The following is a 56,539-nucleotide window of genomic DNA, read 5'->3' as shown; positions in this document are numbered from 1 at the left end:
ATTGCCTTTCGCATCATGGCACGTGGCATCATCGAATGTGCGATGCATATGGAGTCAGCGTGCACTACGGACGAATATTTGCCGCTCCTTTATGATGACGACAAAGCAAGCCGGATCTCGCGTGGTAAGCTCCTTCAGAAGACCACGGAACTCTCTGAAGAAGCCAATAGCGAGCTACAGAAATTCGTGATGGGCGATGGCAAGACCAAACCCAAGAGCCTGAACATTGGTGAGCTGAGCAAAGGGAGCAATTTCCCACGTTTCCAAGTGTTTTATCGGCAGATTTCCGCCGATGCGGAGCATGTGACATGGACCTCGCTGTGCCGGCATCCGCAGGAAACATTCGATAGGATACGCCTTGAGCTTGACCCCCAGCTCGAGGATGAAGAGATGTTCGAGACAATCAGCCTCATCGCGCTCGCTGCTATGACGGTCGTGCTGCATCTGCGTCATTCGCTTGGGATCACGCAGAACGAAGAAGAGTTCTCGGCCCTCGGCCGCCGCTATATGGAGCTGTATCGCGAAGGGGTCGGAGAGTTCGGCGAGCAGCCGGCGGAAGGAGAGGCGCTGCCCCAAGACAGCGCCGTTCCCCTCAAGCATTAATTCGCGTTAGTCTCGATGCCTCGCTCGCATACCCCGACAACCTCTTTCGGCGTGAACGCAGGGCGCGTTCGATAAGGCCGAACGGATCGGATAACTAGGACGCTAAGTCTTTAAGAGACCCCAACCTCGTTCAGATTATGCGGCTATAAGTGTTTCCTTCTATGACGCGTAGAACCTGGCCTTTATTTCGAGCGCCGATACGCTCGGCAATTGCTTCGGCTGAGTAGGTTCTTGCTAGTTCCCGAATGGCGCGGACTTGCTCAACCGACAGCCGGTCATCTCGGCCACAGATCTGTGCAATCGCCCATTCATTGTCTTTCCATTTTTCAGAAACCCAGGGTGCGGGCAGGCCCTTACGGGGGTGTTTTCGCAGCCAATCTTCCACCAAGAAGTCGCGTTCGTCTGGGCTTGGTGCCGTCCGTTCAGTCAACATGTTATTTTCGCGAAGATACCGCAGTCCAGACTTCCCGCCCGGGATCATATTGAGGCGCCGCTGATCATGCCAGTGTCCTTCGACCAGCCATTCTTCAGTGGCGTAGAGTTTTTCGATGTCCTCTGTAACAGCCATAACTTTATGGTGGATATAGGTGACGCGACCAGCACTCATCTCCTCTCGAAGTTTCCGGTGGAATCGCAGTGGGCTACCAGTTTCCATAGCCCGCCTATGTTCCGCCCACCGCTTTTGCCAACTTCGGGTCGTGACGCCCACATAGAAAAATCCATCATTGGGATAGGATGGGCCTGCGCCAAATATGTGCTGGTAGAGGACAAACGCTCTCTTCGGGAGCGCATCTGGTGCCAAGAGCAGGCGCGCTGGCACCGAAAACACTTGGCTGGGATTCTTCACGTCATCAATATGGGCAGACGTATCGCCGCGAGCGGCGGCCGCCAAGAGTGCCTTGTCCTCGACGACGTCAAGCCTAATTTCTGGGGTCAGCGCGAGTTCGTTTTCCTCTAGAATATGCCCCGATTGAAACTGATCGGTTCCCACCATCCTGTAACCGATTCTGATTTTCGACTGTGGTGCGATGAATACATCATTATCGCCGAGTGCGATAAAATGTACGACGGGAATGAGTTGGCCGGGCTTTACTCGGACAACTCCGTGCTCCCGCCTCGCCGTCTTAAGCCAATGCACCCCGTAGTCCGTGCGACACCATCTGCGCAGCAACTCCTGAACCTCATGGCGTCGTCGATGCATCGGCTTGGGTGCGAGGTGTTCCCACCACGTTCGGTTGATCGAGACCAAGGAACCTCCACAGATTAGATGCGTATGCTTTGCAGGTTTTGGATTTTCGCAAAGGTCGTGCAGACCCCGAACATGCAAAAGCCGTGAAAGGGGCTACTCGCGCGCCTTTTCGTCCGCATCCAGAAACATAGGGAAAAAGCTACGCTGCGGCTTAAGTCTCAAGACGTCGTTCGGCGTTATGGTATTTGTAGCCCGGCGGGCTCCACCGGCCTCAGTGATGACTTCGAGATCAGTGTTCATCATCACGCTGGCGTGTATGTCATCCGCATGCGCCGGCGTCATGTTGTAGACGCCGCGGTAAAAATCCCCAACCCTGATGGCATCCCCGTACTCGTTTACCAGTCTTGGAATATCATCATGAAGTTGATCCCTGGCCCGTCCACGATCGGCTTCCTCAAAGAGATAAAGGCCGGTCGAGGGGTCTGAAACATTGTAGGACAGCATACGAAGACCAGACCGTCCAAAATGTGCCTGCGTGGTGCTGTTGCGATGAAGGACGTTGTTATATTCCTGGCGCGCTCTGTAATTGTTTGCGAAATGTATGAGCCAGTACCGCCACCCTTCTGGATTGTTTATCGAAAAGGGACTGACAAACGCCGCACACCCACGGAATGCATCAAATACCACTCGTTCAGCGGACCCAAGCCATGCCTGGTTGCTCATCTGGTCCCCGAGAGAAGAAATAGCTTCAGGCGTTAGATCGAGGTGGGCCAACTGCGCTCTGTAGCGAGCGGGATTCCCTTTTTGGAGGAAAGCCAGGAGCGAAGTTATCATGAAGGTGTAGAAAATTTCCGCAGAACGAAACGAAGTCATGATATCTGCCAGTGTGGCGCGTTGGACTTGCGCGTGCCCACATTGATCGAGATTGAAAAGAACGTTTGGATAACGTCCGGTCTCGAGCAGCGTTTTAATTTCGGGATAAGCGGTCTCAAATTCTTGGTTGAGGTAGACCACTTTCAAATACAACTTTGGTACGGAATCTTTTAGTGCGGCTAGAAGCGGCGCCATTTGCGACTTAAGAAATTCGAGAGTTGGCGTGTCCTCGTCGTTGAGGACAAGCAGACACTCGATCGACAGCTCAGCCATTTTGTCTGCTGCGCGTCGAACATTGAAGCTCTTTGTAGCTTCAATGAGCGCTTCGGTAAAAATTATCGGAGAACCTGGGCTTCCGTCCTCATACCTTCCTCCACCGGCAAAGCCGTCGACAATCGCCAGACGGAACTTTGATTGCTGCGGCAACTGGCAGCGGACTGTAAGGTAACGCTCGAAATACTGGCGAAGGATCTTATGCTTCTGTTTAGTGTGATCGTCGAGTTTTGCGCCTTGAGAAAAGGTATAGCTTTTGACGACCATGTATAATCTCCGCCCCGTGAATTAGCCTCCAACCGAAGTTACAGGCATCTCGTCCCATACCTGGTCTCGATAAATTCGACCATTTGCCTTCTTTGAACGACGCTTGTTGTCTTTTCCCCAGGTGCCCCATTGTTTGAAGAAAAACGCCGTCTCGTAACTTTGGCACTGTTCGTAGATTTCGTCGATCCAATCTTCGCGGATTGGGCGTGCAGAGCGACCGCTTTCCCCACCAACTATGGCCCAGTGGATATCGCTGAGATCCACCGTCCCAACAGAACCGATGAGAGGCTCAAACGAGATGAATCGAATTGCCGCGGGAACGTTCCTCAGCGCAGCTATTCGATCCACAACATCGGCGTTTTCGACGCTGGTTCCGAGCCAAACGTTCGGGAGGACGTCATCGTTGAGCGAGAGCAGAAATGACGCCATCCGCTCAGGCCTTTTCGTCAATATCTGATAATGATGGTGGGGAGTACGGCGCATTACGTCCCATACTGACGAAACAAATGCGTCACTTACGCCCTCGTGAAAAAGATCGCTCATTGAGTTGACGAAAATCTTACGAGGTTTTTTCCATCGAAGCGGGATATCCAGAGATGCAGGATCTTCCCTCACCACACCTTGCCACACAACCCGTTTTCCGGATTGTCTGGTTAGGCCAGAGTATTTCTCTATTTTCATCGCTTCGAGACGACGAGCCATTTCCATGGCATAGCAATTGGTGCAACCAGCGCTAACGATTGAACACCCAGCAACTGGATTCCACGTGGCATCTGTCCATTCGATTTGGGTTTCAGCCATGACCGTCTCACTTCCTATCGAATTCGATGCTTTCGCCGCTTGCTCCGGAAAATAACGAACAAAACTTTAAGATTTGTGCATATCAGACTTCGAACGAAAAGAGAACGGTTTGGCGCGTAGACGGTTTGGAAGGGCATCAACGCGCACTGTTCGTTGAAAGCAACGGTCTCTCGCCGATGTTACGCGGCACCATTCTGCTGGATGGGGTCCGACGGGGCGCTTCAGCGTCGCAGCGAGCTTGGTCACAAGCTGGTCTCCTGACTCCTGCGTCGACGGCACGACATCGGCTGCGCAGCGTTCGACGGGAACAGCGGAATTTCAGAAATCGGACGGCGCGGCTGATGGCGATGCTCGAGGCGTTCACATCGGCGGCCGAGCTAGGGATGAACGAGCATGACCGTATTCTGCTCGCTCGACAGCAGCTGGTCGCGGCGCGGCCGGTCGTTTCGGCCAACCTGATCGCCAAGAAGCAATGTCACTCCGCAGGGCCCCGGCATCTGGCGGTGCCACCCCTGAGGTAGATTACGGGAAGGGGCAGTTTCGGGCTTGGGAAATACTGTAATGTGCCTGAAAATTTGCCTACCTATCTCTACGCGGACTATTCGTGAGGCAAGCCAGCAAGAAATTCCAGATAAGCGGCAGGCAGCCCGTGGTGAACGGCTCCCTCACGAATGTGAGCGAGGTAGCCAACGTTGGGTAGGTGCTCTCCTTCCTGATGCGATGCGACATAAGTTTCGGCTTCCATCGTCTCAACGCCAAGTCTCACTGAAACCGTGATCCGGTTATAAGCATTGACGCTCGGGTCCCTGTCCTGTCGGTAGCCTTCGTTTCGGTCAAGGGCGACAAGGTCTGCATCACTCAGCTTATAGATGACACCCCATGTTTCGCATCCGTCCTTCGCCAGGATCGAGGAAACGCCACAGCCACGTTTGTTCGATCTTCTTGGGAAACATAGGACATAGTCGTTCAGACATGCGAGGCCGACCACTCTGGCGTCTGGGCATCGCGCCTTCATTTGTGTCGGGTCCATGTTGGATCCGTAAGCGAAGTACAGCATAGAGAGACCTCGCGACGTAATGTTGAAGGATGGAAGGTTAGTTTAGGCCATTATATATTGGTTGTAAATCAGTTAGTTGGCGCAGATGTGGAAGAAATTTACCGATCATTATTGATTTTTCGTCCACCTTGGTAAAAGATCTAGATTGAAGATAAGGATTTCCAAAAATGACGACAGCGAAAGCGGATCTCGATTCCGATATCATCAGCCTCGCCCGCTTGGCACTGGCGGGCAGGGCTCAGGATATCCAGCTGCTTCTTCAGCGGATCGCGCGCAAGACACGCTTGGAAAAACCTGAGCTTTCAAATTCTCTTACTGCCCTGTTGCGTGAAGCTCCGACGAAGGAGACGCCGCTCCGGCGGATGGCCGAAGTTGCAATGCCGGTCGATAACGATTCCAGGCTTCACCTTCTTAAGATCGAAGACAATATTGAGTTTGACCATGCTCCGGTGCTTGCGGGTGACGTTGCGTCAATGCTGCATCAGTTGATAGCTGAGCGCGGTCAGTTAGCTGCGCTCGATGCGGCGGGGTTGGATCCAACGAAAACGGCATTGTTCGTAGGACCACCCGGGGTCGGCAAGACCCTTGCGGCGCGCTGGCTGGCAAAGCAGCTGAATAAGCCGCTCATGATCCTCGATCTCGCAGCAGTCATGAGCAGTTATCTTGGTCGCACGGGCGCGAACCTGCGCCAGGTGCTTGACTACGCAAAGCAGGCTGATTGCGTTCTCCTTCTGGATGAGTTGGACGCCATTGCAAAACGGCGTGATGATCGGGACGAAGTGGGTGAGTTGAAGAGGCTCGTAACGGTGCTTTTGCAACAAATCGACGACTGGCCGGCAAGAGGGCTGTTGCTTGCTGCCACCAATCATCCGGATCTACTTGATCCCGCAGTCTGGCGGCGCTTCGAAATGAAGCTCGAGTTTCCAATGCCCGACCGTGACGCCATCGAGGATCTCGTAGGACGCTTGCTTCGGCCCTATCATGAGAACGCGAGTCACTGGGCGAAGGTGCTGGCGATTGCCCTTCAAGGGAAGTCATTCAGTGACATTCAGCAGTCGATCGAACGGACACGGCGCGCCGCGGCAATATCAGGCGATGCACTGGAATTCTATCTGCAAGGGCTGATCCAGCTGGATGGCCTCGCGAAGGCGGACCGTATCAGCCTTGCCACCATGTTGGTCGGCAGTGGACTGTCGCAGCGAAATGTTCAGAAGTTGACTGGGATCGCGCGCGACACGGTGCGGAGCCATACGCAGTCGGAAGCGGTGCCCCGTAGAAGAAAAGGTGGATAATGGCCAGGCAAAATTTTCTTCTCGGCAAAGGGGAACGGCTAGTTTCCCCGGTGACAGGTGTAAGGGGCGGCGCCCCAAAGCAGCACCCCTACACATTTTCAGAATCGCGTACCCGATTGGCACCGATGCTGGCGCGAGCGGTTTCTTTAGTAGACGAGCTGCCAGCGATAGCTTGCCCGGACGATAAAGCTGTCCTTTCGGTCGTTCTCAATCCTGAGTACATCGCCAAGTCATTCTATCCCAAAGAGCTGTTCCAGCGGGTGGGTGTCGAGGCTATCGGAAGCAAGACGCGCGCGATAACGCCCCAAAAGCGTTCCTTGGGCCGGCCGCCGGAAGAGACATTGACGACAGAAATCTTCGTCATGGGCCCTCGGGCATCGCTTCGAAGCTGGAGCGCGGGCCTTCCACACTGGAATGATACGTCAGGTGCCACGCACGGGATCATCTCTATCGAGGAGATCGGTGCGCCCGACGCAGAGGACAAGTTAAAGGGCGACCTGCCGGAAACTGGATATGTAACCTTCGAAGTTGTGCTGCACACAGACGAGCTTCTTGGCGAGCAAAAAATTGTTCACGCGTTCAGGAGCTACCTCTCAGAGCTTGGGATTCAGGCTCCGATGGAGAAGCGTTTTTACGCTGGCGGATTGTGCTTCGTCGAGCTGACTGCGCCCGCAGACCAGGCGGAAGACATAGCGATTTTTACCGCAGTTCGTGCGCTTAGGCAAATGCCTACACTGCGCATCTTGCGCCCGACAGTGCGCGCCGCCGCTACTCCCTCCCCACAAATTCAGTATCCGTTGGAAGCAGCCATGGATACTACGATCAAGGTCGCGATTTTCGACGGTGGGCTCCCCGACAATCATCCTCTGACATCCTGGGCGACGCCGATAGATACAACTGGGATCGGCGGCGCACATGATGACCTCCGCCGTCACGGCGTGCACGTCACATCCGCATTCCTTTTTGGACATATCGATCCTACCAAGCCGCTTGCCCGGCCGTATGCACCGGTTGAACATTATCGCGTCCTTGATACTGATCCCAGCCAGGATCCAGAGGGGCTTTACGAAGTGCTGTATCGCATCGATCAGACGCTCCTGAGTCGTCAGTTCGATTTGGTGAACATCAGTCTCGGCCCCAGGCTTCCTATCGAGGATGACGATGTGCACGCCTGGACGGCAGTGCTCGACGATCGGCTTGCAAGGAATGACACGCTGGCAACAATTGCCGTCGGCAACGATGGAGAACGAGACGCGGCACTTGGCTTCAACCGGATTCAAGTTCCCTCCGACTGCGTGAACGCGATGGCGGTTGGTGCCGCGGACAGCCCTGACCAACCTTGGGCACGCGCCACCTACAGTTCCGTCGGTCCGGGGCGCAGCCCGGGCTTGATCAAGCCTGACCTGGTCGACTTCGGCGGTTCGTTACAGCGACCGTTCCTCGTCGCAAGTCTGGATGGGAGCCCTCAACTCGAAGTGACAGGCGGAACTTCCTTCGCTGCGCCGAGCCTGTTGCGGATGGCCGCCGGCGTAAAAGCTCATTTGGGTGCCAACGTCGACATGCTTGCGATCAGAGCGCTGCTCATTCACACCGCAGAGGAATCCGCGCTGTCTGCCGAGGAGGTTGGCAGAGGCCGTGTTGCGCGAAATATCGACGACATTTTGCTTTGCGACGACGATACCGTCAGGGTGATCTACCAGGGTACGATACCGGCCCGCAGCTATGTTCGGGCGCCGATCCCTGTTCCGCTAGAGGAGATGCCCGGTAAGGTCCAGATCACGGCAACCATCTGCTACAAAACCCTGACTGATCCGCACCATCCTGGAAACTACACCCGGGCGGGCCTGGAAATCGCATTCCGGCCGAAAGACGACAAGCGCAAGGACGATGAGAAGTTGCATGCCGACACCCAGAGCTTTTTTGGCAAGGCCCAGAAGGGATTGACGGAGGGAGATCTCCGTAGGGATGCCTGGAAATGGGAGAACACCCTGCACGCTTCCGTGGGGTTTCTCGGCAAAAGCCTGCGCAATCCGACGTTTGATATCCACTACAACGCGCGACTTGAGAGCCGGGATTTCGCGCCGGAGGACGAGCTTCGATACGCTCTCATCGTTAGCGTTAAAGCAAAGCGCGTTTCTGACCTCTACGATCAGATTGTCCGCAAGTACCAGACACAGCTTGAACCGCTGCGTCCGGTTGTCGATATCCCGATAAGGACTTAAGGCAGGTCATTCGCACCAGCGGATTTTTCCGTTGCGAATGAAAAAATGTGATCTGCATCCAACCTGGCGCCAAACTGAAGGGTGGAGTGTGCCCGTTCCATCGGGCTCGACTTTTGCGCGCCAGACGGCTTTTTCGTCTGGTACCAGATTCATCTCCAGGGCAGAGCCGCAGCCGCAAGGGCACCGCATTGTGGCCTGCCATGGGTCGCCGTCTTCTTTGAGAATATAAAGCGTCTTCGGGGCGATGAATCGTGGCATGTTCCCTTCTCGAACCACAGCTCGATAAGGTCGTCGGCACAGATGGCGAATTGTCCCGACCAGATACTGTCCGGCGTCAGCAAGCCATGTAAAATTCATGTGCGCGGCTCCGACAATTCAGGCAGACCAAGAAGTGGCGAGATCTTGCCGTGGCCAACCCAAGGATGAAGAAGCGCGCAATCCTCCTGCTCTTCGTCAGCGGTCAGGCGAAGCTGGCCCAGACTGAATTCGATTGAGCCGACTTCGGCGTTGGGCATATGCCGATAGAGGTGGATCCTGGCAAGGAAGTCGTTCACGGCAAGGGCTGCAGCAAACATATTGATGCTGATCACCGCGGGTCTGCTGACAGTTAGGCCTCGAAAATATTTATCGCGAACCTGCTGGGCCGCTGCTTCCGGATCCGAGTTCGCCAGCCCTTCTGCTGCCACCGTCTGAAGAGAGATGACGTCGCGAGAAATCAGGCTGGAGCGTCCGGGCACGATGTAGTGGACGGTTCCAAGAATATCGCTGACCCGACCTGTCCCGTCGGCTTCCTTGGTCGCATCCAGCATCACGCCGACGTCAAAGTACGGGATGATATGATAGGTCGACACCAGGTTCATCGCGAAACGACCGGTATGCGTATCGACACAGCCAAACACCACATCGCAGACGGACAGTGCATTGATCGCTGCCGGTGACATCAATGTCGATGCAACCTTGATAATCTTTGTTGGAAGGCCAGTCGCGATGGCTGCAGCCTCTGCAATATCCACTTTGAGCCGCCCCGCCCCGGCGTCAGCGACAGTGCTATTGAGGATGCGGTTGAGGTTGCGATCCTCGATAATGTCTGGATCGATAATGACGATCTCGCCAAATCCGAGGCGGATCAATTGCTCCAGCAGGGGACTGCCGGTTCCAGAAATGCCGACAATGCCGGCACGAAGTCTGCCAAGCGTAGCGGTTGTGCCTTCGCCGAAGGCCTGATCCTGAGACCGCCCGAACGACCGAATGTCGACATCGACTCTGGTGCTCGCCGGAAAGAGCCGGATATCGGGTCCAGCCACGCTGATCATATTGATCGGCTTCATTTCGTCTCCGTCTCGAAGATACCGTCCGAAAAGGCGCCCGCTTGGCAGCATTACGATGCTCCCATGTGGGATCGCCGCTCCGACCCACGACCGGATGATCGGAAGCAGTTCTTTATCGCCCTCATCGTCCACTTCTGAGAATTCGGCGAAGCCGCCGGGGTGGCAATGGACTTTTATCACACTGAGGCCAAGTTCCTCGGCATGGTCGAGATGAGGCACGATCAGATCGGTTGGCCATGAGACGCGGTCGCGCAGTCTCTTGCACTTGCCGTGTTCCAGCAGGATCACCTCGCGCACGGATAGCCGATAACGTTCCGAATGGTCGGCTCCCCCGCACAAGAGTAGCGCGGCGGCCTCAAGGCCGTCGCCGGGGAAAAGATGGTCAGCCAGGGCCGCGTGCTGGTCTGCCGAAATGCTGAGTGTGACGTTCATCGTGCGGCCTCCTGTTCGAAGATTTCTTCAATGAGGAAAACGTGGGTCTCGAGACAATCGACGCCGGGCACCCACTGGTTCGCGCCTGAGCGGTGGCGGGACCACCGCTGGAAGACCTTGCCTTCGATCGGCTGTTCCACTTGGGTCTGCGGAATTTCGCGACCGTCGATCCGAGCGAGCTTGGGAAAGACATAGAGCATATCAAGCTGGGTCATTGGATAGCCCTGTTCGATTCTGATCGCCAAGGACACGCGCTGGTGGTTGAAGCCGGCGGGGATCGGAAAGTCATGAAGAACGACCCAGGTCGACCCGTCCTTGACGATGTCGAATTTATGCCCGTAGGCTTCCAAGAAGGCCGTGTCGGCGTCCAGGAGCGGCGCATCGCGCCGCCCCTGAACTTCACCGTCAGTCTGTTCCTTGCGGATCGCGCGGAACTTTTCAGTACCCGGGTGGCGGAGGTCGATCCGCTCGTCGAGCCCTACCTTGTGAGGCTTGTGACCCACAAGCTTAACACGCAGGGTATAGTTCTCTGGCGGCGTAAGGCCGGCGAGCACTAGGACGTCGCGTCCAGTGATGTGCGGCTTGTTCCAGACATAGGCTTTGTCGTTGATCTTGAAGCGGTACGCCTTAGCAAGCGGCGGGCGCTTGCCTTCCTTGGCGTAGACTTCCAGTTCGACGATTTCATCAAGGATATCTTCGAGAAGCTCCTCGATGCGGGACACCGCTGCTTCATTTTCATTTCTAGTCATTTTCTTACCTCGTTGGTTAGCTGACCGATCCGCCGCGGCCGATCAGTGAGTGCATCATGAGGCAAGCATGCTAAGAACGTCAAGCAGAAAATGAGCGTGCTTGATAAAAATAGCAAAGCGCACGCATGCTTGACTTATCAAGCAGTAGCGTTAAAATGCCTTGCACCGCGAAAACCCCGGCAGCGCGGTGCATCAAGTGCCGTATGAAAAGAGGAGAGATGTGAAAGTTACCCTTGGAGAATATCTTGGGTCAATCCGCACAGATCGAAAGCTTACTCTTCGCGCAGTCGAAGAAGCTACGAACAAAGAAGTCTCAAATGCTTATCTGAGCCAAATTGAGAACGGAAAGATTCAGAGACCGTCCCCTAACATTCTATATGCCCTCGCAAACCTTTATGGCGTGGAATACGACAGACTAATGGAGCTGGCAGGTTACATTACTACGACGCGTACCGATGTTGAACGCCATGGGAGGGCGGCGACTTTCTCTGAATTGAATTTAACGCAGACTGAGGAATCGGAATTACTCAAATACCTCGGATATCTGCGGTCGAAGAAGGACTGACCCCTTGAAGCCTGACGACAGTTCCCTCTCGCCGAGCGAGTATGCAGCAATCCACCGCGCGGCGACGGATCTGTTGAACAAGGCCAACGCATGGGACCGGCTACCCACGCCGGTCCCAGATCTACTCGGTGCAGCGAAGCTTCGAGTAGCACCAATGAGCGCTTTTGATCCGCGCTCATTGCTCCGGCACGCGCTCCAGTTTGGAGAACGCGCTGCCAGCCTCGTCAAATCTGCGATCGAAAAGGTGAGGGGTATCTTCGATGTTCACGAAGATCTCATTCACATCGACACGACTGTCACCGAATCCAAGCAGAATTTTCTAAAGCTGCACGAAGCAGGCCATAAGAACATCCCGCATCAGTCGAAGCTTTTTCGATGGATCCAAGATTGCGACAAATCGCTCTCGCCTGATGTCTCCGATCAGTTTGAGCGTGAGGCAAACATATTCGCGACGGTTGTCCTGTTTCAGGATAGCCGGTTTGCCCAGATGGCAGCGGACAGCAATTTCAGCATCAAGGTGCCGCTTGCCTTAAGCAAAAAATTCGGTGCGTCGATCTACGCGTCCTTGCGAGAATATGTCAGGCGAAACGAACGAGCCTGCGCGGTGATCGTGCTTAACCCCGTCGAAGTCTGCCCCGTTTTAGGAATGCGGTCTGATCTCCGACGCCTCGAGCTGTCGCCACTTTTCCAGAAGCGCTTCGGGAATCTGCAGGTCCCGGAAAATATCGATCGGATGAGCCCCCTTGCGGAATTCATCCCGCTGGGTGGGCGAAAGATGTCCCGGCCTGGCACCTTGACCCTCGAGGACAGGAATGGGGATTTGGTGGAATTCGTTGCGGAAGGTTTTGCCACTCCTTACAACAGCTTCATCCTGATCCACGCAGCCTCGGATCTGAGAAAATCGATTGTCGTACCAGCGGGCTTCCACGCCGGTAAGATGACAAGTTCTAAGCCAATATTTTGATGTCCGAGATATCGTGAAATCAATCAGTGAAGCATTTGACAGTTTTGCGCATGCGCTCCGGCTCAACACTGAGCATCTCATTCATGCGCCCGCCCTAATGAAGGTTGACCCGCAGGAAGCGGCAGGTAACCTCGACACGGGCCTATCGGCCGTCCTGAACGGATTTCACAGTATTTACGATGCCGCGCAGGCTGCTAGTTCACAAATTAATTTCCCATGGAATAAAGCCGCTCCAACGGCGACCCTTTTGGCGATCCGCAACGCCCGCCACCACAATCACGCCCATCGAATTCGAAGCATGGAGACATATTTTACGAGGCCAAGGCTGGGGCCTCTCTCTGGGGAATTTGGTCTTGTTACCTACGGTGCGGCGTCGCCCTTGGAGCAACGACTATTCGTGCAAGCCCTCTCATGGCAGGACGTCAATGAGCTCCTGAACCTGCCACACAGCGTTACCCGATTGAATGCACAACGGGCGCAGACGATTAATGACTACCTCGGGGGAGATACTCTCACGAGCTTCGCAGCCAGTCGGACTCAGGAGGTCCCCGTATTTTTCGATATGTTGCCAATCATTACCAATGCAGCGAAAGCCGCTGTCCGGGTGCTCGAACCCGAGATCGAAGTGCTGTCGATGGAAGGCAGGGATTTCCTGGCTCATTTCAATGATGTTGGCGAGGTCGATATGGCTGTGCAGCAATTTCGGCGTGGCACATTCGAGATCTGATGAGGCGGCTTCCCCTGTCCTTTATTCCGATGATCGAAAAAGTGGCGAAAGGTAAGCCATGACTCTAGCTGAACATTTTCCGGCGTCCGCCAAGGCATTTCCAAACCTTCTACCGTGGCAATCGCCCTTCGACTGGATCAGGCAAGGGCACTTTTTCGCCGAAGCCGTCTTTAACCTGCAGATGAAACTTCAAGAAGCAGACGATCAGCTGAACGTATTCTGTGAGGCACTGCGCGCTGACGTCGAGGCTGAGACAATAGTCCAGACTGATCCATCTGCGGCAGCCATGATTGACGGATTTCGTTTTGTCACCTCCCAAGTGCAAATCTATCGGACGATGACCTCGGGCCGCTTAGGGACGTGTTATCACTGGTTACTCTGGTCTATCTCGCGCGAGCATGTTTTCGATCGGACGGAAAACCATGCGGAATACAGGCTGCCGCCCTACGCCGGCGCTACGAGAGCAATGAACGAGCTTGCGCTCGAAGTCGCCGTTGATTGGGTCTGGGCGGCGTATATCGTGGCACACAAGTTTGGTGGTCTGGACGGCCACTGCAATATGTTCCTCGAGGCTGCGGTGGCCATCGCCACGCAAGCCGGAAACGGCAAGGGAACGAAGGCACTCACCGCGATCGCCGTCTACTCAGCTGCGAAGAAGTTGAGAGGCACACAGTCGCAGGTCGATGCGCTTTTGCGGCGTCTGGAGGAGCCGGAGATACCCGTAACGGACAGGGCGCAGATCCAAATCTCGATGTCGACACATGTCGGTCACTACACCGACACCCATCCTGTCGAATGGGCGCGTCGCACCCTTCGAGATTTGCGAGCCGAGTTGAGAGAGCACGAACCGCTGCAGCTTCTTGCCGTGACACTGCAAGACCAAGAGGCGTGGCTTGCCGCACGTGTCGAAATCCTTTCGGAAATTCACGCGCTTTCCGAAATCTACCGCTCAGGCAATTCAAGGCATGCGGCACGGGTTGCGCTGGATTCGCGCATCTTGCTCCTCCATCCGATCATTTACGCGTTGTGCAAGTTTGGTTCGACCGACGACCTGATGGCGGTTCTGCATGCATGGTACGCGGAACCCGATTCTGTCTGTGCGGACGGAGATATCCTTTTCATTTGCCCCAACCACGGAGATGGGGTCGCTTATGTTTGGCCGGACGGTCGCTATCTTGCATCCAACAACGTTGCCGAATCTCTTGAAAACGCTCTGGTCGCCAACTCGAACGCGCTGAACGAATACTTTCGGGGACCGCAAGGAGATCGACAGGTCAGGGTCGACGACCGACTGAAGAGCACGCCAGCCTTCGAATTCGCCGTCCAGATCTGGGCGGCGATGGATGATCATTATAGGCTGTCGGAAGTTAGCAGCAGACTGCCGCAAGGCTGGGTCCCGCGATCGGTGGTCGTCATGCCTGCACACCGCGACCCACTTCAAGCCATGATCCTAGACCGGCTCGGCTGGGTTGCACCCTTGGAAACCTCTCTAAGCGTCGCCAACGCTCTCGGGCCAATCAAAACTCTTTCGATTTGGCCGGGCCCCACGCAGACCACTGACGCAGAGGTCGAAGCGCTGCAACACGTCGCGGCGGCGGCAGGCTGGCATGTGAAGGACATGCCAGGGACCCTCGACCGGGAAGCGTTTCGCCGATTCTACGAAGATCCCGAAGCAGACTTGCTTTGGGTCATCGGGCACGGCGAACAAACGTCTGACGACCAGCGCCGAACGGGTATCGTGATGGAGGACGGCGCTATAGCGTCGCTTGCCGACATTTTAAGTTTTGACGTGCCGAGCGTGGGACGGCGCCTGCTCGTGTTAAACATTTGTTCGAGCGCGACCGCGCAGACCTTCAATGGAATGGCGCGGTCAGGCCTCGCCCAAGAGCTTGTCTCTTCGTGCCAGCAGGTTATCGGCCATCTCTGGCCGATCGATTATTATGCCGCCCTGGCCTTCGGCAGCAGCTTGGCCGTCGGGCTCACCCGAGAGCCACCGCCGGCCGCGTTGCGAGACGCGTCTCTGCTGATGCGCGATCAGGTCAAGCTGATAAATGTGCTGACGGAAATTTCACCGGAACTGCAAGCAATCCGGCGGCTCAATGGGCAAAGGGCGGCCGAGGTCATGCAAAACGTCCTATCTTGGGGCTGCCCTGTCATCCTGACATGACCGTTTCTGTGGCATCCGACTGATCGTAAGTTCGCCTCGGAAGGGCCTGTTACCAGCTTGATTTCAAGAGATTTTCCGTCGAAACCCTCCATAGGCCGCAAGCGCAAAGGATCAGTTGTCGCGCCAAGCTTTGCACGTTGTGAACCTCGTATGGCCCCAAAAATGGAGAAGCCTCCCCGAACCGGTGTGCTGTCATATAATTCCGGATGAAACTGCAGATGTGAAGCGCGTCTGGCAAAGTTACTTCAACATCTCGGACGGTTTGACCGTCTGAATATGGAGTAGGAATGCCAAGCACGGGCGTTATTTCGGTTTCGGCCAGCGACCGATCGCCTCTGACAATCCAGGTCATTGTGCTGTCGGGATCGATATGAGCTGCACGCAATCTCACACGGAGGTCTTCCAACACAGTAGGGTTCCATTGTCCCGCCTTTAAGTCGAGCCAGCGCTTGTTCCTGGCGCTAGATTTCACCTGAAGCTGGAGCTCCTCGATTGCTGAGAAGGCGAGATTGATTGCAATCGATGTTCCAACATGGGCCGAATGAAGGGAAGAATGCTTCTCGAACATCTGACCATAGCGTGGATGGGCAGACCACCAGGTGATGCTCTCCGTCGCATAGCTCCGAGATAACTTGTGAATAGCGTAGATCAACGATCTATCCGACCACGCCATGGCTGCGGTCGCCACAGCGACAGCGAGCTCGGACGGGCCGACAAAGTGCTCGAAAAAACCGCGTTTTCGAAACAGGTTGTCATAAATGCTGTCACGCTCCGCGGTGTCGTCTGGAAGCGGAAATACAGAACGAAGGGCGACGCGTTCGCCCGGATTTCCTTCGATAATGTCATAGGCAGCGCAAATCAGCTGGACGATGTTGTTGGCCACCGCCTCTTCCGCGGTATTGATCAGAAGCAATTGCCCTGGAATGCCATCGACAACTTGGGAACCGAGGGCTTGTGGATGTGAAATGATCGTTGTCCCGCCCTCGTGAAACCAGAATCGCTGGGAGGGGTCGGGAAGGAAGCTGATCGGCCAGCCAACTCGCTCGGCATGGCTCTCGATCAGGCTACAATGAAGAGGGTTTGCGATTAGAAAGCTGCAATAGGAGGTCATGATGCCGCTTCGACAGGTGGATACGGTAGCTAAACGTTCGGCGCATCATAGACTGCTAAGGGTTGCGCCCCATTCATGGATCGCAGCCATAAGATAGAAGTGCGCATGATATTGATCATACGGTCCTGAGGGTATTCGAACCTCGCTGATGCGCTCGATGCATAGATCTCGTTTTTTTCATTTTCAGGTGCCTCTTATGCACATCCAAGCGTAGTTGAATTGTTCCGTGATATCAATGCATTGATCGGAGCTGTTCCCGAGCCTGCGGTTCGAATCCCTTCAAGGCGCTTATGCATAGCTCCGAACCCCGTTAACGGGAGGATGGGTTGTCCATCGGGCGAGTTAAGAGCATGCTTATTTCGGGCCTTCACAACAGGATTTTGGGGCGATGGGACGTCCTCGATTGCTTCCGGATAGATCATTCCCCGGCTACGCTTACTTGCCGGGCAAGGGTCCACATCCGATCCGTGATCCTGGAGGACACAGCTACGGTGTTCAGCCGGGTTTGGTTACCGCGTCTCTCGACTCTGAGGAGTTCGCGTGGGGCCAGGATCTCTTCAATCACGGGTACTATTGGGAAGCCCACGAGGCGTGGGAAGGAATTTGGCAGATTGCAAACAGAGGAAGCCCGCTGCGCGCCTTTCTGAAGGGATTGATCTTGTTATGCGCAACTGGGGTGAAGATCCGGGAAGGCAAACGGACTCCAGCGATGCGCCACGCTAGACGCGCCGGCGCGCTGTTGCGAGATCTGACGACGGCGCCGCATGACCATTTCTCAAGCGCCCTAGGCATACCCCCTGGATTACTTGCTGATCTCGCCGAAGCGACAGCTGAGGCCATGCCGGCATCGCCCAATATGACCCGGGGACAGCCTGAAGCAGTCTTCGACTTCGTTCTTGGAGACGCGTAGATATTTGCGGATTGCTCGTCGAGATTTTCGGCGCTAAACGGCAGCCACTCTGTTGTTACGGTCGTGATCGCGGCACGGCCAAAGACCAAGAGATCATCCAGCTTTGCGGGATTTCAGCTCCTTTGCAACCGACTTCTTCAACGCGTCCATAATGTTCACGACGTTGCTCCTTTTCTCGTCATCATTCTTCGAGGATTTCGAGGTCGTGGCCTTTGACGGCTTCTTGGCTTTCTTCTTATTTGCTATCAGTTTCAGCAAGCTCTCCTGGATCGGATCCGACACCATCTCCGGCGACCAGTCCGTCAGCCGTTTCTTGATGACTGCCTCAAGTGCTGAAACCCCTTTAGGATCCGACTTTTTACCTATGCCTGTGAAATATTCGCTTTCCGGCCGCACTTCATCTCCGAAGCGAAGGGTCCACACGACGATTCCTTCGCCGCGCGCCTCCAGCACGACCGCTCGTTCGCGGCGACCCAGCACGACACGTGAGATGCCTACAACATCCTCCGCCTCCATGGCTTGGCGGATGACTGCGAAAGCTTCGTCGCCAATTTTGTCGTTTGTGGTGAGGTAGTACGGGGTTTCGAGATAGACCCACTCGATGCTGCCACGCGGCACGAATTTTTCGATGTCAATCGTACGAACCGTCTCCAGCTCGACGGATTCCAGATCCTCATCGGTCAGGAGCACGTAATCGTTCTCGCCGCGCTCGTAGCCCTTTGCCTCGTGCTCATCTTTCACGGGCTTGCCGGTGACGCTATCCACGTACTGGGAAACCACCCGGTTTCCGGTATCCTTGTTGAGTGTATGGAAGCGGACTTTTTCGGATTCAGATGTGGCAGGGGTCATTGCCACAGGGCAGGTGACGAGCGAGAGCTTGAGGTAGCCTCTCCAATATGGGCGACGCGGTGCCATCGATCAGCTCGCTTTCTTAGCTGCGGGTTTTGCCCGGCTCTTGGTGGGCTTGGAAGCCGCGGCCTTCTTGCCCGAGTTGGCATTGGCAGCCTTTGGCTTGCTTGCCGACGGCTTATCCATGCCAGCGCTCTCACGCAGCGCTTTGAGCAGGTCGTTCGGCTTGGAAATCTTGATGGGCTTCGGCTTTGGAAGGGTCTTGCCCTCCGCCTTCGCCTTCACCAGCGCAGCGAGGGCATCCTCGTAGCGATCGTCGAATTTCGCCGGGTCGAAGTCGCCTTTCTTCGTGGTGATGATGTGCTTGGCCAGATCGAGCATCTCGGCTTCGACCTCGACCTTCGCCACGTCTTTGAAGACTTCCTCTGAAGACCGGACTTCGTAGTCATAGTTGAGGGTCGTCGCAATCATACCCTTGCCCTGCGCCCGGATCAGGACAGTTCGCATCCTGCGGAAGAGCACAGTGCGAGCAATCGCCGTGGCACTGGTGTTGCTCAGGGCATCCCGGATGCTAGTAAAAGCGTCCTGGTCGACTTCATCGACTGGGACGAGATAGTAGGGCTTATCGAAATAGACGTCATCAATCTCCCCACACGGGATGAAGGCTTCAGCCTCCAGCATCTTGTCGGAATCGGGAACGACCGCCGCGACCTCATCAGCGTCGATCATGATGTAATCGCCGTTGCCCGTCTCGAAGCCCTTCACCTGTTGGTCGCGTTCCACGACTTCTTCAGTTTCACTGTCGATGAATTCGCGTTTCAAGCGGTTTCCGGTGCTCTCGTTGATCATATGGAAGCTGATCCGCTCGGATGTCGATGCTGCCGTGTAGAGGCCAACGGCACAACTGAGTTCACCAATCTTCAGATGACCTTTCCACTGAGCGCGATGAGCTGCCATTTTCGTCCTCCAAGTCGATTTCGGAAGAAACTAAACGCCGCCCATTTGGTTCCGGCGCTTTCGTTGGACTGGATCATGTCCATCAGGGCGAAGGGTCAATTTGGCAGTTTCAACGCCATGTCCGAAATACGTGTCGCCGAACAGGGTGGTGGTGAAACCACTCGGGTGCCAGCAGCGTTTGGACAGGTAATGGAACAAAAAAGGACAAGTGACATGGCAGACGACAGTACCACGACAATACGAGCAAGGTTCGAAACACGTGCGGCAGCTGAACTCGCCGTTGAACAGCTTGTTCAGCAACACGGTATTTCCAGGCCCGACATTTTCATTCAGTCCGCAAGTGATGAGAATACCGCCGGCTCCAAGCCGTCCGGTGGCGATGCCTCGCGCGAAGGCGGCGCTCGCCACGATGGGGCATTTGAAGGCGAGATTGAAGTGTCTGCGGATATCGGCGCCGATCAGGTCGCCGCCGTCCAACGAAGCTTCGGAGATGCCGGAGCGATCCGCGTTTCGGGCAAATAGAAGTTTACAGGGTCGCCTTGCGACCGGCCCCGTTTCTCTTGCGTTAGGATTATAGCCATGGCCAACAATCTCTCGACATACCGCGGCAAGCGCGATTTCAAGAAGACCGCCGAGCCCAGCGGAGAGGGGACGGTCAGTGCGTCCAACCCTCGTCGGTTCGTGATCCAGAAGCATGACGCGACGCGCCTGCACTATGATCTTCGGCTGGAGCTGGACGGAGTTTTCAAGTCATGGGCGGTGACAAGAGGTCCTTCTCTCGATCCTGGCGACAAGCGCCTTGCCGTTGAAGTGGAAGATCATCCGCTCGACTACGGAGATTTTGAAGGCACCATCCCCAAAGGTCAGTACGGCGGCGGGACGGTCATGCTTTGGGATCGGGGCTACTGGGAGCCGGAAGGAAAGAAGACGCCGGAAGAGGCGCTCGCCAAGGGTGATTTCAAGTTCACCCTTGAGGGTGATCGCCTTCATGGCAGTTTCGTGCTCGTCCGCATGCGGCATGATCGCGATGGCGGCAGACGCACCAATTGGCTGCTGATCAAACATCATGACGACTATTCTGTCGAGGAGAATGGCGCAGCCGTGCTTGAGGAGAACGATACATCGGTGGCATCCGGTCGAACGATGGAGGCTATCGCATCCGGCAAAGGAAAGAAGCCAAAACCATTCATGCTGCAAGGCGGCGCGGTCGAAGCGGATGCGGTGTGGGACAGCAATCACGGTCTTGCCGCCGAAGAGCGCAAGGCCGGGTCAAAGACTTCCACCAAGTCAGCGAAGAAGCCGGCGGGCACCAAACGCGCGAAATCCCTGATGCCGGACTTCGTCCCGCCGCAGCTATGCGAGACCCTGGCGCGTCCGCCATCTGCAAATGGCTGGATCCATGAAATCAAGTTCGACGGCTATCGCATCCAGATGCGGGTGGAGAACGGTCAGGTCACCCTAAAGACCCGCAAGGGCCTGGACTGGACCGCGAAATGGTCTGCGATTGCTGCGTCGTCGTCCAAGCTTCCCGATTGCATCATCGATGGTGAGATCTGTGCCCTTGATGAAAACGGCGCTCCCGATTTTGCCGCGTTGCAGGCTTCGCTGTCGGAGGGCAAGACGGACGACCTCATCTTTTTCGCCTTTGATCTCCTGTTCGTAGGCGACGAGGATCTGCGCGAATTGCCGCTCACCGAGCGAAAGGATAGGCTCGCTGCGTTCTTGTCCGACGCCGGCAACGATCCCAGGCTTCGCTTCGTTGAGCATTTTGAAACCGGCGGCGACGCGGTGCTGAAGTCTGCTTGCCGCCTGTCCCTGGAGGGTATCGTCTCGAAAATGGCTGATGCGCCCTACCGGTCCGGTCGCACGGAGACCTGGGCGAAATCGAAATGCCGGGCGGGTCACGAAGTGGTCATCGGCGCCTATGCCACGACGAATGGCAAGTTCCGATCGCTGCTGGTCGGCGTTAATCGTGGCAACCACTTCGTCTATGTCGGCCGGGTCGGTACGGGATATGGCGCAAAAGTCGTCGAGACGCTCTTGCCGAAGCTGAAGGAAATGGAGACCTCAAAGTCACCGTTCACAGGCATCGGTGCGCCGAAGAAATCGTCCGACATCGTCTGGCTCAAACCAGAACTTGTCGCGGAGATCGAGTTTGCTGGCTGGACGAGTGATGGCCAGGTCCGGCAGGCGGCGTTCAAGGGCCTTCGAGAAGATAAGCCGGCCAAGGAAGTGGAAGCCGAGACGCCCGCATCTCCTGTTGCAAACGAGGTCCCCGATCCGGAGACCGCAGAGCCGCCGCCGCCCAAGCGTTTCCGCAAGGGTACGAAGGCCGAAGTCATGGGCGTGATGATCTCCAGTCCGGACAAACCACTTTGGCCGGATGCCGGTGATGGCGAACCGGTTACCAAGGTCGATCTGGCGCGCTATCATGAAGCGGTTGGGCCTTGGCTGATCGACCATATCAAGGGCCGACCTTGCTCGATTATCCGCACGCCCGATGGAATTGGCGGCGAGCAGTTCTTCCAGCGCCATGCCATGCCCGGAACGTCCAACCTGCTTGAGCTCGTCACCGTCTTCGGCGACAAGAAGCCCTATCTGCAAATTGATCGGGTCGAGGGACTGGCTGCGATTGCTCAGATTGGTGGGGTCGAACTTCACCCGTGGAACTGCGAGCCCAAGCAGCCGGAAGTCCCGGGGCGGCTGGTTTTCGACCTCGATCCCGGGCCGGACGTCGAATTCTCCACTATCGTCGAGGCCGCACGAGAAATCCGCGACCGCCTTGAGGATTTAGGGCTTGTCAGCTTTTGCAAGACAACTGGCGGCAAGGGCTTGCATGTTGTCACGCCCTTGGCCGTGCCGAAGGGCAAGAAACTCAGTTGGGATGAAGCGAAAGGCTTTGCCCATGATGTTTGCCAGGATATGGCGCGCGACAATCCGGAGCGCTACCTGATCAAGATGGCCAAGAATCAACGCGGTGGACGCATCTTCCTCGACTATTTGCGCAACGACCGCATGGCGACGGCGGTTGCGCCATTGTCACCGCGCGCACGTCCCGGAGCAACAGTCTCGATGCCGCTCAACTGGAGTCAGGTGAAAACAGATCTCGATCCCAAGCGGTTCACGATCCGCACCGTGCCCGAATTGTTGAAGAAGAGCACCGCCTGGCAGGATTACTGTGATGGGCAGAGGCCGCTGGAACAGGCCATCAAGCGGCTGGCAAAATCCCGAAAGAAAGCTGCGTGAGGCCAGCAGGCCACAGGCAATAGAGCGATGGAACGAGAAACGACCAGCAATGGAGAAGCCGAACTTCCCGTCGGAGCGACGACGGATCTGCCTCATGATCGCGTCACGGTTCAACGGTTTCGCGAGTCGTTTCCCCGCGCGCGATGGAGCGACAGGCTGAACGCCTGGTTTGTGCCAGGCCGCACTGCCGGCAAGCGCATCGGACGCTGGCTCGCCCAGATGGAAGCCGAAGCCGATGCTTTCGCCGACGAAAAGGGCAGGGACGCTTTCGCCTTTGATCCGATCGAAAGCCGCTATCTCGACGCTGCCTCGTTCGGTTTGCAGATCCGGACACCCTATTCGCGCACGGTCGTCACCGAAATCCGGGAAATTCCATTGGCGCGCTGGGATGCGGATCACCGTCTGTGGACGGTGCCCTATCGCTCACTGGTCGAGCTGCGCCGTCGGTGGCCGGCGATCGAGGCAGCCGCCGAGCGTAACGAGCCCGATGTGCGAAAGGCGCGACGTGAGGCGTTGAAAGGCACCGAGGAGGAGGAAGCAGCCAAGGCGAGAACCAGTGAGCGGCGCCGAAAACGCTATCCCGTACCGGCCGATGACCTGCCTCCATTCGATCGTGCGATCGGTACGCATGCGGGCGTCGTTATCTTCAGCGATACGCATGGCGAATTGGCAGATCCGGACGCTGTAACCGAGTTCTATTTTCAACCGTTACCAAACGAGGAATACGTTTGGGTGGCCTGGCGGCCAGGGTCCCTTGAGGAACTGGTCACGACCTGGCCCGCTCGAACGCCCCCCGGCGAGCGGGAGGTGGCTCGCGGCTGGTGGTTGCCAGATCTGGACGAACTGCGGACTGCGCGGCAGAAAGCCAGGTCGAAACAGCGCACCCAGCAGCAACGGCAGGAAGATCAGGGTCGATCGGAGACCCCGTCGAACGGGAATAGGCGATGAGCGAGATGGAAAGGTTTCAGGGGCTTCCGCCTGTGGAGCCGCGTGAGATGATAGGACTTTGGACGGGCCGGGGTATTCCGTCTGGCCACCCTCTGGACGGCGTGCTCGAAAACCTCGGCTGGTTTGGCAAACGGTTCTCGGCTCAGATGCGTGCCGATGCGCTGTTGTTCCGCGGAGGGGAGAAACGCCTGGTCGCCATCGATCCGGCCTGGATACCGCTCCGTCTTGCACTCCGTTTCCACAAGCTCGGCAGGACCCGAGCCGCAAGCAATCTGTTTTTCTATTTGCTGTGCAGGCTGAGAGCGAAGGGTCCGGTAGCATCATTGAAAGCCGTGCCGTTTCACGGGGTGACAAGTGCTGCTATGGCCTATGACACCCAGCCCATCGTCGATCATTTCCGCAAGGTCGACGATAATCGCCTCATGGGAGCCATGGTCATCAAAGGCGACGACCGCGTCTATTTCTTCGAGCTCGAGCGCGTTGAAGAGGTTTGAACCTAGGCGGCAGGACCAGCCTGCCGCATCAAGTTTCACTGCTCATCGAATACCGGATGTCGATTGTCCGCCCTGGCATGCTCCCCAATCCCGCAGCCGCTGGAGCCATGGGCTGATCTGAAAGGATCTGTCGGTGGATTCATGGCTATCGGCGGAACTGGGACGGGTTGCTATAAGCGACGCCGCATAGGCAAAAGATCTACGGAGTTGATAAAAGCCGCGTACGATTGCAACGGTTCGCAAGGTCAGCCTAGCTGCCATGGCGGAAAATTTGAAGGTGGTGTTGGACATGCAGCAACAGCCGGTCCTTCTTGTCGGTCACAGCATTGGCGGCATGACAATCGAGACGCTGTTGCGCGACGACCCAGCAGTGTAGGGACGGCGCGTGGCCGGCATTGTGCTCTTCAACACGACATACACGAACCCACTGAGAACCGTCGTCCTCAGCCCGCTCTTCCGCCTGCTGCGATGGCCGTTGATCGAGCCGGCGCTTTGGCTTCAGATCATTCTCATGCCGATTGCTTGGCTGATGTCGTGGCAGAGCTACCTCAGCGGCTGGACTCACCTGACGGCAAGACTGGGCTTCGGCCGGCATGCGACTCGCAGCCAACTCGGCCGTGTGGCATGGTTTATGACCGTGAATTCGCCGTCCATCCAGGCCAGGGGTGACCTGGCGATGTTCCGGTGAGATGCCACTGCCGTATTACCTCGAACATCTGTGCCAGTGCTCGTACTCGGTGGAGAGGCAGATATCGTCACGGTACCGGATGCCAGCAGAAAAATGCTAAGTTCATTCCAGGGCCGGAGTTGCGACTGTTCAGCGGCGTCAACCACATGGGCTTCTTGGAGACAGCGAAAGACTATAACGGTGCCATCGAAGAGTTTGCGGACAGGGTGTTCATCTCCCGGCTGACGAACCGAGCGGCCGCCTCAAAAGTAGAATCCCTGTAGGATCTTGCTTCACTGACCGGCCGTGCAGATGGCCAGACGTTGGCAGGGCGTCGACAGGCACCGCGACTCTACAGGCAGTGGCCCGACGCGCGAAATTTGGTTTTGCGTGCCCCAACACGGGGTGGACGTGTGTTATCGTTCTCTGCCAGCGTTGGAACAACATCCCAGTCAGCGGGTTATCGAACTTTCCCGGCAGAACATCGAAGGCATCAACAAGTGAGGGATCTTTGGAAAGCATCAGTCGTCATTACCGGTGCCTCTAGCGGTATCGGTCGTGCGACTGCCCTTGCATTCGCACGGCGTGGTGCGCGCCTTTGTCTTGCCGCCCGGCGCGCCGATGCCTTACGACAGGTTGTTGTGGAGTGCGAAAACCTTGGTGCCGATGCCATTGCCGTTCCAACGGACGTGACGGATGCTGATGCCGTGGCAGCTTTGGCAGGTACGGCGGAAAGCTCCTTTGGAGGGCTTGACGTGTGGGTTAACAACGCGGGTACTGGCGTTGCTGGGTCTTTCCAAGACACCCCACTCGAGCTGCATCGCCAAACGATCGAGGTTAATCTTCTAGGCGTGATGTATGGTGCCCACTCGGCCCTGCCGATCTTCTTGAATCAGGACCGCGGGATTCTGATCAACACCGTCTCGATGGCTGCCTGGGTGCCTAATCCGTTTGCAGCCGCCTATACCGCCAGCAAGTTCGGTGTCAGGGGATTTGCCGGGAGCTTAAGACAGGAACTGGTGGGCAGACCGGACATCCATGTCTGCGGCGTCTTTCCTGCCGTGATCGATACTCCCATTATCGAGCACGGCGCCAACTTCACAGGTCGTAAGGTTGAGCCTCCACCGTTCATCTACGACGCTGAGGATGTAGCCGAGACGATTGTCGGTCTGGTGCTGTCGCCCCGCGACGAGGTTGCGGTTGGCTGGCCTGCCCGGGCCGGACAACTTGCTTATGCGGTCGCCCGAGGTCCCGTGGAGCGCGTGGTTGGCGCTGCAGCCGCTGCTGTGCTCAAGCGGGCTGTCCCAGCGCCCATAACTCATGGTGGCGTACTGACGCCTATTCCGGCTGGAACGACCTCTACTGGAGGCTGGCGCGAGCGCAAAGGTATCCCGTCGGCACGGGTGATGACGAAGGCAGGTCTCGCCGTTGCGGCTACCCTGCTGCTGATTGGCCTCAGTGCGAGGCTCCGGCGTGATGAGCGCTAACGGCATCGAATCCCTCGTGCGGCTTCAAGCGAAACAATGACAGCACTGCGTTTCTGACCGCTTGCCACCCGTAGCTGCCGTTCATAAGGTCGATTTCACCACTCTGGCTGTGCAAGATGGCACGAGCCATGACGAGGACTCGAGGATCTTCGGCATTCTCTGTAGCCTGATTGGCCATAACCATGGCTCCTCGATGATGACGTGTCATCAGGCGGACGAACAGTGCGTCAAATTCCGGACTCGGCACAGATGTCAGCATGTTGATCTCGTTCTGCGTCAGCATGCCAGGCATCTCAGCATGTTCCTCAGGGCCAGGTTCAGGCAATTCGCTGTGGAACCAACTGCGCCACCATTGCGTGAAGATCGCGATGTCGCCCTTTTGCGAAGCGCCCATGAGGGCGGCAAGTGCACGCAAATGCGGATCAGTGGCGCGTTTTGTAGCGACTTCGGCTATTGTCAGCCCCTGCGCGTGATGGTTAGCCATCCGGCGCAGAAACGCTTGGTCATGCGCGGGGTCGTTGCCCATCCAGCGCAGCTCCCTGTCTTGTGAGCCGAGGAAAGCCAGCAGTCCGAGAGCCAGCACACCGGCGGCAGCAAGACCGCTCCACGTCAGGGCAAACCTGCGGTAAGGTGATGGCCGCCTACCAGCGAACCAGTCCCGGAGCGCCGGAAAAATCGGGTATAAGGACGCTGACGCCAGGTGAACGCCCAGCCCGATCCAGTAGATCTGCTGTAACGGAAAGATCGGTTGCCAGAAGGGGAACAGCGGAACCAGGAAAAGCCATTCCATGGAGGAGGTGAACACCGCCCAGGGAAGAGCTAAGAGCAAAATCGTCAGGGGAGGTAATTCCGCGGTCCAACGCCGACCCACGACGAAAAATACCATTACCCATGAGAAATCCGCCCATTGATGGAACAGAATGCCACCGATAATAGCAACCCAGCCTGGGTCGATGTGAAGGGCGGAGTCTCTTAAAGGAATGGTTGCCACCACCATCCAATCCACGGCAGCATCCCGGCCGATTCGCGCCGCAGTGAATTGGCTGACCAGCGTAGAGAACGTGCTGCTCATCAGGCCCAGCAGGGCTGCTGCTCGCCAGTTCCACCTGAAATCCGCGCCTAAGACCTGTCTCATGTGCCCGCCGAACTTCTACGTTTCGTTCGGGATCATTTAGAATGCATTGCCGTCATCTCAAGAGCGCCACCGCCAGTTCGAAAACCCTTTCTTGCTTGCACGTCCAGAAAACGGGGCAACATTGACTAGGCTTACGCCGAGACGAGGTACTGGGGGTGCAACGTGGCGTGGATGGCACTAGCAAAAGGACCTAAAAAATGAATTGCGCGGCGACGAGTGGTCGCTGTAGAGATTAGCCAAAGCCCCTTTACGGAATGTCCCCAGCTTACGCTCGAGGAAAGTCAGACCACCTTCAACTTTGTCGTAATGCCACGACCGATTGCCGCCTCCGTACCCGCCACGTTCCACAATTCCACGATTGACTGGACCATTTGATCGCTCCGTCCGCATGGTGTATCGCAACCTCCTGGCGCAAGCCGACTATGTTAACAGTCAAATTGAACACACCTTAGAAGAAGGACGGCCGATACAGACGCGGGTGCGGCGATGGTCTGTACCCGTTGCAGAACTGGCAATACCCTTCAACACTAGCGGCACTCATTTCCTGCACAGCTATTTGACCAAAACTGTCCAAGCGACGCCGAGCGCCGCCGATGACAGGAGTGTCACGATCACTGACATCCGAACCCGGAAGATAGCCAGGGCTGCGAATATAGTCAGGACCAACGAAGGCAAGTTGATCGAGGTCACCACGGGGACGTCCATTGTCCACGAGCCAAACGAGACCTGACGGACCTTTGCAAATAACACGTGAAGTCCGAACCAGACGGTAAGGTTGAGGATCACGCCGACGACCGCAGCGGTGATCGCTGACATCGCTCCGCCGAGTGCGACATTGCCCCGCATCTTCTCGATGAACGGAGCGCCAGCGAATATCCACAGAAAGCTCGGAAGGAAGGTGACCCAGGTGGTCAGGACCGCGCCGAGGGTGGCAGCCATTAGCGGCGAGAGTGAACCCGGATCGCGAAAGCCGGCTAGAAATCCAACGAACTGGGTGACCATGATCAGCGGCCCGGGTGTCGTTTCCGCCATGCCAAGACCGTCGAGCATTTCTCCGGGCCGGAGCCATCCAAATCCTTCCACCGCCGCCTGCGCTACATAGGCAAGGACGGCGTATGCTCCCCCAAAGGTCACGACCGCCATCTGGCTGAAGAAGACGCCGATCTTCGAGAACACGTTGTCCGGCCCGAGCGTGATCAACAGCGCCGCCACCGGGAGCAGCCACAGGGCTGCCAACACTCCAGAGGTCTCCAGTGACCATGCAAGGTTTGGCTGCGCATGGTGGGGGATGTCCTCCCCTAGCGCCGAGTCCCGGTCCTCTAGGATCTTTCCGGACCCGGACTTGTGGCCGCCACCGACCTTGAAGGCGGGAATACCTGCGCGCCCCCCAAAGTAGCCGATGATACCAGCCGCGATGATGATCAGCGGGAACGGCACGTGAAGGAAGAAGATCGCCATGAACGCCGCGGCGGCAATTGCGACCATCGTCCGGTTCTTAAGCGCCCTGCCGCCAATCCTGAACACGGCCTGGATGACAACCGCGAGCACTGCGCATTTCAGCCCGAAGAACATGCCCTCGATAGCGGTCACGTCGCCGAACAGCACGTAGATGTAGCTCAGCGCGAGGATCGAGATGAAGCCTGGCAAGACGAACAGCAGGCCCGCGATCATGCCGCCCTTGGTCTTGTTGAGCAGCCAGCCGATGTAGATGGCCAACTGGTGCGCTTCGGGCCCAGGCAGCAGCATGCAGTAGTTCAGGGCGTGGAGGAAACGATGCTCTCCCACCCATCGCTTCTCGTCGACGACGATGCGGTGCATCACGGCAATCTGTCCCGCCGGGCCACCGAAGCTGAGCGCGGCGACGCGCGCCCATACTTTCACGGCCTCGGACAGCGGAACGATGTCGCCGTTCGAGACCGGCACGTCGGATAGAGCGTTTTTCGGGAGGTCGGTCATGGTGGTTATCCCTTTCTCTGATTGGGCCAGTTGTGCGTTTCGTCCGTCGCGTCGCGGCACCAGCGATAGAAGGCGTCGTAGATGGTCAGTCCGGCCTCCAGTTGTTCGAGGTCATCGTTGAACATCCTCGACAGGCCGAGCGAGACCGCAAGCAGACCCGCAACCTCGGGAGCGAGCTCAGGTCGGGCGGTGTCTGCACCACGCACGATCGTCGCGAGACGCAAAAGGGCTTCCGAAGTCAGGCCGAACTCCTCGATCATGACGTCGAACGTGCAGAGTTCGCCGCGATGGCTCCAGGTGACACCTTCGATGTCGAACGGCGTGGCGCTGAACCGGTCCGCGACCAGCTCGACCTCGCTTGCCGGTACGAACAGGAAGATCGCCGACGGGTCGATGAAGCGACGGATCAGCCAAGGACAGGCAATGCGGTCGATCTTCGGCCGTGACCGCGTGACCCACACGGTCCGTCCCTTCGTGTCGCGAGGCGGGAGCCTGTCTTCCGGAACGAGAATTCCTTTGCCATCGCGCCAGGCTTCGAAGCCTCCCTCGAGAACCTCTGCTTCGGTGCCCATCGTGCGCAGGTGAGCCGCCACGCCGTGACCGAGTTTCTGCCCTCTCTGGCACAAGACGATGGCGGGACTGCTGACCATCGGACCCCATTCCGTCACCTGGCGGAAGTCGCGGCGGATCGACCCGGGGATGCGGCGGGGATCAATGCCGAAGTCGTCGTCTATGCGGACGTCGATGATGGTCGGCGCGTTGGGAGTACCAATTATACGGGCAAGTTTGTCTGGGGTAATCTCGAGAAATGACAGCATAGCGCGTCCTCCGTTGTTGCGGGTTTATGGACGCGATTCTTCGGCCGTGGCCTCGTGGGGTGATCGCAACCCCATGCCCGAGAATTTGCCTTACTCGCGCCGGATGTCAAGCGCCTCGTCGGGTGAATGCTTTGAGCATCTTCGAGGTGTAAAGGCCGGTCAGCCTCTAGAGAGGAGGCCATGATTCTTAATGTATCTCGAACGAAACGTGAAAGTTCGACGTCCAAATATAAGAAGCGGAAGCGTGCCTTCTCCACCGCTCCCAGCCTTCGTCTTTTTAAGCATTCTGCGCTTCCGATTTGCTCAGATAAACCTTTGGATACGGATCATTGCTGAGCGCCGGCGATGGTTTCAATCTTGAAACCCGGCGTCCCGACCGCGACCGTCTAAAAGTTGCAGCGATAAGCTCCTAGCTGTTTTTGGACGGTACAGATCAGGAGCCGTGCAGTGCCGCAGGTGCCGTCCAGCACGACCAAAAGGGTATTCACATTGGTCTATTTTGTGATTGGCTTCGTTATGGAGCAGCAGGATCTTTTGCGCGGAACGGAACCAGCAGGCCAGGACGAAAACACTCTAGCAGCAAAGTATCCTTTTGCTGCATGCGATGCGTGAAATTGCCGGATCCAATGCCGACCAACGCTTTGCGTTTGGGCTCGATCGCTTCCAGATTCGCTGTCCTCAGTGTGACATGATCGAGGCGCATGGCGTCAGCCGATCACACCGCCACCATCGACTCGCACGGTCGAACCGGTGGCAAAGGGCGTCGTCAATAGGAACAGAACGGCGTTGGCAATATCCGAGGGCTGGCCAATCGTCTTGGCGGGCAGGCTGCTGGCTACGCGTTCAAACATCGCCGTGCGGTTTGCCTCATCCATCTTGGCCCATATCGGGGTATCGATTAGGCCTGGCGACACGGCGTTGACCCGAACGGGAGACAGCTCCAGCGCCAGACCGCGGGCGAGCGATTCCAGTGCGGCGTTGATCGCACCTTGCAGGACCGACGTGGCCGATGGGCGTTCGCTCAGGAACCCGGAGATAAAGGTCAGCGTGCCGCGTTCTGCTATCCGTGCAGCCTTCGCGATCTGATAGGCGCCCCAGAATTTACTGTCCATCGCTTTCTTGGCGTCGTCGAGTGAAAGCTTACGAACCGGGCCGCTGGGCGTCTGGGCCGCGGAAACGACGATGTGGTCCCATGTCTCATGGGATGCGAAGAAACTATCGATCCCGTTGGTGTCGCCGGTGTCGAGTACGGCAGTGGCGATCGGTGGATTGACGGAGGCCGCTGCCTCGCCGAGCTTGGCAGCCGATCTCGATGCGATCGTGACTGCGGCTCCTGCGGCATGGGCCTGCTGGGCAACGGCAAGCCCGATGCCGGAGCTGCCGCCGATAACGAGTACCCGCTTCTGGTTCAACGATGTCATGTCCATCTCTCCGCGTTTGATTTCTATGACTGAAAATTAATGCTCGATCGATCTTGCGATAATGGAGATTGTTGTCGATGGTCCCTTGCGATATCAGCAACAATATGAGCGACAACTTTCTCGACATGCTGGTCTTCGTGCGGGTGGTTCAGGCTGGCAGTCTGTCGGGCGCCGCCCGCGATCTGAACTTTTCCCTGACCGTGGTCAGCCGCAAATTGTCGAGGCTGGAGGAGCGGCTGGGCGTCCGGCTGATCAACCGGACGACGCGGTCTCTGACGCTGACCGATGAAGGTGCACGGTTCTACGACCGCTGCGTCCAGATCCTGGCGGAGATCGACGATGCGGAAACGGAAGCATCGAGCGGAAGGCATACTGCTACCGGTGTACTGAAGGTCACATCGACCTTCGCATTCGGCATCCGATGGATCGCGCCTTTGCTGAGCGAATTTCAAGAGATGCATCCTGGCCTGCTTGTGCATCTCGACACAAACGACGGCCTGACAAATATCGTCGAAAGCGGATACGATCTCGCGATACGCTTCGGCACGCTCGCCGACTCCAATCTGGTCGCCAGGCAAATTGCACCAAACAGGCGCGTCATCTGCGGCGCGCCCGCTTATCTCGATCGCCGTGGAAGGCCCAAAACAATCGAAGACCTGATCCGCCATGAGGTTATTGCGTTTGGCGAACCGCCGAACAATCACTGGACGTTCGCCGACGGCCGCAGCGTCAATGTCATGGGGAGGCTCACGACCAACAACGGCGAACTAGCGCATCGTTGGGCGCTGTCGGGTGCAGGCCTTGTCCTGAAGTCGATTTGGGATGTCCAAGACGACGTCGAAAGCGGAAAGCTGGAAATTGTTCTGCCGCAAGTTCATCTCGCCGCGGCGCCGATCCACGTCGTCCTTCCGCATAGTCGTCTTGCCGCCGCTAAGGTGCGATTGTGCGTTGAGTTCTTATCACGCAGACTCAAGTCAACAAATTTTACGCTTAAATTTTGATATCTTGGCGGTCCTACATTCGATCGCGAGAGGCGCGCACGAAGAAGAATTTCAATGTCTTAGCCAAAATTGCGGTACACGACGGTCCGAATCTCATCAAGCATGCATCTGAAAATCGCAGTTGGCGACCGTCACCTTGTCAAGATTTTCGAAAGTTCCGTCACGACGCCTCTCAGCCACCTGTGCGCTGGGTCATGGCGATATCGCACATGCCAGGCCATCTCGACCGGGAAGGTGCCAAGATCAACCGGAGCGGGAATGACTTTGAGACGGCGGTCACGCTCCAGACTGCGGCAGATCAGACGTGGGAGTGTTGCGCAATAGTCGGTGACGGCCACCATCTCGGGAACTGCCAGGAAGTGCGTCACGGACACGGCAACCTCGCGCTTGAGGTTCTGCTGTCCTAAAGCTTGGAACACACCTGCGCGAATTCGGCCGGGCGGCAACACATTGACGTGCTTCAGGCTCTCATAAAGTTCCCGCGTCAGGTTGGCGCCGACATCCGGGTGGTCGCGACGCACGATGCAGGCAAGGCCATCGTCCATCAGATGCTGGACGACAAGGTTGTCGGGCGGATCGATGACCCTTCCAAGTACCATGGCGGTCGTCCCTGAGATGACGCCAGTCTCGGCCAGATCGTTGCCGAATGGTGTCATGCGAAGCTTGATGCCTGGTGCCTGTTCCCGCAGCCTGGCCACCAGCGCTGGCATCAACACCAGTTCCACATAGCTGTTCGGCGCGAGCAGGAACAGGCGTTCTGCGCTCGCCGGATCGAAATCCTGCTGGTGGACGACCAGCTCGTCGAGCTGTGCCAGCGCTGCCTCAATCGTGGGAAAAATCTCCTCGGCCAGTTGCGTCGGCCTGATGCCGTAGCGTTCCCGGATGAACAGCGGATCTTTCAGCATGTCGCGTAGCCGGTTGAGCGAATTCGACAGCGCTGGCTGTGTGATGCCGAGGCGGCTGGCGGCGCGGGTCACGCTTCGTTCCTCCATGAGGGCGAGGAAGACGGGCAGAAGGTTGAGGTCGTATTTCATCCAGATGTAATTGCACGTGAATATCTAAAATCCAATAAGTAAATTTCTCAAATATCTTTCCGGATGCCATGATCACTTCATCGAAAGGCCAGCAGCGCTGATCGACAATCCAGGCCGATCCGGCCGCGACCATCAAAGGATACGACGATGAAAATTCTCATGGTACTGACTTCGCACGACACGCTCGGCGACACCGGCCGCAAGACCGGTTTCTGGCTCGAGGAGCTGGCAGCTCCCTATTATGTCTTCAAGGACGCTGGCGCCGAGATCACGCTCGCTTCGCCAAAGGGCGGCCAGCCGCCGCTTGACCCGAAGAGCGACGAGCCGATGTTCCAGACCGACCTGACGGCTCGCTTTAAGGCTGATGCAGACGCCAATGCACAGCTCGCCCAGACGGTGCGCCTCGACAGCGTCGATCAGAAGGACTTCGACACGGTGTTCTATCCCGGCGGTCATGGTCCGATGTGGGATCTGGCTGAAGACGCGAACTCCATCCGCTTGATCGAATCCTTCATTGCCGCCGGCAAGACCATCGCGCTGGTCTGCCATGCTCCGGGCGTGCTGCGTCACGTCAAGAATGCCGACGGCACTCCCTTCGTCCAGGGTCGCTACCTTACCGGCTTCACCAACACCGAAGAAGAAGGTGTTGGTCTGACCAAGGTCGTGCCCTTCCTGGTCGAGGACGTGCTCATCGCCCAGGGAGCCGTCTTCTCCAAGGTAAAGGACTGGGGCGTCCACACGGTCGTGGATGGCCAGCTCATTACCGGGCAGAACCCGGGATCTTCCGGCGAGGCCGCCGAAGCTCTGCTCACCGTCTTGAGCCAGACGCGGGTCCGGGCAGCCTGATCATTTCAGCATCGTGGACGGCCGCCAACACACGGCGGTCGGCCACCCGAAAATCGGATATCGATATGATCAGCCTTAAACAAACGCTCTCGGCTGCGCATGCCCGGGAAATGATCGAGACATCAAAGTCCAAGGCGAACGCGTTGAAAGTTGCATGCTCGATCGCAGTCATTGGGCAGGACGGCCACCTGCTTTCCTTCGAGCGCCTGGATGGAGCCATCTCCGGATCTGTTGAGCTCGCCATCAACAAAGCGTTCACCGCGCAGATCTTCAACAACGGGACTGAGAGACTGAGTGAGTTGGCTCAACCGGGCGCGGAGCTCTTCGGAATTCAGCATTCTCATAACGGTCGCGTCGTCGTGTTCGGGGGAGGGATCCCTATCCAATTCCAGGGACAAGCGATCGCCGCGATCGGCGTCAGCGGCGGCACCGTCGCGGAAGATGTTGCGATCGCAGAGGCCGGGGCAAAAATTCTGGGCGATCTCCTGACCAATGCCAATGCCTCGTGCGATGCCGCAAGCGTCAACAACACTAAGGCCCCTGAAACAACAGGCAGCACACAGGGAAACAACCATGCACGAGCCTAGAGAGCGGATCGTAGGAACTGACGGTCTTACCTTCACCCGTCGCCAGACATTGGGTCTTGGATCCGGATTGGCGGCCCTAGTTCTAACTTCATCACACCTCAGCGCGGCCACCCCCGCACCACATATCAAAGGAACTGACATCATGAGCAAGATCACCACCAAAGATGGCGTCGAAATCTTCTACAAGGATTGGGGTTCGAAGGAAGCTCAGCCGATCGTCTTCCACCACGGCTGGCCGCTGTCGTCCGACGACTGGGATGCGCAGATGCTGTTCTTCCTTGCCAACGGCTACCGGGTCGTCGCCCACGATCGCCGCGGCCACGGGCGCTCGGCTCAGGTCGCCGACGGTCACGACATGGATCATTATGCCGCCGACGCCTTCGCCGTCGTCGAGCACCTGAACCTGAAGAACGCCGTCCATATCGGCCACTCCACCGGCGGCGGCGAAGTCGCCCGTTACGTGGCAAAGCATGGCCAGCCGGCCGGCCGTGTAGCCAAGGCCGTCCTCGTTTCCGCGGTGCCGCCGCTCATGCTGAAGACGGCAGCGAATCCGGACGGCCTGCCGATGGAAGTTTTTGACGGCTTCCGCGCAGCACTTGCCGCGAACCGGGCGCAGTTCTTCCGCGACGTTCCAGCCGGGCCGTTCTACGGCTTCAACCGTGATGGGGCCAAAGTTCAGGAAGGCGTGATCCAGAATTGGTGGCGCCAGGGCATGATGGGTGGTGCGAAAGCGCATTACGACGGCATCAAGGCTTTTTCCGAGACTGACCAGACGGAAGACCTGAAGGCAATCACCGTGCCGACGCTGGTGCTGCACGGTGAAGACGACCAGATCGTACCGATCGGAGACTCTGCGCATAAGTCGATCCGGCTCCTGAAGAACGGCACGCTCAAGACCCATCCCGGCTTCTCCCACGGTATGCTCACCGTCAATGCCGACGTCTTGAATGCGGATCTTCTCGCCTTCGTTCGCTCCTAGGCCAAACATGGGGCCGAAGCCTCATCGCCTCCGGCCCCGATAAACTGTTCCTGTCCTGAAAGCCGATGTCCGCGGCGTTGGTGCATCGGTCGATGAATGAAGGGATTCCAGTCTTTGATGCTGTTGCTACGGCGTTGCAGTCTTGCAGCGGACGGATTTCGGGCGTGCGCATGCCAGCATTCTATTGAGGACCGTGCAGCCGATGGCGACTTCCGTCTGTTGTGCGGCGAATGAGCGTGCTCGCAGCCGGTGTCCGATGATCGATTTGTAACGACCGATCGCGGTCTCGACCAGAGATCGCTTGCCGTAGTCGGTAGCGGCCTGCCATTTCATCCGTCCATCGGCGTTGATCGCCGCGATATGACGGTCTCGTTGACAGGAGAGATCGATGTCTAGCCTTTCCACTGCATTGGCGCGTGGCGGGATGACCACCGCAGCGCCGGCGCTATGCCTGGTGACGGCGTCATAGGTTGGATTGCCGTCATAAGCGCCATCGGCCGTGAACTCGCCGATAGGGCCTTCGATCTGGTCGAGCAGCGCCTCCACCTGCGTGGCATCGCCGGCATCCTGGTCGGTCATGACGTGCGCGATGATCTCGCCGCTTGTTCGGCAATCGTCGCTTGCTTGCCCGGCGGCTCAGCATCGTGTGATCGGGAACAGCGAGATCCAGGCTCATCAGCTTCAGCACCGATATCAGAAGACCCTCCGTTTGCCGAAGCCCCAAGCCGAATACAAGGCCCAGCGTCAGCGAAGTCTCAATCGCAAGATCGGAGTAGCGTGGCTGGCCGCCGCGCGTCGTCCGCTTCGGCGCCTGCCAGGACGACAGTGCCTCCGGCGTCATCGAAAGCGTCAGACTTCCGCGCCGACGAAGGCCTGCCTCGTATTCCGCCCAGTTCGTGACCTTGAGTTTCATCTTGCCAATGCGATGGCGGCGGGAGGCATTGTGCTTGAAAGTCATCGTGACGAAGACCGGTTATTGTGATTGCCGATTGCCTACGACAACGCCATTAACGATCCGCGCCCCAACGCCCATTCACAGTATTTCCCGTTTCAGAAGTTCCTCCAGCCAATCCGCAAAAATCTGCAGCCTGCGGGAAAGATGCTGACGGTGCGGATAGAGCAGCGTCATCGGCATCGCTGCCGCCCGATGATCGGACATCACCTCGACGAGCTCGCCTGTGTTGAGATGGGCTTTGACATCATAGGCTGGGATCTGGATGAGCCCGAGCCCGGCGAGACAGCAGGCGATATAGGCTTCAGCGCTGTTGACCGTGACGCGGCCACGAACTGGCATCGTCCGTACCTCGCCATCCTCGATCCACTCCCAATCCTCGACACGCCCGGTCGATGGCGAGGCATAGTTGACGGCCAGATGCGCTGCGAGATCATCCGGCGTGGCTGGCGTGCCATAGCTGGAGAGATAATCGGGGCTGGCGACGTTGATCAGGGGGAGGTCGCCAATCTTGCGGGCAATCAGGCCTGAATCTCCAAGAGGGCCAACACGCAGCACGCAGTCGACGCTGTCCTCGACAAGGTTGACCGCCCGATCGGTGACGCGCAGCTCGATGTCGAGTTGAGGATGACGCGTGAGGAATTCCGAGAGGGCCGGCGCGATGATCAAGCGACCGATCCGGCCTGGCACGTCGATGCGAAGACTGCCGCTCGGCCCCACCGATGTCTGCCGGAACAAGCCCTCGGTCTCCTCGACATCGGCGATCAGCCGCAAGCAGCGCTCGTAAAAGGCCGCCCCGTCTTGGGTGGGAGAAACCCTGCGAGTGGTGCGGTGGAGCAGGCGGGCACCGACTCGCGCTTCGAGATCGATCACTGCGGCCGAAACCGACGACCGTGGAAGCCCCAGCGTATCGGCCGCGCGGGTGAAGCTGGCGCATTCGACGACGCGGGTGAAAGTGCGGAAGAGATCGATACGGTCCAAGTGGCGCCCCTGTAGATTGTCCGTCATTCCTGACAGGTGATGTTAAAATGATCGACTTTATCGCCTAATCGTAGACGATATGGTGCGCCGTAGAAAGCGGTCGCGGGTGGCCGCCGGGCAACCCAAGGAGGCGAACGCCACATGACCGACCACAGCATCAAGGGCAAAGCCGTTCTCATCGCCGGCGGCGTGAAGAACCTGGGCGGACTGATAGCCCGCGATCTCGCAAGCGCGGGCGCCAAAGCGGTAGCGGTGCATTACAATAGCGCCGGAAGCAAAGCCGATGCCGACGAGACCGTCGCCGCGATCAAGGCCACCGGCGCCGAGGCCGTGGCCTTCCAGGCCGATTTGACCAGCGCCAGCGCGGTCGAAAAACTCTTCGCTGACGCGATTGCCGCTGTCGGCAGGCCCGATATCGCCATCAGTACGGTCGGCAAGGTGCTGAAGAAGCCGATCGTCGAGATCACCGAAGCCGAATATGACGAGATGACCGCGGTGAACTCCAAGAGCGCCTTCTTCTTCCTCAAGGAGGCGGGCAAGAACGTCAACGACAACGGGAAGATCTGCTCGGTCGTGACATCGCTGCTCGGCGCCTACACGCCCTTCTATGCGGCCTATGCCGGCACCAAGGCGCCGGTCGAGCATTTTACGCGGGCAGCCTCGAAAGAGTTCGGCGAGCGCGGCATTTCGGTGACGGCGATCGGTCCCGGCCCGATGGACACGCCCTTCTTCTATCCGGCAGAAGGCGCCGATGCGGTCGCCTATCACAAGACGGCGGCGGCGCTGTCGAACTTCTCCAAGACCGGCCTCACGGATATCGAGGACATCGTCCCCTTCATTCGTTTCCTCGTCTCGGACGGCTGGTGGATGACCGGCCAGACCATTCTCGTCAACGGCGGCTACACGACCAAGTGAAGGAAAGAAGGCCGGAGTCAGCCCGGCCCCTTCTGCTTCAGCTTGTCGCCATTCCGGGAGTCCCGCCATGACCAACCGATTCCAGTCTCTGTTCGACGTCCAGCGTGAGCATTTCCTCAGCGACGCCACCAAGAGCCATGCTTGGCGGATCGATCAGCTCGACCGCATGGAGCGCATGCTCACCGACAATAAAGAGGCCTGGTGCGCGGCGCTCTATCAGGACTTCGGCAAGCCGCCTTTCGAGCAGTTGTTCGAGATCACCGTGCCGAGCGGGGTGATCAAATACTACCGGGAGAACCTGCGCGACCTGATGGCGCCGCAGCCGGCGCCGATCCCCGCCGGCCTGGAAGCCACTGGCAACAGGGGCGTGATCTACAAAGAGCCCTATGGTGTGACACTGGTGATCGGCCCGTTCAACGCGCCGATCCTGCTGCTGCTCGATCCGGCGATCGCAGCACTCGCCGCCGGCAATCCGGTGATCCTCAAGCCCGCCAACACGACACCGGCGACGGCGGCGCTGTTCGCCAAGCTCATCCCGCAATATTTTGATCCCGAGAACGTCACGGTCGTCACCGGCGGGCGCGAAGTGATCGGCGAACTCCTGGCGCTGCCCTTCGACTTCATCTTCTTCACCGGGTCGTCCGCCGTCGGCAAGGTGGTAATGCGCGCGGCGGCCGAGAACCTGACGCCGGTCATTCTAGAACTCGGCGGCCAGAACCCGACCATCGTCGACGCCACCGCCAATCTCGATATCGCCGCCGACCGCATCGCCTGGGGCCACAATGCAATCTCGGGCCAATGGTGCATCGCTCCGGGCTACGTCTATGTCCATGAAAGCGTCGCTGACACCTTCATGGAGAAGCTCAAGGCCTCCATCGTCAAGATGTATGGCGAGGATCCGAGCCAAAGCCCGGACTTTGCGCGAATGATCTCAGAGCACGACGCCGAACGCGTCGCCTCCTACATCCTGCCAGAAAAGGTCGTCCATGGCGGGCGCTATGACGTGAAGGCGCGCTATGTCGAGCCGACGCTGCTCTACCCCTCGACCTGGGACGATCCGGCGTTGCAGCAGGAGGTGTTCGGTCCGGTGCTGCCGATCATGGCCTACAGCGATCTCAAGCAGATCGTCGGGATCATAAAGCGTAAGCCGAAGCCACTCGCCGCCTACATCTTCAGCAAGGACCAGGCGACGATCGACTATATCCTCGGATCGCTTTCGTTCGGCGGCGGCTGCGTCAACCAGACCAACCTGCATTGCTGGATCGACAGCCTGCCGTTCGGCGGCGTCGGCAACAGCGGCATGGGCAAATATTACGGCAAGGCCGGCTTCGATGCGCTCAGCAACACCAAGGCCATGCTGATCGGCAATCCCGATCTCGAGCTCGATGTCTTTCCGCCCTATGCCGGCAAGGATATCGCGAAGAATCTCAGCGTGTTTTCATGATCACAGAACGGGCACAGTCTGCCGTAGCGACCAGAAATATCTCGGGAGACGATCAACGGGCGGCGATATCGCAAAGCCGCGAAGCGGGCTTGAAAGCCATCCTCCTGGCTCTTGCAGGCACGATCATGCTCCTATTGGCAGTATCAGGTGCATTCGCACAGGAAAAGGCGATCACCGTTATTCTGCTGCAGGGACACAGCGATGCGGAGATCGGTCGCGTTCTCGCGACCGCCGCGCAAACTGGACGGTCGATCGAATGGCGAGATGCAACGGAAAGCGCTGCTCCGGAGGCCATCGCCCCGATTTCTACGGTCGATATAGAACCGGTGTTCGGACCCCTGAGCGGAGTTTCTGGGGCTTTCGTGCGGGGAGCGAAGTTGGCTCTCAACGGGTTGCCAGCCATCGAAGAGGTTTTCTCAGATACCGAAAGGGCACTCGCTGTCGAAGGACGAAGTGGCTTTGCCGTCTTTGGGACTGCCGTTCTCGCAAGCGCGTCGGGAGTACTCGGCGCCTATTTGTTCCGACGCATTGTTCCAGACAAATTCGGTCCGCGCGGGGGTCGGCTGGCCCTTCCCGGACGAATGAAAGTTGCCATCGTCCGCTTTGCTTTGGATCTGGTATCGGTGGGAATTCTGGTCGCGGTCGCCCGCTTTTGCCTGCACTTTTTACTGGGACACGGAGCGCTGTCCTTTCAGATTGCAGCTGGCCTGGTGACTATCGCCACAGTGACGGCGCTTTATACAGCGTTTGGAAGGATTTTCCTCGCACAGTTTTCTGATGGCGAAACGCTCATCAGAATTGCGCGACCGCGTTGGCATCTTGCTCTGCTGACTGCCTACGGCACCATCGGCTCGTTCGTGGGAGAAACTGTCAGGCTCGCCGATGCGCGCGCCCTGGACAAGGGTGCAATCGAAGGTTGGTTTCTGATCGGCGCCACCATTCTGACGTTGCTGAAACTCTGGTGGTTTATCGCAGGGCGGCGCGATATCAGAAACGCATTTACCGGAACGAATGCAGGCGTTGTCCGAAGGACGGCAGGAAATATCCTGCCCGATTTCTACGCGGTTTCCGCGCTGGCGATCTGGTTCGCTGGCTTTATTGTCGCAGGAACGCCCAACAGCGCCGCGTGGAGTTTTGCGGCGGGAACAACGCAGATCGTTCTGATCGCAGTTCCCCTTGTTGCGCTGGGAGCATGGTCGCTTCTCGGACATTTTGCCGGCGACCGTGAGCCTGGACTACAGTCGACACTTCTGTGGGGACTTCGCACGGCTGTCTCGGGCTCGGTTTGGTTGATCGGATTGCGTCTGATCGCTGCGCTCTGGCAACCGCTTATGTCTGGCGAAACGGCTGCGGTGACCGGCTGGTTTGTCTGGCTCGAACGCCTCGGTCTCGCGGTCGTTGCAAGCTGGACGCTGTGCAGTGGCCTGTGGCGGTATTTCGATATGATCGCACCACCGCCTGCCATCACCTCCCGGGGCAGGAAGATGACGAAGTGCACAAGCAACCGGCGAGCCGGATGTACACGGTCATGCCCGTGATCCGCAATCTGACGCTGGGTGCGGTACTCGCCATTGCCGCTCTGCTGGTGCTGTCGTCCACCGGCATCAATGTCGCGCCGCTGCTTGCAGGCTTTGGTGTTCTCGGCCTGGCGCTGTCCTTCGGCTCGCAGACGCTGGTCAAGGATGTGGTGTCCGGCATTTTTTTTATTGCCGACGATGCGTTTCGAATTGGCGAGTATATCGACACAGGTGGGCTGATGGGTACCGTGGAACACATCTCGCTGCGGTCCATCCGATTACGCCATCATAATGGCCCCGTTCATACCATCCCCTTCGGCCAGATCGGGTCGGTGACCAACTACAGTCGTGACTGGGGCACGAGCAAATTCGAACTACGCTTCGAGCGAGACGCCGATGCTGAGCTGATCCGCAAGACCGCCAAGAAGGTCGGGCTCGCCATGCTGGAAGATCCGGAGTTTGGGTCCGAGTTTCTGGTGCCGCTCAAAATGCAGGGGATTGAGACCGTCACGGAAACGTCGATGGTCGTTCGGTTCAAGTTTACGTCTCGTCCCGGCAATCCGGGCATACTGAAGCGCGAGGGCATGAAACGGCTGCTTTCGGCCTTCAAGGCCGCAGGGCTCTCACTTGCTTCCAACGCCGTTACCGTTCGTTCCGGTACCGGCACGGCGGCAGATGCTGCAGCGGCGGCGGTGCCATTACGTCCACCGGAGGTAGCGGCGGCGAACGCACCCGCCGCAACATGACAAGTGTGCCGTTGTTCGGCACAATAATCTACCCGAAGAGATACGGCTTATCTAACGAAACGCAGGCAATCAGGAGATAGAAACAAATGCATATGCTGATGGTGATCGTCGGCGGGGTCGTCCTGCTTGGCGTCTTCCTGCTGTTCGGCCAGCTCTGGGGCGGCTCGACGCCAGCGCTCGCGAGCGCGGCGAAGGTCTTCATTCCCGTCTGGCTTGTCGCACCGGCAACCAACCTCTGGGTCGGTGTCAATAAGGCCGGCTACACGGTCGCGCAGGAGCTGCCCATCCTGGCGATCGTCTTCGCCGTGCCGGCCGTTATCGCGGCCATCGCCATTTGGCAATTCGCCCGCTCCTGATACGTTGGAACGTCCATGACCGATAGCTCCGCTACCGACGCGCTTGATCATCACCCGCTGCTGCGCCGCCGCGACGGCCACCACGCCCGGGTGACGTTCGAGGAACTGTTCTTCGACCTTGTCTATGTCTTCGCGGTGACGCAGCTCAGCCAAAAGCTGCTGACCAATCTCAACGTGACGGGCGTCATCGAGACGCTGATCCTCTGGTTCGCGGTCTGGCTCGGCTGGCAATATACCTGCTGGGTCACCAACTGGTTCGACCCGGAGACGCCGCGCCTCCGCGGCCTGATCTTCGCCGTCATGCTCGCGGGCCTCGTCATGGCCTCGGCGATCCCCGGCGCCTTTGGCCAGCGCGGGTGGATATTCGCACTCGCCTATGTCGCGATCCAGGTCGGGCGCACCGCCTATGTCGTCTGGGAACTAGGCTCCGATCATCCGCTTGCGGCCAACTACCGGCGCATGCTCGGGTGGGTCTCGATCTCAGCCGTGTTCTGGATCGCCGGCGCCTTCGTCGGGCATGAAGCACACATGGTCCTGTGGACGGTCGCGATCGTCTGCGAATACGTCTCGCCGATGTTCGGATTTACGCTGCCGGGACTCGGCCGCTCCAGAACGAGCGACTGGACGATCGAGGGCGGCCATCTCGCCGAACGCTGCCAGCTTTTTGTAATCGTGGCTCTGGGCGAGACTTTGCTTGCCACCGGGGCGACGATGACGCGCAGTGAGGTCTGGGACGTTCCGATCCTCTCGGCGCTGCTTGCAACCTTCTTTGGCACGCTGGCCATGTGGTGGCTTTATTTCGGCACGTCGAGCAAGGATGCAACCGACGCTATTATGCATTCAGACGATCCTGGCCGCATCGGCGCCTATTTCCACTATGTCCACGCCATTCTGGTCGGCGGGATCATCGCGACCGCAGTCGGCAACGATCTCGTGCTGGCGCACCCCCATGATCCGCTCAAGACCGCCTATGCCCTGATCCTTTGCGGTGGACCGGCGATCTATCTGCTGGGCAGTGCCGCCTACGAGAAAGCGGTCTATGGTGTGGTGCCGGCATCTCATATGGCGGGCGTCGTGGCGCTGCTTCTCCTGATCCCGGTCGCCTACAGCGTCGATCTGCTGATCATGGGCTGGCTGACGACGATCGTTATGCTCGCCGTGGGCTTCTGGGAAGGCCGGCTGGTCCGTCAGCGGCGGGAGGCGGGCACGCCTCAAAAGGCGAAGCATTGAGGATCCGCCCGATGAAGGCTCTCGAGATGTTGCCCTTGCCGCGACCGGGCGGGCATCGGCACAAGCCCCAGGACGTCGTGGCGTTCTGGAAGGCTTCCTCGGGCCACTGGTTCGACAAGCATGCAGGCTTCGATCGCACCTTTCGCGACCGCTTCCTCGATCTCCACATGGAGGCCGCTGCGCGCCGGCATGACGACTGGATGGATACGCCCTCCGATGGGCTGGCGCTCCTCATCCTCCTCGACCAGTTTCCCCGCAACGCCTTTCGCCGCACCGGCCACATGTACGCGACCGATCCGCTCGCGCGCCACTTTGCCCACCAGGCGCTCGCAGCGGGATACAGCGACCAAGTTGAACCCGACCTGCGCCTGTTCTTCTGCCTGCCCTTCGCGCATTCGGAGGACATCGGCGATCAGGACATTTCGGTAAAGCTCAACGCTGAGTTGGGCCAACCCTGGCTGGAACATGCCGAGGGAAACCGCGACATCATCCGCACGTCATGTCCCGGCCGTCTCCCAACGGTCTCGGGCTGCCCAAATAGCATATGAAACCTGCTAGATGGCAAGATAACTCCGGCTGTCGCTAATTCATTCATGAGTTGTATTTGGCTTTCTCAATGACAGATCGACCGCGGCAATGCCTATCCCGCATTAGATTCAAACGCTCATCCGCAACATCATTCGCACTTTTAGTGAGAGCTCATCGAGAGTCGCCATGACGCGGTTCATCTGCGACAGCTTGGAAGCACGGTTTGGAGCATATCTGATGACGTGATACTCATCGCTTTCGGACAGGATTACCAGATGCGCCATCGTACGCTTTCGCAGCAGGAGGCCAGCTTCCGATGCAATTTGCGCCTGCTCGCCGAGATCATGCCGAAGGCCGGCGATCTTCCTCGGGTCCACGCCTTTAGCAAGTAAAAATGCATTCAAATAGAGCTCCATCGCATGGAGTGCCAGAAGCCGCCGCGGAAGCTGGTTGGGCTTAGCCAAGCCCTTGCCGAGCCTGTTGGCTGCACCCTGGTACTGCGTCGCCAAGTTTAGGGTGTCTCGCACACTCACTGAGTTGCCATCGCATGGAGGTCCATTGCGTGATTTCGGCCGGCATTTCTCCAGAATGCGAATAAGATCCTTCAGCATTGTCCGAAGCTCGGGCCACGGTGCAGCTTTGAGCTTCAGGCCGGGATCGTGCATGACGATCAGGCAATGGAGCTTTGCGGTGACTTCGGTCAGCGAAGAGGGCCGTGTGATCCACATGACACGCCCGGATATCCCAGCCCGTTCCGCGAGTTCTTGTTCTCGGGCGACGAACGCGCTGTATCCCAAACGCCGATCCGCTTCTTTCCATCGTTTCCGGCGCCGACGAAGCTCGGCTCGCGCCTGAGACAGGTGTTTGGCATTTAACTGAGAGGCTATTCGATTGATTTCGGCAAAAGAGTGAACCTCGACCGCGTCATCCTCTCCGACAGTCGGCAGCATCACGGCCGGAAGACCCCCAGCCTCGTTGAGCAATTCCATCTCGATCTTTTCCCTAAGCCGGGCGGCCCTGACGCGTTGCAGATGGCATGCATACCAGCGAGGCCACATTTCTCTGACGGGCGTAGGACCACTCTCCCTTCGCTGCGGAGTTTCCGCGATCAGTGCGCTTAGCTGGTGCGCGGCGACGGAAAGCAGGTTTCGGCGATCGATGGTTGGAGGCAGGCCTTCGCACGTCCCGTGCTCACGTTTTTCTTTTCCGCGCGAAATTGCAGGCAAAGTTCTGCTATTCTCAGAATCAGCCATGATCCGAGCTCCCTGAAGCTTGAATTGTGGTCAGGCCATGTAGGTTGTCGCAAGCAACCTGCATGGCCGTTTAAAACCTATCGCGGATAGTTTGAATCATACCAGGATTATGTCAAGGTTATAATGTTGACTGCCGATCAAATTCGAATGGCGCGGGCTGCTCTGAAGTGGGGCGTTCGCGATTTGGCAAGCCGGGCCAACATTACGGCGGCCACTGTAACCCGGATCGAGGCCGGTCGCCCGGGGTACGCCGCTACGTTGGAGGCCATTCGAAAAGCATTCGAGGCCGCTGGCATCGAGTTTATTCCCGAGAATGGTGGCGGCGTCGGTGTCCGCTTTTCCAAACCAAGAGATTGAACTGGCGCGGGTGGTGTCGGTAGCATTGCCCTGGGCAAATCCGGAAGCGGAGAAAACTGCCACTCGGATCGGCGTCTGTGGGCCGAAGATGCGACGAACAAACTAAGCTGGCAAATAGTAAGCTTTGCTATTCCGACGCTTTAAGCTGGTTTACAGCCCAAACCGTTTTCGCATTTCCACCGCCTTCGCCCACTCGTCGCCGGGCATCCGGTCGATCAGTTCCTTCATTACCCTAGAAAACGCGGCCTTAAGCGTTTCTCCTGTCAGAGCCTTGGCGAGATCTGTTGGAAGCAGCGGGCTCATGTCAGTGAAGAAGCCCGGATCGACGAGTTTCTGGAACATGCGCTGCTGCGCCTCGGCTCTGGAAATCGCTACCTCTCCTTTTTCAAGGTAGAGGAGAAAACACTCGACGATCCTGGCCGAGTTCAGCCCCTCGAACACTCCGAGCGCGTAGTCAAGGTCGAACAGATCGCGACCCTTGTTGCGTTGAAGCAAGGCACGCAGCTTGGTCGCCAGCATTTCTTCCCGAGAGAAGGTCGGGATTGCAGCCGTTCCGGTGAACCATGGATTTTTGACGCCAAACGGAATCTCGATGGGTGGATCGTAAGCTTCACGCTCGCGCGTGTTGATTTCGATCTTGAGTTTTATCGGACCGGGAGAAGCCTTGTCTTCGGCTTCGACAGCGTATTTAAGTTTGGGCGCAACCGGGCTTTGATCGAAACGCGGCTTGCCCAGCCACGGATCGAGAACGTCCTGAAGATGCTCCAGTAACGGGCGGATAGGACCGGCAGTCGTCCTCACAAGGTCGATGTCTTCCGAATAGCGCAGCGGCTTGGGGAAATGCAGCTTGTTGAGCGCAGTGCCGCCGCGGAAGCGAAGTTCGTCGCGCAGGAACGGATCGGAGAAGATGGCGACAATCGCGCGGCTGATGATGAGATCCTGCTCGACCTGCCGTTGACTTGTCCATGGCACTACGCCGTTCCAGGCCGTGATGTAGTCCTGCGGTATCATTCGTCGATCTCCGGCGGCCGGCGAACGATCACATGCCAGTGTTCATCGCGTTCGGATTGCGGCGGCGACAGATCTGGATCTCCGGCCTGCCTAGGATCGAGTTCGACCCATGGCAACGGCCCACGAGCAGATAGCGCTGCAAACATCGTTTCCGCTATCTGCGAGTGCGCCAGCCTTCCAAGCAGATATCCGAGGCGTTGTGCGACCGCTTTTTCGAAAGCACGCGACAGGGAGGCAAGCTTTTTGGGTTGCAATCGCTCGGCAAGTTCGGAAAGCACCGTAGCAATATTGTCCAGACCAGCCCCGGAATGCGGATAGCGTACCAGGTCGAACGCTGTCAGTTCCGGCGAGGATAACTTCATATATCCCGAAGGGGTCTTGCGGTCTTCGATTCCTGCCGATACCGCTCCCATATCCTTGCGGTATGAAAACACGATCCGCGTTCGCCCAGCCTCAATATCGGGCAGGAGTTTGTTCGTGACGACCTGAAATTCCATGGTGGCCTGGTGGGAGGCGCCATGGGCGGCTGCGGCCGTCAGCAATCCCACATAGTAGGGTCGTCTTTCGTGGCGCATCAGGGCGTCGATATACCATTCCGGAGGCGGCGCTCCCATGACGGCGTGCTGAGGCGGCACAACCACATAGAAACCGCGACGGGGCCGGATAAGCTGGCCGCGCCGCTGCAAGCGCTCGGCGGCGTCAAGGAATGCTCCCCGGCTGATGCCGATCTCCTGCTGGGCCTCGTCTGCAGAGAAAACTCCCCGGCCCGTAGCTAGCAGACCAAAAGCATAGGAAGATAGTGTCGATCGTCCAGTTTGCATCATATCTCCTTATCCGCTATTAATGCGGAAAAATCAATATGACGCTGCGAGCGAATCATTCTCGAAACTCCGCTCTTACTGCGGAAAATTCGATATGACTCATGGACGCTGTCGCCACCCATGCCAGCCGCCAGGCCAGATAGCCGCTGCCATTTTTTTGAATTTTCTCACTGTTTAGGTGCTCAGTTAGGTTAGAAGTAGTCATTCAAACAGGCCTGCAAACCATGGCGCTTAGTCAGTCTTGAAAAAGCAAACCTATCAGTCCGTTCTAGGCTCCAGATCGGCAATCCTGGAGCACAAGTTACTGTACCGCTCATAAAAATTTGCACAAATATATGCTGCTTGTACGACAGGGTCGGCGGTTCGGATCCCATAAAGGCGAAGATGAACTAGGTCAGAGCCGCAGGGCTCGCTTCGATCAGCTTCCCGGCGCGCCCGACGCCTGTTGAACGGGGTGGGGATGTCAGACATCCTTTGCTTTCCGCCCCCGCACGCTTGGTTTCACCGGAACGCTCTTTCCGTATTGGCTCCACCAGGCGGTCAGCGCTTCCATCGTGGGACCGAGTCCGCGCGCCTTGTCTGTAATTTCATATTCCACGCGCGGGGGGACTTCCGCAAAAACCGTTCGCGTCACGAGCCCGTCGCCTTCGAGCTCCCGTAGTTGCGCTGTCAGCATGTGTTGGGTGATGCCGGGAATGGCCTTTCGCAGCTCGCCGAACCTGTAGACCCGCTGATTGAGCAACCACATGATTTCCAGCTTCCACTTGCCGGACAGCAGGGCGAAGGCGCGACGCATTTCCTCATGCATATTGATCTCTTCATCAGTCATGGTCTGCTTTTCCATACTAGCCACAATTAATTCATCCTACTTGCAAGTATCAACCTTACACGACATTTTCGGTTCACACATCGGGCAGGGACCTCAAAATCGTCTCATCCCACAAACCAAAGGTTCGAAAATTAGGATGCTGCTGGCCTACCAGCGGCAAGGGTGTATTTATGACTGAATACTACGCATACTGGATCAGCACGGCGCTTCTTTCCTTGCTCTACCTGACATCGGCGACCATGTACCTTTTCAAGGGAAGCTGGGTCCGGCAGGCGCTTGGTGAGCTCGGCTATCACGTGGCCTATCTTGTCCCATTCCTGATCGTCGTCAAAATCCTCGGCCCGCTTGCTATCCTGTCACGCGTCAGCGTGCCGCTCAGCGATCTCGCCTATGCCGGAATGTTGTTTCACCTGATCCTGGCGGCGTTTGCGCATCTCGGCGTTCGCAAGCCGCTCGAGGCGTTGCCCGCCATCGTCGGCCTTGTTCTTCTCGTCATGTCGTTCGCCACGCAGAACGACGCGCGAAATATGCCGTCCCCCTATTTCCAGGCCGTGGTGCTTTGACATCGCCGCGCTTCCCCCCCACAACGATGGAGACCATAATGAACAGACTGCAAGGAAAAGTCGCGATCGTCACCGGCGCGAGCCGCGGCATCGGTCGCGCAACCGCAAACCTCTTTGCCGCTGAGGGCGCAAAGGTTGCGGTTCTTTCGAGGACTTCCGACGACGTCGACAGGGTCGTTGCAGGTATTGTCGAAGCCGGCGGCGAGGCGATTGGCGTTCAGTGCGACGTCAGCAAAGCCGACCAGATCACGGCCGCAGTCGACGAGGTCGTTTCTAGGTACGGGCGGATCGACATTTTGGTGAACAATGCCTTCGATGGTTCGGCCGTCTTGTCATCGATCCTCGACCTGTCGGTCGACCAGTTGCAGCGCAACTTCGATACCGGCCCCGTTGCCTATCTCCGTTTCATGCAGGCTTGCTATCCCCACCTCAAGCAATGCGGGGAAGGCCGGGTCATCAATTTCGGCTCCATGGCGGGAACCATAGGGCTGGTCGGCTACGGTCCGTACAATATGGCCAAGGAGGCGGTGCGTGCGCTGACCCGAACGGCGGCACGCGAATGGGGTGCAGACAACATCACCGTCAACAATGTTTTGCCGATCGCTGACACGTGGGGTGCCGCAGAAAAAGAAGTGCCTCCGCCGGTAAACGCGCTCGGTCGCTTCGGCTCGCCGGAAGACGACATCGCCCCGGTCGTGCTCTTCCTTGCGAGTGCTGATTCCCGGTTCATCACCGGCTACAGCCTGACCCCTGATGGCGGTGCGATTATTGACAGCGCACGATGAACATTTGTTGCGCGGGCGGGGCGAAAGCCGCGCCGATCCAACCGAGAAAAAAATGCACAGGTGCAATATGAAAGTAGCGCTGTTTGGCGCCACCGGGAAAACCGGCAAATTCATGATAGACGAGGCATTGGCGCGCGGTTTCGAGGCAACCGTCTTTGCCCGGCGGAGCAGGTCCTTTGCGGACAAAAGGGTCCGTGTGGTCCATGGGGATCTCAGCAATGTGGATCTTCTTCGAGATGCCGTTCGCGGCTCAACGGCTGTTCTGTCAGCACTCGGGCCGACGACCTTGCCGCATCCGAAAGATTTACCAATCACGCGGGCCACGCAAGCCATCATCTCCGCGATGAAAGACGAGGACGTCAATCGTCTGGTCGCCATTTCCACCGGCACGGCCCCAGATCCTGGCGATGCGTTCGATTGGAAAATCGACCTTCCTGCAATGCTTATCAAATATCTGATGCGCAGCACCTATGACGATATCGTCAACCTGGCGCAAGCGATCCGGGCTTCGGAGCTGGAATGGACAATGGTTCGTGTGGCGTTTCTAAACAGCCGCGCCGCAGCCAGCGAACTGAATGTTGGACTATACGGGTATACCAGGCACTCCCTGACCGTCTCCCGCAAGGACGTCGCGGCGTTTATGTTCGACCAAATCGAAAGCCGGGCATACACTCGTCAGGCGCCTGGTATCAGTACGCGGTAAAGCGCATCCGGAGCGGCCTGCGTGCTTATGAACTCGCTGACAAGTGCAGCGAGGTCTTCCGTTGGCCTGGATCTCAACCGCGATAGCGTAGCGTGTCGACAATGAGTTTGAATGCGGCAGAGGGCTGGTAGCGGCTTGGGTAGTACAGGTGATAGCCGGCAAATGGTTGGCACCAATCCTCCAGAACACGCACAAGCCGGCCTTCCGCGAGTGGGTGGTTGACATAGCTTTCCATGACGAAGGCCAGGCCGCCGCCGTCGAGCGCGGCCTGAACGATCATGTCGTCGTCATTGAAGACGAGTTGTCCGTCGACACGGACGCGAACCTCGCGACCATTCTTTTCCAGCTCCCAGATATAGAGACCGCCAGACGTTATCCGTCGCTGATTGATGCATCGGTGTTCCGCCAGATCCTGCGGCGTCTGCGGAAGTGGATGGCTCTCGAAGTATGATGGCGCACCGACGACTGCCATGCGCTGGTCGGGACTGATCCTGATGGCAATCATATCCTTCTCCAGCGCTTCGCCAAGTCGTACGCCGGCGTCGAAGCGGTCCGAGACGACATCGGCAAGGCCGCTGTCGAGGCTCAGTTCGACGTGAACATCTGGATAATCAGTCAACACCTTCGCGAGCTTTGGCCACAGGATGCTCTGTCCCGCGTGTTTCGAGGTGGTGATCCTGATTGTGCCGGACGGCCTGTCGCGAAGCTCGTTCAGCGACGTCAGCTCGCCATCGATCTTGCTCAGGGCAGGGACGAGCGTATTGAGCAGCCGCTCCCCCGCCTGTGTCGGAGCCACATTGCGGGTCGTCCGCGTAAGCAACCTTACCCCGAGCTGCGTCTCCAGCCGCCGCATCCGGTGGCTGAGCGCCGACTGCGATATGCCGAAATGGACGGCGGCACGGGTGAAGCTTCGCTCTTCGGCGACGGCTTTGAAGATGCTGAGATCGGACAGATAGTCGAGATACATTCGTGAACCATACTCATAAGCTCAAACGATTTCCAGTGGCTAATCGTGTCAATCCACTCGGTGTAGTCTCCGCATCAAGATGAAACCCCGAGGAAGAATCCGACATGAAAACCTATGCCTTTGCTGCCACGTCGGCCGACGAGCCCCTGGAACCGTTCTCCTTTGAGCGACGCGCCCCTCGGGCCAATGATGTCGTCATCGAGATCCTCTATTGCGGGGTCTGCCACTCGGATCTTCACACTGCCCGCAACGACTGGGGCTGGACGAACTATCCGATTGTCGTTGGTCACGAGATCGTCGGCCGGGTGATCGATGTCGGCTTGGACGTGACGCGCCACAAGGTGGGCGACCACGTTGCCGTTGGCACAATGGTCGACAGCTGTCAGCATTGCGACCAGTGCCGCAAGGGTGAGGAGCAGCTCTGCCGCGAGGGCAACACTCAGACCTTTGCCGGTGTGGACCGCATCTCCGGTGAGCCAACCTGGGGCGGCTATTCCAAGCACATCGTCGTCCGCCAAGAGTTCGTGCTACAGGTCCCCGAAGGCCTCGACCTAGCCAAGGCCGGGCCGCTGCTCTGCGCAGGTGCTACCACCTACTCGCCCCTTCGCACCTGGAACATCGGCCCAGGTAGTCGCGTCGGGGTCATCGGAATGGGTGGCCTTGGTCATATGGCAATCAAGCTGGCCGCCGCGATGGGCGCCCGCGTCACGGTCATGAGCCGCACCCCGGAGAAGGCCGCCGATGCCCGAGAGCTTGGTGCCGACACGTTTCTGGTGTCGAGCGATCCGAAGGCGATGGAAGAGGCAGCCTCCACCTTCGATCTGATCATCGACACCGTTCCCGCCAAGCACGAGATCGATCCATACATTCCGCTGCTCGATGTCGACGGTACGCTCTGCGTTGTCGGCCAGATCGGCCCGCTGGCAGAAATGAACAGCATTCCGCTGCTGCTTGGCCGCCGACGGGTTGCCGGTTCGGCGATCGCCGGCATCGCCCAAACCCAGGAAACGCTCGATTTCTGCGCGCGGAAGAACATCCTGCCGGAAGTCGAAATGATCCGCATGGATCAGATCAATGAGGCGTTTGAGCGGCTGGAACGGTCCGACGTTCGGTATCGCTTCGTCATCGACATGGCAACGCTGACCAAACCACAATCCGACGCAGTCTGATCGCATTTCGACTGGGTTTTCCGCCCTCGGCGCCGGATATCTTTTTGACCTCGATTATCAGCATGAACCCGCTGGCTGCCTTGTGCAGCGCGCTGAAGAGCTCAGCGTTCGCGGTCAGGCTTTTCGTCCAAAATTGGAAGAGCGGACATATGAAAAGACAAGCTTGGCGGTGGGGTCTCGTGCCATTGACAGCCGCGGCATTCTTGACGGTTGCCCTAGTCCTGACGGACGGCGAGAGGGCTGTTCCGGCGCACGCGGAATCAAATGCGGTGACGTTTCCGCCGCTCGACCAGCTTGTGCACTACACCACAGTGCGTCGCGGTCAAACGCGAGAGCACATTCTTACAAGTCGGGCAGCTCTCGATGCCATAAAGGCCAGCCAACCGGTTCCAGTCGGCACGCATATGGTTCTGGTCGACTACCAGAGCGAGGTCCTCTATCGCTACCTGGTGTCGCAGAAGACGGGCGAAGGTGTCGATGACTGGCAATTCCAGTGGTTCTGGCCGGATCGCTCGATCAAGGCCGATGAGAATACAGCCCAGTGCTACGCCTGCCATCAGCGCAGCAATCGGGACCGGCAGTTCATGTTCACGTTCAACGACGCTCTGAATTTTAAGTAGGTGCAGCACGCGCTGCCCCATAGAGGGAGACAGGTCGAGATGAATTCACCCATAGTTCAACGCCTCGCCTTGCCCGGCTCCATGGCAATCGCTCTGCTGCTCTCGCTGGCCTACTGGTGGCTTGATAACCTGGCGCATGAGCTGTTCGGCATCGTGCTGTTCGCGCTTCTGGCCTGGCACATCAACGTGAATCGCGTCTGGTTCCGAAATCTGCTCCGCGGCGGCTATGACGCGCTTCGCCTGGCAACGGTCGCTCTTCACCTCGTCCTCATCGCCAACATGGTGGTTCTGCTGGTCACCAGCGTGGCGATCTCAAAGTCCGTCTTCGTGACGCTGCCGATCCCTGACAGCATGATGTTCAGGGATATCCATTGGTTCGCCGCCTATTGGGTAATGATCATCGTGGGCATCCATCTCGGGCTCCATTGGGCCCGCGTGATGGCCCTCACGCGGGTGAAGCTGGGTCTTGCCGCCGCCAGTCAGGTGCGCACCTGGCTGTTTCGGGCCCTGGCACTGACGCTCGCAGTCTTTAGCCTTTGGAGTTGGACGGTGCTGGGCGTCTGGGGCAAGCTCACCTTCACTTACAGCCTCGAGTTCTGGGACTTTACCGCGTCGGTGGCGCCGTTCTTCGGTTACTGGGCTGGTGTCGTTTCTCTGCCCGTCATCGCGACCCACTACCTGATGTGGGGATGGCGGCTTGGGCGGAAGAAGGGCCGGTCGTTGGAAGACAGCCCGCTGGTGCGGGGTTTTACTCGCCAACCCTCTGCATCAACTCAACGCGAATGACCAGGACATGGAAGTCTGCTTCGGCGGATCACCTTCACGTTCCTCACGCATGACAACAAACAAAGGATCTCACATGGCCAACGACGAATATCCCGTGACCGGATCAGGCAACGGTGCATCGCTTGATGCAACAAGACGCCATCTCCTCAAAGCCACCGCCGCCGGCATAACTGCCCTCGGCATCACCTCATTCTTCAACATCTCAAACACAGAGGCTCAAGACATGTCCAACGGTGCTGATAACTTCTACAAGAGCGACAAGGCAACGTTCGAAAAGGTAACCTTCAAGACCGCCTATCAGACCAACGTGGTGGGGAACTTGCATATTCCGAACGATCTCGATCGCAGCGCGAAGAATCCCGCGATCATCGTCAGCCATCCGATGGGAGCGGTAAAGGAACAGAGCGCCAATCTCTACGCTGCCAAGATGGCCGAGCAAGGCTTTGTCACGGTTGCTATCGATCTGCCATTCTGGGGCGAAAGCGACGGGCAGCCACGCCAGGCCGTCTCCCCGGATTTCTACGCTGAGGCCTACAGTGCTGCTGCCGATTACCTCAGCTCGCTTGCCTTCGTTAACCGCGACCGCATCGGCGTAATCGGTATCTGCGGCAGCGGCGCTTTCGCGCTGAGCGCCGCCAAAATCGACCCGCGCCTGAAGGCGATCGCTACTGTGAGCATGTACGACCACGGCACCCTGTACCGGAAGGGCCTGGGCGGCACCCAAACGGCGGAGCAGTTCCAGGCGTTCCTCGCCGAAGCTGCCGAGCAGCGCATTGTCGAAACCACTGGTGGTGCGGTCCGCTATACCGCAGGGGCGCCGATCGAACGCACGGGCAATGCGATCGGCGACGAGTTCTACGATTTCTATCGCACGCCGCGCGGCGAGGTCACGCCAGCCTATGCATCGCCGAAGACGAGCACCATGCCCACCGTCATAACCAACGTCAAGTTCGTGAACTTCTATCCACTCGAGAACCTTGATACTGTGTCCCCGCGACCGCTGCTATTCATTGCCGGTGACAAGGCGCACTCCAAGGAGTTCAGCGAACTGGCGTATTCGAAGGCGGCTGAGCCGAAGGAACTCCATTGGGTGAAGGGAGCGGGGCACGTCGATCTTTACGACCGGGTGACCCTCATACCGTTCGACAAGCTGAAGTCATTCTTCGACCAGCATCTTTCGGCGTAAGCCTTCGGGCAAACCACAGGTCCGGGCCGCGTTGTCGGTCCGGCTCTTCGTTTTTCGGCCGCGCGCTCGATTCCGCTCAAGGCGCCTAGGAATATTTGAACACAATGCTGTTTTCTCCACTGGTCAGACGCTGTGACAGAGTCACTCTACTAACTTACCTGGAAAATCCTTCAGGCCTTCTGTGAACTATCCCGGTGCAACGACATGTGATCACGCAACTTCCAGTTCTGCATCGACCGGGGCACGTTCCAGATGAACCGTGCCCTTGTATTTCATCATCTGCCGCCATCTCCCCGGCGCAACCCCGGTTCTGCGCTTGAACACCCGGCTCAGTGACAAGTCGCTGTCGTAACCGACCAGGTTGGCGATGCGCAGGAGGCTTTCGTCCGTTCCGGTCAGCAGCATCTTGACACGGTAGACGCGCCAGCCCGTGAGGTAATCCAGCGGCGCTTCACCGACCACCGATTTGAACAGCGCCGCAAAGCTCGAACGCGAAAGCCCGGCCTCCTGTGCCATGTCTTCGACGGTCCACCGGCGGGCGAGATCAGAGTGGACAGCGTGGATCGTGCGCGCCAGTCGACGATCACCGAGGCCTGCAAGCCAGCAGCTTGTCTTGCCGGTGTCGTTGCTGCACAGCGCACGTAGCGCCTGCACGAACAGGGTGTTGACCAGGCGATCGACGAGAAACCCTGAACCATGCTCACCGGCACTGGTTTCCATGCCGATAGGCGTTGGTGCGCGGATCGTTAATTGCATTGGCGTACGTGGTCGGCAATCGCAATAACCGGTCTTTGCAACGATGCCTTTCAAACACAACGCCTCCCGACGCCATCGCATCAGCAAGATGAAGTTTGAGCTGACGAAC

The 56,539-nt window shown here is 58.0% G+C and carries 55 protein-coding genes and 2 pseudogenes (1 of these 57 cut by a window edge); 34 read left to right on the top strand and 23 right to left on the bottom strand.

Translation table 11 applies throughout. The annotated features are described in order from the left end of the window. Positions 1-603, top strand: the 3' portion of a protein-coding gene (locus AB6803_RS31440) for a DUF5677 domain-containing protein (RefSeq protein ID WP_371112524.1). 216 nt of this gene lie to the left of the window's left edge; the window shows 603 of its 819 coding nt (coding positions 217-819); the start codon falls outside the window, past its left edge; it ends in the stop codon at positions 601-603. Positions 604-733: 130 nt separating this feature from the next. On the opposite strand, the gene AB6803_RS31435 is transcribed toward AB6803_RS31440, so the two are convergent. The 3 genes from AB6803_RS31435 to AB6803_RS31425 form a co-directional block, all read right to left on the bottom strand. Beyond that, positions 734-1,852, bottom strand: coding sequence for a hypothetical protein (locus AB6803_RS31435; protein WP_371112523.1), 1,119 nt, complete (start codon positions 1,850-1,852; stop codon positions 734-736). A gap of 93 nt (positions 1,853-1,945) precedes the next feature. Next, positions 1,946-3,205, bottom strand: a complete 1,260-nt coding sequence (locus AB6803_RS31430) for a three-Cys-motif partner protein TcmP (RefSeq protein ID WP_371112522.1) — start codon at positions 3,203-3,205, stop codon at positions 1,946-1,948. 21 nt (positions 3,206-3,226) lie between these two features. Then, on the bottom strand, positions 3,227-4,006 hold the full coding sequence (locus AB6803_RS31425) for a phage Gp37/Gp68 family protein (protein WP_371112521.1): 780 nt from the start codon (positions 4,004-4,006) through the stop codon (positions 3,227-3,229). Between the two features lie 26 nt (positions 4,007-4,032). On the opposite strand from AB6803_RS31425, the pseudogene AB6803_RS31420 reads away from it, so the two are divergent. Then, positions 4,033-4,371 (top strand): annotated as a pseudogene (locus AB6803_RS31420) (hypothetical protein); the annotation flags it as partial. Positions 4,372-4,604: 233 nt separating this feature from the next. Here the strand turns inward: AB6803_RS31420 and AB6803_RS31415 are convergent. Further along, a complete protein-coding gene (locus tag AB6803_RS31415) occupies positions 4,605-5,063 on the bottom strand; it encodes a gamma-glutamylcyclotransferase family protein (RefSeq protein WP_371112520.1) in 459 nt (152 codons plus the stop codon). A gap of 167 nt (positions 5,064-5,230) precedes the next feature. On the opposite strand from AB6803_RS31415, the gene AB6803_RS31410 reads away from it, so the two are divergent. Together AB6803_RS31410 and AB6803_RS31405 are read left to right on the top strand one after the other, a co-directional pair. Continuing rightward, a complete protein-coding gene (locus AB6803_RS31410; RefSeq protein ID WP_371112519.1) occupies positions 5,231-6,355 on the top strand; it encodes an AAA family ATPase in 1,125 nt (374 codons plus the stop codon). After that, positions 6,355-8,577, top strand: a complete 2,223-nt coding sequence (locus AB6803_RS31405; RefSeq protein WP_371112518.1) for a S8 family peptidase — start codon at positions 6,355-6,357, stop codon at positions 8,575-8,577. The genes AB6803_RS31410 and AB6803_RS31405 overlap by 1 nt, the downstream gene beginning before the upstream one ends. A gap of 6 nt (positions 8,578-8,583) precedes the next feature. Here AB6803_RS31405 and AB6803_RS31400 read toward each other — a convergent pair whose 3' ends face one another. From AB6803_RS31400 to AB6803_RS31390, 3 genes are all read right to left on the bottom strand, one after another. Next, positions 8,584-8,766: a DUF6527 family protein gene (locus AB6803_RS31400; RefSeq protein ID WP_371112532.1), complete on the bottom strand. Its 183-nt coding sequence runs from the start codon at positions 8,764-8,766 to the stop codon at positions 8,584-8,586. Positions 8,767-8,930: 164 nt separating this feature from the next. Beyond that, positions 8,931-10,337, bottom strand: coding sequence for a ThiF family adenylyltransferase (locus AB6803_RS31395; RefSeq protein WP_371112517.1), 1,407 nt, complete (start codon positions 10,335-10,337; stop codon positions 8,931-8,933). Then, positions 10,334-11,059, bottom strand: a complete 726-nt coding sequence (locus tag AB6803_RS31390) for a multiubiquitin domain-containing protein (RefSeq protein ID WP_371112516.1) — start codon at positions 11,057-11,059, stop codon at positions 10,334-10,336. The genes AB6803_RS31395 and AB6803_RS31390 overlap by 4 nt, the downstream gene beginning before the upstream one ends. Before the next feature lie 214 nt (positions 11,060-11,273). Between AB6803_RS31390 and AB6803_RS31385 the strand changes: the two genes are divergently transcribed. Genes AB6803_RS31385 through AB6803_RS31370 form a run of 4 tightly spaced genes read left to right on the top strand, consistent with a single transcriptional unit; the run spans position 11,274 to position 15,509 of the window. Then, positions 11,274-11,651, top strand: a complete 378-nt coding sequence (locus tag AB6803_RS31385; protein WP_329606996.1) for a helix-turn-helix transcriptional regulator — start codon at positions 11,274-11,276, stop codon at positions 11,649-11,651. 4 nt (positions 11,652-11,655) lie between these two features. Then, entirely contained in the window at positions 11,656-12,615 is a 960-nt protein-coding gene (locus tag AB6803_RS31380; RefSeq protein WP_371112515.1) for an ImmA/IrrE family metallo-endopeptidase, read from the top strand. 13 nt (positions 12,616-12,628) lie between these two features. After that, positions 12,629-13,342 (top strand): hypothetical protein, encoded by a 714-nt coding sequence (locus tag AB6803_RS31375; RefSeq protein ID WP_371112514.1) that lies wholly within the window; start codon positions 12,629-12,631, stop codon positions 13,340-13,342. A 58-nt stretch (positions 13,343-13,400) separates the two neighbouring features. After that, complete coding sequence (locus tag AB6803_RS31370; RefSeq protein WP_371112513.1) at positions 13,401-15,509, top strand: CHAT domain-containing protein; 2,109 nt, start codon at positions 13,401-13,403, stop codon at positions 15,507-15,509. A gap of 49 nt (positions 15,510-15,558) precedes the next feature. Here AB6803_RS31370 and AB6803_RS31365 read toward each other — a convergent pair whose 3' ends face one another. Next, positions 15,559-16,620 (bottom strand): hypothetical protein, encoded by a 1,062-nt coding sequence (locus tag AB6803_RS31365; RefSeq protein ID WP_371112512.1) that lies wholly within the window; start codon positions 16,618-16,620, stop codon positions 15,559-15,561. Between the two features lie 388 nt (positions 16,621-17,008). Between AB6803_RS31365 and AB6803_RS31360 the strand changes: the two genes are divergently transcribed. Further along, positions 17,009-17,530 (top strand): DUF309 domain-containing protein, encoded by a 522-nt coding sequence (locus tag AB6803_RS31360; protein ID WP_371112511.1) that lies wholly within the window; start codon positions 17,009-17,011, stop codon positions 17,528-17,530. Between the two features lie 93 nt (positions 17,531-17,623). Here the strand turns inward: AB6803_RS31360 and AB6803_RS31355 are convergent, their stop codons facing one another. Both AB6803_RS31355 and AB6803_RS31350 read right to left on the bottom strand, forming a co-directional pair. Continuing rightward, positions 17,624-18,445: a Ku protein gene (locus AB6803_RS31355; protein ID WP_371112510.1), complete on the bottom strand. Its 822-nt coding sequence runs from the start codon at positions 18,443-18,445 to the stop codon at positions 17,624-17,626. 3 nt (positions 18,446-18,448) lie between these two features. Further along, positions 18,449-19,336 carry a Ku protein gene (locus AB6803_RS31350; protein ID WP_371112509.1) on the bottom strand — a complete coding sequence of 296 codons (888 nt, stop codon included), beginning with the start codon at positions 19,334-19,336 and terminating at the stop codon, positions 18,449-18,451. A 213-nt stretch (positions 19,337-19,549) separates the two neighbouring features. Between AB6803_RS31350 and AB6803_RS31345 the strand changes: the two genes are divergently transcribed. The 6 genes from AB6803_RS31345 (at position 19,550) to AB6803_RS31320 (ending at position 26,178) form a co-directional block, all read left to right on the top strand. Then, entirely contained in the window at positions 19,550-19,858 is a 309-nt protein-coding gene (locus tag AB6803_RS31345) for a hypothetical protein (protein WP_371112531.1), read from the top strand. Positions 19,859-19,915: 57 nt separating this feature from the next. Further along, entirely contained in the window at positions 19,916-22,582 is a 2,667-nt protein-coding gene (ligD, locus tag AB6803_RS31340; protein WP_371112508.1) for a DNA ligase D, read from the top strand. Positions 22,583-22,609: 27 nt separating this feature from the next. After that, positions 22,610-23,530 carry a hypothetical protein gene (locus tag AB6803_RS31335; protein ID WP_371112507.1) on the top strand — a complete coding sequence of 307 codons (921 nt, stop codon included), beginning with the start codon at positions 22,610-22,612 and terminating at the stop codon, positions 23,528-23,530. Beyond that, positions 23,527-24,024 carry a DUF4334 domain-containing protein gene (locus tag AB6803_RS31330; RefSeq protein WP_371112506.1) on the top strand — a complete coding sequence of 166 codons (498 nt, stop codon included), beginning with the start codon at positions 23,527-23,529 and terminating at the stop codon, positions 24,022-24,024. The genes AB6803_RS31335 and AB6803_RS31330 overlap by 4 nt, the downstream gene beginning before the upstream one ends. Before the next feature lie 385 nt (positions 24,025-24,409). Then, complete coding sequence (locus AB6803_RS31325) at positions 24,410-24,712, top strand: hypothetical protein (protein ID WP_371112505.1); 303 nt, start codon at positions 24,410-24,412, stop codon at positions 24,710-24,712. Positions 24,713-25,191: 479 nt separating this feature from the next. Beyond that, positions 25,192-26,178: an SDR family oxidoreductase gene (locus AB6803_RS31320; protein ID WP_371112504.1), complete on the top strand. Its 987-nt coding sequence runs from the start codon at positions 25,192-25,194 to the stop codon at positions 26,176-26,178. Here the strand turns inward: AB6803_RS31320 and AB6803_RS31315 are convergent. The 4 genes from AB6803_RS31315 to AB6803_RS31300 all read right to left on the bottom strand — a co-directional run bounded on the left by AB6803_RS31315 (position 26,147) and on the right by AB6803_RS31300 (position 31,508). After that, positions 26,147-27,313 (bottom strand): DUF305 domain-containing protein, encoded by a 1,167-nt coding sequence (locus AB6803_RS31315; protein WP_371112503.1) that lies wholly within the window; start codon positions 27,311-27,313, stop codon positions 26,147-26,149. The genes AB6803_RS31320 and AB6803_RS31315 overlap by 32 nt on opposite strands. 552 nt (positions 27,314-27,865) lie before the next feature. Continuing rightward, positions 27,866-29,269 carry a chromate efflux transporter gene (chrA, locus tag AB6803_RS31310; RefSeq protein WP_371112502.1) on the bottom strand — a complete coding sequence of 468 codons (1,404 nt, stop codon included), beginning with the start codon at positions 29,267-29,269 and terminating at the stop codon, positions 27,866-27,868. Between the two features lie 5 nt (positions 29,270-29,274). Then, positions 29,275-30,087 (bottom strand): chromate resistance protein ChrB domain-containing protein, encoded by an 813-nt coding sequence (locus AB6803_RS31305; RefSeq protein WP_371112501.1) that lies wholly within the window; start codon positions 30,085-30,087, stop codon positions 29,275-29,277. 707 nt (positions 30,088-30,794) lie between these two features. Then, entirely contained in the window at positions 30,795-31,508 is a 714-nt protein-coding gene (locus tag AB6803_RS31300) for an SDR family oxidoreductase (RefSeq protein WP_371112500.1), read from the bottom strand. Between the two features lie 125 nt (positions 31,509-31,633). Between AB6803_RS31300 and AB6803_RS31295 the strand changes: the two genes are divergently transcribed. Next, positions 31,634-32,509, top strand: a complete 876-nt coding sequence (locus tag AB6803_RS31295; protein WP_371112499.1) for a LysR family transcriptional regulator — start codon at positions 31,634-31,636, stop codon at positions 32,507-32,509. Between the two features lie 131 nt (positions 32,510-32,640). On the opposite strand, the gene AB6803_RS31290 is transcribed toward AB6803_RS31295, so the two are convergent. Next, a complete protein-coding gene (locus AB6803_RS31290; protein ID WP_371112498.1) occupies positions 32,641-33,543 on the bottom strand; it encodes a LysR substrate-binding domain-containing protein in 903 nt (300 codons plus the stop codon). Positions 33,544-33,690: 147 nt separating this feature from the next. Here AB6803_RS31290 and AB6803_RS31285 point away from each other — a divergent pair, with 147 nt between their 5' ends. The 3 genes from AB6803_RS31285 to AB6803_RS31275 all read left to right on the top strand — a co-directional run bounded on the left by AB6803_RS31285 (position 33,691) and on the right by AB6803_RS31275 (position 35,955). Continuing rightward, positions 33,691-34,389, top strand: a complete 699-nt coding sequence (locus AB6803_RS31285; protein WP_371112497.1) for a type 1 glutamine amidotransferase domain-containing protein — start codon at positions 33,691-33,693, stop codon at positions 34,387-34,389. 65 nt (positions 34,390-34,454) lie between these two features. Then, positions 34,455-34,976 (top strand): heme-binding protein, encoded by a 522-nt coding sequence (locus AB6803_RS31280; RefSeq protein ID WP_371112496.1) that lies wholly within the window; start codon positions 34,455-34,457, stop codon positions 34,974-34,976. 142 nt (positions 34,977-35,118) lie between these two features. Further along, on the top strand, positions 35,119-35,955 hold the full coding sequence (locus tag AB6803_RS31275; RefSeq protein ID WP_371112495.1) for an alpha/beta fold hydrolase: 837 nt from the start codon (positions 35,119-35,121) through the stop codon (positions 35,953-35,955). Between the two features lie 126 nt (positions 35,956-36,081). On the opposite strand, the pseudogene AB6803_RS31270 reads toward AB6803_RS31275, so the two are convergent. Next, positions 36,082-36,913, bottom strand: a pseudogene (locus AB6803_RS31270) (transposase). Between the two features lie 75 nt (positions 36,914-36,988). Continuing rightward, the gene (locus AB6803_RS31265) at positions 36,989-37,888 is read right to left on the bottom strand and encodes a LysR family transcriptional regulator (protein ID WP_371112494.1); all 900 of its coding nucleotides are present in this window, start codon (positions 37,886-37,888) and stop codon (positions 36,989-36,991) included. Positions 37,889-38,029: 141 nt separating this feature from the next. Here AB6803_RS31265 and AB6803_RS31260 point away from each other — a divergent pair, with 141 nt between their 5' ends. The 7 genes from AB6803_RS31260 (at position 38,030) to AB6803_RS31230 (ending at position 44,644) form a co-directional block, all read left to right on the top strand. Beyond that, positions 38,030-38,803: an SDR family oxidoreductase gene (locus tag AB6803_RS31260; protein WP_371112493.1), complete on the top strand. Its 774-nt coding sequence runs from the start codon at positions 38,030-38,032 to the stop codon at positions 38,801-38,803. A gap of 67 nt (positions 38,804-38,870) precedes the next feature. Further along, complete coding sequence (locus AB6803_RS31255; protein ID WP_371112492.1) at positions 38,871-40,247, top strand: aldehyde dehydrogenase family protein; 1,377 nt, start codon at positions 38,871-38,873, stop codon at positions 40,245-40,247. Then, a complete protein-coding gene (locus tag AB6803_RS31250) occupies positions 40,244-41,785 on the top strand; it encodes a hypothetical protein (protein WP_371112491.1) in 1,542 nt (513 codons plus the stop codon). The genes AB6803_RS31255 and AB6803_RS31250 overlap by 4 nt, the downstream gene beginning before the upstream one ends. After that, positions 41,776-42,510 carry a mechanosensitive ion channel family protein gene (locus AB6803_RS31245; protein ID WP_371112490.1) on the top strand — a complete coding sequence of 245 codons (735 nt, stop codon included), beginning with the start codon at positions 41,776-41,778 and terminating at the stop codon, positions 42,508-42,510. Before AB6803_RS31250 ends, AB6803_RS31245 begins: the two co-directional genes overlap by 10 nt. Before the next feature lie 86 nt (positions 42,511-42,596). Further along, entirely contained in the window at positions 42,597-42,866 is a 270-nt protein-coding gene (locus AB6803_RS31240) for a hypothetical protein (protein WP_371112489.1), read from the top strand. A 15-nt stretch (positions 42,867-42,881) separates the two neighbouring features. Continuing rightward, positions 42,882-44,096, top strand: a complete 1,215-nt coding sequence (locus tag AB6803_RS31235; RefSeq protein WP_371112488.1) for a low temperature requirement protein A — start codon at positions 42,882-42,884, stop codon at positions 44,094-44,096. An 11-nt stretch (positions 44,097-44,107) separates the two neighbouring features. Then, entirely contained in the window at positions 44,108-44,644 is a 537-nt protein-coding gene (locus tag AB6803_RS31230; protein ID WP_371112487.1) for a DUF924 family protein, read from the top strand. 108 nt (positions 44,645-44,752) lie between these two features. On the opposite strand, the gene AB6803_RS31225 is transcribed toward AB6803_RS31230, so the two are convergent. Further along, positions 44,753-45,877: a hypothetical protein gene (locus AB6803_RS31225; protein WP_371112486.1), complete on the bottom strand. Its 1,125-nt coding sequence runs from the start codon at positions 45,875-45,877 to the stop codon at positions 44,753-44,755. 147 nt (positions 45,878-46,024) lie between these two features. Here AB6803_RS31225 and AB6803_RS31220 point away from each other — a divergent pair, with 147 nt between their 5' ends. Continuing rightward, a complete protein-coding gene (locus tag AB6803_RS31220; protein ID WP_152094942.1) occupies positions 46,025-46,234 on the top strand; it encodes a helix-turn-helix transcriptional regulator in 210 nt (69 codons plus the stop codon). Between the two features lie 150 nt (positions 46,235-46,384). Here the strand turns inward: AB6803_RS31220 and AB6803_RS31215 are convergent, their stop codons facing one another. The 3 genes from AB6803_RS31215 to AB6803_RS31205 form a co-directional block, all read right to left on the bottom strand. Then, positions 46,385-47,245 carry a nucleotidyl transferase AbiEii/AbiGii toxin family protein gene (locus AB6803_RS31215; protein ID WP_371112485.1) on the bottom strand — a complete coding sequence of 287 codons (861 nt, stop codon included), beginning with the start codon at positions 47,243-47,245 and terminating at the stop codon, positions 46,385-46,387. Continuing rightward, positions 47,242-48,066 carry a type IV toxin-antitoxin system AbiEi family antitoxin gene (locus AB6803_RS31210; RefSeq protein ID WP_371112530.1) on the bottom strand — a complete coding sequence of 275 codons (825 nt, stop codon included), beginning with the start codon at positions 48,064-48,066 and terminating at the stop codon, positions 47,242-47,244. The genes AB6803_RS31215 and AB6803_RS31210 overlap by 4 nt, the downstream gene beginning before the upstream one ends. 463 nt (positions 48,067-48,529) lie before the next feature. Then, complete coding sequence (locus tag AB6803_RS31205; RefSeq protein ID WP_371112484.1) at positions 48,530-48,910, bottom strand: winged helix-turn-helix transcriptional regulator; 381 nt, start codon at positions 48,908-48,910, stop codon at positions 48,530-48,532. A 155-nt stretch (positions 48,911-49,065) separates the two neighbouring features. Between AB6803_RS31205 and AB6803_RS31200 the strand changes: the two genes are divergently transcribed. Genes AB6803_RS31200 through AB6803_RS31190 form a run of 3 tightly spaced genes read left to right on the top strand, consistent with a single transcriptional unit; the run spans position 49,066 to position 50,946 of the window. After that, entirely contained in the window at positions 49,066-49,458 is a 393-nt protein-coding gene (locus AB6803_RS31200) for a DoxX family protein (protein WP_371112483.1), read from the top strand. A gap of 38 nt (positions 49,459-49,496) precedes the next feature. Then, positions 49,497-50,243 carry an SDR family NAD(P)-dependent oxidoreductase gene (locus AB6803_RS31195; protein WP_371112482.1) on the top strand — a complete coding sequence of 249 codons (747 nt, stop codon included), beginning with the start codon at positions 49,497-49,499 and terminating at the stop codon, positions 50,241-50,243. Continuing rightward, positions 50,227-50,946 carry an NAD(P)-dependent oxidoreductase gene (locus AB6803_RS31190; protein ID WP_371112481.1) on the top strand — a complete coding sequence of 240 codons (720 nt, stop codon included), beginning with the start codon at positions 50,227-50,229 and terminating at the stop codon, positions 50,944-50,946. Before AB6803_RS31195 ends, AB6803_RS31190 begins: the two co-directional genes overlap by 17 nt. A 73-nt stretch (positions 50,947-51,019) precedes the next feature. Here the strand turns inward: AB6803_RS31190 and AB6803_RS31185 are convergent, their stop codons facing one another. Further along, positions 51,020-51,913, bottom strand: coding sequence for a LysR family transcriptional regulator (locus AB6803_RS31185; protein WP_371112480.1), 894 nt, complete (start codon positions 51,911-51,913; stop codon positions 51,020-51,022). Positions 51,914-52,017: 104 nt separating this feature from the next. Between AB6803_RS31185 and AB6803_RS31180 the strand changes: the two genes are divergently transcribed. From AB6803_RS31180 to AB6803_RS31165, 4 genes are all read left to right on the top strand, one after another. After that, positions 52,018-53,082, top strand: coding sequence for an NAD(P)-dependent alcohol dehydrogenase (locus AB6803_RS31180; RefSeq protein WP_371112479.1), 1,065 nt, complete (start codon positions 52,018-52,020; stop codon positions 53,080-53,082). A 149-nt stretch (positions 53,083-53,231) separates the two neighbouring features. Beyond that, the gene (locus tag AB6803_RS31175) at positions 53,232-53,702 is read left to right on the top strand and encodes a cytochrome P460 family protein (RefSeq protein WP_371112478.1); all 471 of its coding nucleotides are present in this window, start codon (positions 53,232-53,234) and stop codon (positions 53,700-53,702) included. Between the two features lie 39 nt (positions 53,703-53,741). Next, positions 53,742-54,488 carry a DUF4405 domain-containing protein gene (locus tag AB6803_RS31170; RefSeq protein WP_371112477.1) on the top strand — a complete coding sequence of 249 codons (747 nt, stop codon included), beginning with the start codon at positions 53,742-53,744 and terminating at the stop codon, positions 54,486-54,488. A gap of 73 nt (positions 54,489-54,561) precedes the next feature. Then, the gene (locus AB6803_RS31165; protein WP_371112476.1) at positions 54,562-55,674 is read left to right on the top strand and encodes an alpha/beta hydrolase; all 1,113 of its coding nucleotides are present in this window, start codon (positions 54,562-54,564) and stop codon (positions 55,672-55,674) included. A gap of 210 nt (positions 55,675-55,884) precedes the next feature. On the opposite strand, the gene AB6803_RS31160 is transcribed toward AB6803_RS31165, so the two are convergent. Next, positions 55,885-56,539 (bottom strand): AraC family transcriptional regulator (locus tag AB6803_RS31160; RefSeq protein ID WP_371112475.1); only part of this gene is annotated, 655 nt, incomplete at its 5' end.

The organism is Rhizobium sp. RCC_161_2 (assembly GCF_041355235.1).
In the GTDB taxonomy this organism is placed as follows: Bacteria; Pseudomonadota; Alphaproteobacteria; order Rhizobiales; family Rhizobiaceae; genus Rhizobium.
The sequence above is the reverse complement of the archived record's forward strand: the minus strand, read 5'-3'. Positions and strand labels throughout refer to the sequence as shown.

Coding starts and splice junctions, on each gene's coding strand:
- AB6803_RS31290 (WP_371112498.1), bottom strand. CDS start 33,543: ATGAAATACGACCTCAACCTTCTGCCCGTCTTCCTCGCCCTCATGGAG.
- AB6803_RS31365 (WP_371112512.1), bottom strand. CDS start 16,620: ATGACCTCCTATTGCAGCTTTCTAATCGCAAACCCTCTTCATTGTAGC.
- AB6803_RS31250 (WP_371112491.1), top strand. CDS start 40,244: ATGATCACAGAACGGGCACAGTCTGCCGTAGCGACCAGAAATATCTCG.
- AB6803_RS31165 (WP_371112476.1), top strand. CDS start 54,562: ATGGCCAACGACGAATATCCCGTGACCGGATCAGGCAACGGTGCATCG.
- AB6803_RS31205 (WP_371112484.1), bottom strand. CDS start 48,910: ATGGAAAAGCAGACCATGACTGATGAAGAGATCAATATGCATGAGGAA.
- AB6803_RS31235 (WP_371112488.1), top strand. CDS start 42,882: ATGACCGATAGCTCCGCTACCGACGCGCTTGATCATCACCCGCTGCTG.
- AB6803_RS31355 (WP_371112510.1), bottom strand. CDS start 18,445: ATGGCACCGCGTCGCCCATATTGGAGAGGCTACCTCAAGCTCTCGCTC.
- AB6803_RS31305 (WP_371112501.1), bottom strand. CDS start 30,087: ATGCTGTCATTTCTCGAGATTACCCCAGACAAACTTGCCCGTATAATT.
- AB6803_RS31225 (WP_371112486.1), bottom strand. CDS start 45,877: ATGGCTGATTCTGAGAATAGCAGAACTTTGCCTGCAATTTCGCGCGGA.
- AB6803_RS31335 (WP_371112507.1), top strand. CDS start 22,610: ATGGAACGAGAAACGACCAGCAATGGAGAAGCCGAACTTCCCGTCGGA.
- AB6803_RS31280 (WP_371112496.1), top strand. CDS start 34,455: ATGATCAGCCTTAAACAAACGCTCTCGGCTGCGCATGCCCGGGAAATG.
- AB6803_RS31175 (WP_371112478.1), top strand. CDS start 53,232: ATGAAAAGACAAGCTTGGCGGTGGGGTCTCGTGCCATTGACAGCCGCG.
- AB6803_RS31430 (WP_371112522.1), bottom strand. CDS start 3,205: ATGGTCGTCAAAAGCTATACCTTTTCTCAAGGCGCAAAACTCGACGAT.
- AB6803_RS31345 (WP_371112531.1), top strand. CDS start 19,550: ATGGCAGACGACAGTACCACGACAATACGAGCAAGGTTCGAAACACGT.
- AB6803_RS31215 (WP_371112485.1), bottom strand. CDS start 47,245: ATGATACCGCAGGACTACATCACGGCCTGGAACGGCGTAGTGCCATGG.
- AB6803_RS31220 (WP_152094942.1), top strand. CDS start 46,025: ATGGCGCGGGCTGCTCTGAAGTGGGGCGTTCGCGATTTGGCAAGCCGG.
- AB6803_RS31230 (WP_371112487.1), top strand. CDS start 44,108: ATGAAGGCTCTCGAGATGTTGCCCTTGCCGCGACCGGGCGGGCATCGG.
- ligD (WP_371112508.1), top strand. CDS start 19,916: ATGGCCAACAATCTCTCGACATACCGCGGCAAGCGCGATTTCAAGAAG.
- AB6803_RS31395 (WP_371112517.1), bottom strand. CDS start 10,337: ATGAACGTCACACTCAGCATTTCGGCAGACCAGCACGCGGCCCTGGCT.
- AB6803_RS31370 (WP_371112513.1), top strand. CDS start 13,401: ATGACTCTAGCTGAACATTTTCCGGCGTCCGCCAAGGCATTTCCAAAC.
- AB6803_RS31425 (WP_371112521.1), bottom strand. CDS start 4,006: ATGGCTGAAACCCAAATCGAATGGACAGATGCCACGTGGAATCCAGTT.
- AB6803_RS31350 (WP_371112509.1), bottom strand. CDS start 19,336: ATGGCAGCTCATCGCGCTCAGTGGAAAGGTCATCTGAAGATTGGTGAA.
- AB6803_RS31295 (WP_371112499.1), top strand. CDS start 31,634: ATGCTGGTCTTCGTGCGGGTGGTTCAGGCTGGCAGTCTGTCGGGCGCC.
- AB6803_RS31185 (WP_371112480.1), bottom strand. CDS start 51,913: ATGTATCTCGACTATCTGTCCGATCTCAGCATCTTCAAAGCCGTCGCC.
- AB6803_RS31245 (WP_371112490.1), top strand. CDS start 41,776: ATGCCCGTGATCCGCAATCTGACGCTGGGTGCGGTACTCGCCATTGCC.
- AB6803_RS31255 (WP_371112492.1), top strand. CDS start 38,871: ATGACCAACCGATTCCAGTCTCTGTTCGACGTCCAGCGTGAGCATTTC.
- AB6803_RS31410 (WP_371112519.1), top strand. CDS start 5,231: ATGACGACAGCGAAAGCGGATCTCGATTCCGATATCATCAGCCTCGCC.
- AB6803_RS31210 (WP_371112530.1), bottom strand. CDS start 48,066: ATGCAAACTGGACGATCGACACTATCTTCCTATGCTTTTGGTCTGCTA.
- AB6803_RS31415 (WP_371112520.1), bottom strand. CDS start 5,063: ATGCTGTACTTCGCTTACGGATCCAACATGGACCCGACACAAATGAAG.
- AB6803_RS31330 (WP_371112506.1), top strand. CDS start 23,527: ATGAGCGAGATGGAAAGGTTTCAGGGGCTTCCGCCTGTGGAGCCGCGT.
- AB6803_RS31405 (WP_371112518.1), top strand. CDS start 6,355: ATGGCCAGGCAAAATTTTCTTCTCGGCAAAGGGGAACGGCTAGTTTCC.
- AB6803_RS31260 (WP_371112493.1), top strand. CDS start 38,030: ATGACCGACCACAGCATCAAGGGCAAAGCCGTTCTCATCGCCGGCGGC.
- chrA (WP_371112502.1), bottom strand. CDS start 29,269: ATGACCGACCTCCCGAAAAACGCTCTATCCGACGTGCCGGTCTCGAAC.
- AB6803_RS31275 (WP_371112495.1), top strand. CDS start 35,119: ATGAGCAAGATCACCACCAAAGATGGCGTCGAAATCTTCTACAAGGAT.
- AB6803_RS31300 (WP_371112500.1), bottom strand. CDS start 31,508: ATGACATCGTTGAACCAGAAGCGGGTACTCGTTATCGGCGGCAGCTCC.
- AB6803_RS31400 (WP_371112532.1), bottom strand. CDS start 8,766: ATGCGGTGCCCTTGCGGCTGCGGCTCTGCCCTGGAGATGAATCTGGTA.
- AB6803_RS31360 (WP_371112511.1), top strand. CDS start 17,009: ATGGGACGTCCTCGATTGCTTCCGGATAGATCATTCCCCGGCTACGCT.
- AB6803_RS31240 (WP_371112489.1), top strand. CDS start 42,597: ATGCATATGCTGATGGTGATCGTCGGCGGGGTCGTCCTGCTTGGCGTC.
- AB6803_RS31315 (WP_371112503.1), bottom strand. CDS start 27,313: ATGAGACAGGTCTTAGGCGCGGATTTCAGGTGGAACTGGCGAGCAGCA.
- AB6803_RS31195 (WP_371112482.1), top strand. CDS start 49,497: ATGAACAGACTGCAAGGAAAAGTCGCGATCGTCACCGGCGCGAGCCGC.
- AB6803_RS31180 (WP_371112479.1), top strand. CDS start 52,018: ATGAAAACCTATGCCTTTGCTGCCACGTCGGCCGACGAGCCCCTGGAA.
- AB6803_RS31170 (WP_371112477.1), top strand. CDS start 53,742: ATGAATTCACCCATAGTTCAACGCCTCGCCTTGCCCGGCTCCATGGCA.
- AB6803_RS31200 (WP_371112483.1), top strand. CDS start 49,066: ATGACTGAATACTACGCATACTGGATCAGCACGGCGCTTCTTTCCTTG.
- AB6803_RS31285 (WP_371112497.1), top strand. CDS start 33,691: ATGAAAATTCTCATGGTACTGACTTCGCACGACACGCTCGGCGACACC.